37 protein-coding genes and 1 pseudogene (1 of these 38 only partly in view) are annotated in these 44,093 nt (G+C 47.1%); 32 read left to right on the forward strand and 6 right to left on the reverse strand.

All coding sequences use genetic code 11. The features are described 5' to 3' along the window. The 10 genes from MUG84_RS23965 to MUG84_RS24010 all read left to right on the forward strand — a co-directional run. On the forward strand, positions 1 to 1,313 hold the 3' portion of the coding sequence (locus MUG84_RS23965) for an ABC transporter substrate-binding protein (RefSeq protein ID WP_244729973.1). It extends 361 nt beyond the left edge of the window; 1,313 of the gene's 1,674 nt are visible here — the last part of the coding sequence; its start codon lies off the left edge, out of view; its stop codon occupies positions 1,311 to 1,313. A gap of 49 nt (positions 1,314 to 1,362) precedes the next feature. Next, positions 1,363 to 3,477, forward strand: coding sequence for a right-handed parallel beta-helix repeat-containing protein (locus tag MUG84_RS23970; protein ID WP_244729976.1), 2,115 nt, complete (start codon positions 1,363 to 1,365; stop codon positions 3,475 to 3,477). Positions 3,478 to 3,624: 147 nt separating this feature from the next. After that, on the forward strand, positions 3,625 to 4,398 hold the full coding sequence (locus tag MUG84_RS23975; protein ID WP_244729978.1) for an SDR family NAD(P)-dependent oxidoreductase: 774 nt from the start codon (positions 3,625 to 3,627) through the stop codon (positions 4,396 to 4,398). Between the two features lie 588 nt (positions 4,399 to 4,986). Continuing rightward, on the forward strand, positions 4,987 to 5,937 hold the full coding sequence (locus MUG84_RS23980) for an ABC transporter permease (protein ID WP_244729981.1): 951 nt from the start codon (positions 4,987 to 4,989) through the stop codon (positions 5,935 to 5,937). A 17-nt stretch (positions 5,938 to 5,954) separates the two neighbouring features. After that, the gene (locus tag MUG84_RS23985) at positions 5,955 to 6,830 is read left to right on the forward strand and encodes a carbohydrate ABC transporter permease (protein ID WP_244729983.1); all 876 of its coding nucleotides are present in this window, start codon (positions 5,955 to 5,957) and stop codon (positions 6,828 to 6,830) included. A gap of 38 nt (positions 6,831 to 6,868) precedes the next feature. Further along, complete coding sequence (locus tag MUG84_RS23990; protein WP_244729985.1) at positions 6,869 to 8,512, forward strand: extracellular solute-binding protein; 1,644 nt, start codon at positions 6,869 to 6,871, stop codon at positions 8,510 to 8,512. Between the two features lie 91 nt (positions 8,513 to 8,603). Beyond that, entirely contained in the window at positions 8,604 to 14,045 is a 5,442-nt protein-coding gene (locus tag MUG84_RS23995) for a sugar-binding protein (RefSeq protein WP_244729989.1), read from the forward strand. A gap of 139 nt (positions 14,046 to 14,184) precedes the next feature. Further along, on the forward strand, positions 14,185 to 15,927 hold the full coding sequence (locus MUG84_RS27560; RefSeq protein WP_244729991.1) for a cache domain-containing sensor histidine kinase: 1,743 nt from the start codon (positions 14,185 to 14,187) through the stop codon (positions 15,925 to 15,927). Beyond that, positions 15,920 to 16,726 (forward strand): response regulator transcription factor, encoded by an 807-nt coding sequence (locus MUG84_RS24005; RefSeq protein ID WP_244729993.1) that lies wholly within the window; start codon positions 15,920 to 15,922, stop codon positions 16,724 to 16,726. The genes MUG84_RS27560 and MUG84_RS24005 overlap by 8 nt, the downstream gene beginning before the upstream one ends. A gap of 15 nt (positions 16,727 to 16,741) precedes the next feature. Next, positions 16,742 to 17,827, forward strand: a complete 1,086-nt coding sequence (locus MUG84_RS24010; RefSeq protein ID WP_244729996.1) for a glycoside hydrolase family 88/105 protein — start codon at positions 16,742 to 16,744, stop codon at positions 17,825 to 17,827. A 339-nt stretch (positions 17,828 to 18,166) separates the two neighbouring features. On the opposite strand, the gene arsB is transcribed toward MUG84_RS24010, so the two are convergent. From arsB to MUG84_RS24025, 3 genes are read right to left on the reverse strand one after another with little or no spacing between them, the layout of a single operon-like run. Continuing rightward, on the reverse strand, positions 18,167 to 19,207 hold the full coding sequence (gene arsB, locus MUG84_RS24015) for an ACR3 family arsenite efflux transporter (protein WP_342346145.1): 1,041 nt from the start codon (positions 19,205 to 19,207) through the stop codon (positions 18,167 to 18,169). Positions 19,208 to 19,231: 24 nt separating this feature from the next. Further along, positions 19,232 to 19,657, reverse strand: a complete 426-nt coding sequence (gene arsC, locus MUG84_RS24020) for an arsenate reductase (thioredoxin) (RefSeq protein WP_244730000.1) — start codon at positions 19,655 to 19,657, stop codon at positions 19,232 to 19,234. Between the two features lie 24 nt (positions 19,658 to 19,681). Beyond that, positions 19,682 to 20,008 (reverse strand): ArsR/SmtB family transcription factor, encoded by a 327-nt coding sequence (locus MUG84_RS24025; protein WP_244730027.1) that lies wholly within the window; start codon positions 20,006 to 20,008, stop codon positions 19,682 to 19,684. A gap of 201 nt (positions 20,009 to 20,209) precedes the next feature. Here MUG84_RS24025 and MUG84_RS24030 point away from each other — a divergent pair, with 201 nt between their 5' ends. Together MUG84_RS24030 and MUG84_RS24035 are read left to right on the forward strand one after the other, a co-directional pair. After that, positions 20,210 to 20,467 (forward strand): hypothetical protein, encoded by a 258-nt coding sequence (locus MUG84_RS24030; protein ID WP_244730029.1) that lies wholly within the window; start codon positions 20,210 to 20,212, stop codon positions 20,465 to 20,467. Positions 20,468 to 20,566: 99 nt separating this feature from the next. Next, positions 20,567 to 20,680 (forward strand): DUF6254 family protein, encoded by a 114-nt coding sequence (locus MUG84_RS24035; protein WP_244730031.1) that lies wholly within the window; start codon positions 20,567 to 20,569, stop codon positions 20,678 to 20,680. A 65-nt stretch (positions 20,681 to 20,745) separates the two neighbouring features. On the opposite strand, the gene MUG84_RS24040 is transcribed toward MUG84_RS24035, so the two are convergent. After that, on the reverse strand, positions 20,746 to 21,324 hold the full coding sequence (locus MUG84_RS24040; RefSeq protein WP_244730045.1) for a type 1 glutamine amidotransferase family protein: 579 nt from the start codon (positions 21,322 to 21,324) through the stop codon (positions 20,746 to 20,748). Between the two features lie 124 nt (positions 21,325 to 21,448). On the opposite strand from MUG84_RS24040, the gene MUG84_RS24045 reads away from it, so the two are divergent. From MUG84_RS24045 to MUG84_RS24100, 13 genes and pseudogenes are all read left to right on the forward strand, one after another. Beyond that, the gene (locus MUG84_RS24045; RefSeq protein ID WP_244730048.1) at positions 21,449 to 22,666 is read left to right on the forward strand and encodes a macrolide family glycosyltransferase; all 1,218 of its coding nucleotides are present in this window, start codon (positions 21,449 to 21,451) and stop codon (positions 22,664 to 22,666) included. 68 nt (positions 22,667 to 22,734) lie between these two features. Then, positions 22,735 to 23,607: a YitT family protein gene (locus MUG84_RS24050; protein WP_244730050.1), complete on the forward strand. Its 873-nt coding sequence runs from the start codon at positions 22,735 to 22,737 to the stop codon at positions 23,605 to 23,607. Positions 23,608 to 23,854: 247 nt separating this feature from the next. After that, on the forward strand, positions 23,855 to 24,289 hold the full coding sequence (locus MUG84_RS24055) for a MarR family winged helix-turn-helix transcriptional regulator (protein WP_244730053.1): 435 nt from the start codon (positions 23,855 to 23,857) through the stop codon (positions 24,287 to 24,289). A gap of 3 nt (positions 24,290 to 24,292) precedes the next feature. Beyond that, positions 24,293 to 24,931 (forward strand): nitroreductase family protein, encoded by a 639-nt coding sequence (locus MUG84_RS24060; RefSeq protein ID WP_244730055.1) that lies wholly within the window; start codon positions 24,293 to 24,295, stop codon positions 24,929 to 24,931. Between the two features lie 2 nt (positions 24,932 to 24,933). After that, positions 24,934 to 25,029, forward strand: a pseudogene (locus MUG84_RS27715) (DinB family protein); the annotation flags it as partial. 77 nt (positions 25,030 to 25,106) lie between these two features. After that, positions 25,107 to 25,436 carry an ArsR/SmtB family transcription factor gene (locus MUG84_RS24065; protein ID WP_244730083.1) on the forward strand — a complete coding sequence of 110 codons (330 nt, stop codon included), beginning with the start codon at positions 25,107 to 25,109 and terminating at the stop codon, positions 25,434 to 25,436. Next, positions 25,433 to 25,852, forward strand: a complete 420-nt coding sequence (locus tag MUG84_RS24070) for an SRPBCC family protein (RefSeq protein ID WP_244730085.1) — start codon at positions 25,433 to 25,435, stop codon at positions 25,850 to 25,852. Before MUG84_RS24065 ends, MUG84_RS24070 begins: the two co-directional genes overlap by 4 nt. An 84-nt stretch (positions 25,853 to 25,936) precedes the next feature. Next, the gene (locus MUG84_RS24075; RefSeq protein ID WP_244730163.1) at positions 25,937 to 28,192 is read left to right on the forward strand and encodes an ATP-binding cassette domain-containing protein; all 2,256 of its coding nucleotides are present in this window, start codon (positions 25,937 to 25,939) and stop codon (positions 28,190 to 28,192) included. A 145-nt stretch (positions 28,193 to 28,337) separates the two neighbouring features. Then, positions 28,338 to 29,762 (forward strand): PQQ-dependent sugar dehydrogenase, encoded by a 1,425-nt coding sequence (locus tag MUG84_RS24080; RefSeq protein WP_244730087.1) that lies wholly within the window; start codon positions 28,338 to 28,340, stop codon positions 29,760 to 29,762. Between the two features lie 112 nt (positions 29,763 to 29,874). Further along, positions 29,875 to 30,414 carry a GNAT family N-acetyltransferase gene (locus MUG84_RS24085; protein WP_244730098.1) on the forward strand — a complete coding sequence of 180 codons (540 nt, stop codon included), beginning with the start codon at positions 29,875 to 29,877 and terminating at the stop codon, positions 30,412 to 30,414. Positions 30,415 to 30,572: 158 nt separating this feature from the next. Further along, the gene (locus MUG84_RS24090) at positions 30,573 to 31,070 is read left to right on the forward strand and encodes a DinB family protein (protein WP_244730100.1); all 498 of its coding nucleotides are present in this window, start codon (positions 30,573 to 30,575) and stop codon (positions 31,068 to 31,070) included. Positions 31,071 to 31,202: 132 nt separating this feature from the next. Beyond that, positions 31,203 to 31,799: a GNAT family N-acetyltransferase gene (locus MUG84_RS24095; RefSeq protein ID WP_244730102.1), complete on the forward strand. Its 597-nt coding sequence runs from the start codon at positions 31,203 to 31,205 to the stop codon at positions 31,797 to 31,799. Positions 31,800 to 32,053: 254 nt separating this feature from the next. After that, positions 32,054 to 34,678: a glycoside hydrolase family 3 protein gene (locus MUG84_RS24100; RefSeq protein WP_244730105.1), complete on the forward strand. Its 2,625-nt coding sequence runs from the start codon at positions 32,054 to 32,056 to the stop codon at positions 34,676 to 34,678. Positions 34,679 to 34,895: 217 nt separating this feature from the next. On the opposite strand, the gene MUG84_RS24105 is transcribed toward MUG84_RS24100, so the two are convergent. Then, on the reverse strand, positions 34,896 to 35,858 hold the full coding sequence (locus MUG84_RS24105; protein ID WP_244730112.1) for a helix-turn-helix transcriptional regulator: 963 nt from the start codon (positions 35,856 to 35,858) through the stop codon (positions 34,896 to 34,898). A 109-nt stretch (positions 35,859 to 35,967) separates the two neighbouring features. Between MUG84_RS24105 and MUG84_RS24110 the strand changes: the two genes are divergently transcribed. The 3 genes from MUG84_RS24110 to ppsA all read left to right on the forward strand — a co-directional run bounded on the left by MUG84_RS24110 (position 35,968) and on the right by ppsA (position 39,887). Next, positions 35,968 to 36,447 (forward strand): GyrI-like domain-containing protein, encoded by a 480-nt coding sequence (locus tag MUG84_RS24110; protein ID WP_244730115.1) that lies wholly within the window; start codon positions 35,968 to 35,970, stop codon positions 36,445 to 36,447. Positions 36,448 to 36,597: 150 nt separating this feature from the next. Continuing rightward, positions 36,598 to 37,062 (forward strand): phage tail protein, encoded by a 465-nt coding sequence (locus MUG84_RS24115; protein ID WP_244730118.1) that lies wholly within the window; start codon positions 36,598 to 36,600, stop codon positions 37,060 to 37,062. Between the two features lie 227 nt (positions 37,063 to 37,289). Further along, a complete protein-coding gene (gene ppsA / locus MUG84_RS24120; RefSeq protein WP_244730120.1) occupies positions 37,290 to 39,887 on the forward strand; it encodes a phosphoenolpyruvate synthase in 2,598 nt (865 codons plus the stop codon). A gap of 262 nt (positions 39,888 to 40,149) precedes the next feature. On the opposite strand, the gene MUG84_RS24125 is transcribed toward ppsA, so the two are convergent. Next, positions 40,150 to 40,704: a hypothetical protein gene (locus MUG84_RS24125; protein ID WP_244730124.1), complete on the reverse strand. Its 555-nt coding sequence runs from the start codon at positions 40,702 to 40,704 to the stop codon at positions 40,150 to 40,152. 203 nt (positions 40,705 to 40,907) lie between these two features. Here MUG84_RS24125 and MUG84_RS24130 point away from each other — a divergent pair, with 203 nt between their 5' ends. The 4 genes from MUG84_RS24130 (at position 40,908) to MUG84_RS24145 (ending at position 43,565) form a co-directional block, all read left to right on the forward strand. Next, positions 40,908 to 41,435, forward strand: a complete 528-nt coding sequence (locus MUG84_RS24130) for a GNAT family N-acetyltransferase (protein ID WP_244730127.1) — start codon at positions 40,908 to 40,910, stop codon at positions 41,433 to 41,435. Between the two features lie 156 nt (positions 41,436 to 41,591). After that, a complete protein-coding gene (locus MUG84_RS24135) occupies positions 41,592 to 42,314 on the forward strand; it encodes an RNA polymerase sigma factor (RefSeq protein ID WP_244730130.1) in 723 nt (240 codons plus the stop codon). Between the two features lie 382 nt (positions 42,315 to 42,696). Beyond that, positions 42,697 to 43,110, forward strand: a complete 414-nt coding sequence (locus MUG84_RS24140; protein WP_244730133.1) for a VOC family protein — start codon at positions 42,697 to 42,699, stop codon at positions 43,108 to 43,110. 20 nt (positions 43,111 to 43,130) lie between these two features. Then, complete coding sequence (locus tag MUG84_RS24145) at positions 43,131 to 43,565, forward strand: VOC family protein (protein ID WP_244730137.1); 435 nt, start codon at positions 43,131 to 43,133, stop codon at positions 43,563 to 43,565. The last annotated feature ends 528 nt before the right edge of the window (positions 43,566 to 44,093 follow it).

Raw genomic sequence — 44,093 nt, forward strand, 5'->3', positions numbered from 1 at the left:
CTGTGGCACAACATATGTTCTTGCCATTGGACGACATGATTCCAAAGTATGCGCCAAACTTCGAAAAAGTTTTGCAAAAACATGATGGGCTACGAGGCATTATTACGGCTACGGACGGTAAGATTTACGGCTTGCCTTCATGGAATGATTGTTACCATTGCAGCATGTCTCAAAAACTTTGGATTAATAAACATTGGCTGGATAAGCTTGGATTAAAAGAACCTAAAACAACTGAAGAATTTTACCAGGTATTGAAAGCGTTTAAGGAGAAGGATCCGAACGGCAATGGTAAGGCCGATGAAATAGCGTTTGCCGGAGCTGCTAATGGATGGAACACAGATCCAAATATCTTTCTCATGAATGCATTTACGTATACCAATTCTGGTGACCTGAAACTCATTGTTAAAGACGACAAAGTGGAAACGATTGTGAATACGCCGGAATACCGTGAAGGATTGAGATATATTCAACGATTGTACAAAGAAGGTTTGCTTTACAATCCTTCGTATACGCAAAATAACGATCAATTGAGACAATTGGCAGCGAGTCCGAATGCCGAAATATTGGGGGCTTTCGTTACAGGAGCGAATGTCAACATCATTGGTGAAGCAGCCGTTGGCCCGGAGCGATACAGGCATTACGTCGCACTAGCGCCGATCGAAGGCCCGAAAGGAGTTAGATACACGACCCATTCGAAATACGATGCTGCTGTTCCGGGAGCATTCTATATTCCGACTACGAGCAAAAATCCGGAAGCTGCGCTTCGGTGGGCCGATTACCTTTATACTTTCGAAGGTTCCATTACGAGATCAGCAGGATTAAAAGGAATAGGATGGGAAGATCCCAAACCGGGGGATGTTGGATTGAACGGGGAACCAGCTCTAGGTAGAAGGCTTATTCCGTATGTCGAGGAACCACAAAACCATTCATTAATGCAGACTGGGATTAATTATGCACCGGAGGAATTCCGGTTCGGCGAAGCGGTGGATCCGAATGTCGATCCTTATGCGGCAGAAGGGCTAGAGAAATTGTTGCGAGATGAAACGAAAAATAAATACGAGCCATACGCGCCAAAGGGCGACGCATTATCTGTACTGCCACCCATTAAACTAAAGGATGAAGAAAGTCAACCAATTCAGACGATATCAGTCGAATTGGCCAATTATGTAAAGGAATCAACAGTTCGCTTTATTACCGGAGATTTGAATCTTGATAAGGATTGGGACACATATGTACAGAGTCTAGACAAAATTGGACTTAGAAAATATTTGGAAACTTACCAGAAGGGTTATGACCGTCAGTACAAAAAATAAAAACTATGGGAACGGAATAATAATGAAATCTTAAAGAGGTGTGAATAAAATGAATTCATTCTCCTCATCCCAGAATGCTGACGAAAACTTGCAGTTGTATGTATCGACGGAAGGACGCGACCACTGGTCCGGGACATTGGCAGCGCCTAACGATGATCGGACGGATGGCCCTTTTGCGACAATCGGCAAAGCGCGGGATGCTGTACGATCGATGAAGGAGGCTGCAAAGTTGTCCGGTTCGGTGTCGGTATGGCTTCGAGAAGGTGAGTACACCTTATCGGAAGCCTTGATATTTAGGCCGCAAGATTCGGCTTCCGTCACATATGCCGCTTACCCAGGGGAAACGCCGGTGGTCAGCGGCGGCAAGCGGATTTCCGGATGGCGGGAAGAGTCGCTCGGGTCCCAGAAAGTATGGGTTGTTGACATACCGGAAGTAGCCGGGGGCAAATGGTATTTTCATCAACTGTTTGTCGGTGGGCAGAGGAGACCGAGGACACGTTTGCCTAAGCAAGGATTTTATTGGATGCAAGAGGTACCGGGAATCAACGTTCACGAAGAAGGAAAGGAAGGCGGTTTGTTCGATGGATCGGATACGTTTGTATGCCGGTCTGGTGATATAAGGCATTGGAGCAACTTGACCGATGTGGATGTCGTTGCCGTTCATTTTTGGATCGAAGAGCGGATGCCAATTGCAACATTCGACGAGCGAACCAGCACGGTGCAATCGAGCCGCAGAAGCATGTTCGCCCTCCGTGATGACGTTGCCAAACGGTATGCCAAATATTACGTCGAGAATGTGTTTGAGGCGCTTAGCGAACCGGGCGAATGGTACCTCGACCGAAGTACCGGAAAGCTCTATTATATTCCGATGCCAGGGGAATCTCTGGAGGAACTTGAAGCTTATGCTGGCGCATGCGATCAGTTCCTTCGACTGGAGGGGGATCCTGATAAGGGACGCTATGTCGAGCATATCCGATTCAAGGGAATAACGTTTAGATATAGTGACTGGCACCAGCCACGAGGCGGCGGAGAGCGCTTTGAACGCTCTGGCATTGATTTTGCCGCAGCTCCGCAGGCCGCCTTTAATATCCCGGGAGTCATCCGTATGGAAGGAGCAAGATATTGCGCAATTGAGGATTGCAAGATCGAGCATATCGGATTTTACGGGATTGAATTATCCGAAGGCTGCATGTCCAATCGGATCGTTGGGAATGAGATTGTGGATATGGGAGCTGGGGGCATCAAACTGGACGGTTCCGATGCGGAAGGCTCTGTCAGCCGCCGAACAGGGAATAATCGGATCACGGATAACATTATCCGTTCGGGAGGTCGGGTTTTCCACAGTGCAGTAGGAGTTTTATCCGTGCATTCCTTCGAGAATGTCATCTCGCACAATCATATATTCGATTTGTATTATACCGGCATTTCCTGCGGATGGGTGTGGGGCTACGCCGAGAGCGTATCAAAAAATAATAGGATCGAGAAGAATCATATTCATCATCTCGGGCATGGCTTGTTAAGCGATATGGGCGGCATCTATACGCTTGGCGTCCAACCAGGCACGGTCATCCGTGGAAATGTAATCCACGACATCGAGAAATGCAATTACGGCGGTTGGGCGATTTATCCGGATGAAGGAAGCTCGCATATACTGATTGAAAATAACATCTGCTACAATACGAGCAGTCAAGTGTTCCATGAACATTACGGCCGCGAAAATATCGTGCGCAACAACATATTCGCATTCGGCCGGGAAGGCCAGGTAGCCTTGAGCCGGGCGGAGGGGCACATTTCGTTTACCTTCGAGAAGAACATCGTCGTCTCGGACAGCCAACCTATCTTTGTAGGTGGGTACAGCGGTCAGATGGATAAGCGGGGATTTTTTAGTGATTTGAATCTGTTCTGGGATGTTTCGGGCAGGGAGCCGATCAGTGGCAATGGAGGGCATGATGAACAGGCTCGGTTTTCACTTCGCCACACGTTAACCCGGGAAGAATTACAGGAACTGGGTTACGATTTGCACTCGATCTATGATGATCCCCGGTTTGTTGCTTTGGACAAATATGATTTCACGCTACAGGAAGATTCCCCGGCATTTGACCTCGGGTTTCAGCCGATCGATAATTCGGATGTCGGTCCGCGTCCCTTAGGAAAGCGGGAGTAAGCATGAAAAGTCGCCAATTTGGCGGCTTTTTCGTTTGTTGGCTTTATCTAGTATTTATAGGTAAAATTAAATGAAGAAATGAGTATCACAATAATCACTCTCGACTTTGTCGTATATCGTGTTCATTTAAACCAGGAGGTTGCAGCTATGGACTTAAAGTTATTGGGAAAAAAGGCACTTATTGTAGGAGGAAGCCGTGGCATTGGTAAAGCGATTGCCCGCCAAATGGCACTGGAAGGTGTAGACTGTACAATTTGTTCAAGAAACGAATCCTCGCTAAAAATAGCTGCAGAGGAATTGGCTCAAGAAACAAAAAGAAATATCTATCCGATTGTGGCAGATACCACGAATCCTGACTCTATCCTAAAACTAGTTGAAAATTCAGCCGCGGCGATGGGGAGTATTGATATTCTTATCAACAGCGGGGCTCGTGTTGGCGGTCAAGTGCCGGAGGATTTTAACAGCATAAAAGATGAACTTATTCTGAAAGACTTTGAAGAAAAGTATATGGGCTATTTTCGTAGTATCCGTGCCGTAGCACCTTATATGATAAAAAACAACTGGGGACGTATTATTAATATAAGCGGTTTGGCTGCTAGAATAGGTGGCAATTATTTTAGCTCCGGTCCGCGTAATGCATCTGTTGTCCATTTAACAAAATCCGCATCCATGGAACTCGGGAAGCACGGAATTACCGTCAATGCGGTTTATCCAGGGATTGTAAGTACGGAAGCATTTAGAGAACAAGTTACTGATGAGGATACTTTACGACAGTTAGCGGCAATGAATTCGCTCGGTCGCTTGATTACAGCGGAGGAAATTGCTAATGTCGTTACCTTCCTGGCTTCACCTTTGTCTGCATCGATTAACGGCGATGTCCTTTCGGTAACCGGTGGCATTGGAAATACCGTTTATTACTAAAAAGATAGGACGATACGGTTAACAGTAACGCAGATATAAATAATACTATATTGGGTCTTTTGAAAAAAATAGTATTTTAAAAAACGAGCCGCCCTAAAATCTGAGGCTCGTTTTTCTTGTTTTTATCGTTGTGTGACTTGGATTTTGAGGCACTCTCACTAATAAAAGTAGTGTTTAACCAGATTCACATAAATGAAGATGCGATCCATATTGAGTATTAGAAAAAAATGATCTTATATTTGTAGTGACAGCATCGGCTTCGCACTGAAGAAAACCAGTTCTGCCGTTTCTATGAACGTGGACAATGTGGAAGTCGACCCGCTCGTCAATCGGAAGAATCGGACTTTTCCCCGGTAGTATCGTCCTTCGCTCCGGTTTTCGGTTTGCGCGGATTCCGGTACCCTTAAGTATGTAAGCACTTCCAAGTTGGACGACGGCGACGAGAAGGGAAAGCAGGCTCAGTCTAACGAGCTGCCGTCTGAACCGGCAGAAGGATTGGTGCGACCGGATATCCCGTGAGCGGCGAGCGCGTCCCGCAGCTCCGGTAATCCGGAGCGCCGCGTTAGAGAGAAGGATGGAGGAGGGACGATGGAACTCGTAACTGCAGGTATCGCCACCAAAACGGAAAGGCCGCGAATGCGGCTGTTAAGGAGGATGTGGAAATACAAGTGGCTATACGCCTTGCTGCTTCCCGCTCTGGCTTGGGTAATTCTGTTCGACTACTTGCCCTTGTACGGAATCAGCATCGCGTTCATGGATTTCAACGTGATTCAAGGATTAGGGGCCAGCAAATGGGTTGGTCTCGCGCATTTCCGGGAACTGTTCGAGTCGGAGATGTTCCGCAACGCCTTCCGCAACACACTGCTCATCAGCCTTTACAAGATGATCAGCGGCTTTCTCTGTCCCATATTGTTAGCGCTGTCGCTAAACGAAATTCGGACCAAGTGGTTCAAGAAGACGCTGCAAACTGCGGTTTACTTGCCGCGTTTTGTGTCCTGGGTTGTCTACGGCGGCATCATCACGCTGCTGCTTTCGCCGGAGACCGGCATCATTAACAAGATCGTTGAATGGTTCGGCGGCAAGCCTGTTTATCTGCTCGTCGAGCCTGCGTATTTCCGGATGATTCTCGTCTTCACCGACGCGATGAAGGAAATGGGCTGGGCCGCGATCATCTATCTGGCCGCCATCGCTGGGCTTAATCCCGAAGTGTACGAGGCCGCGGTCATGGACGGAGCGACGCGATTCCGACGCATCATTCACGTGACGCTTCCCGGCATATCCGGTACGATCATCGTCATCTTCATCTTACGAGTCGGTTACCTGATGAGTGCTGGATTGGACCAAGTGCTCAACCTGTACAACCCAATGGTATTCGAGGTCGGTGACATTCTCGACACCTACATCTATCGAGTAGGCATCGAGCAGTTCAGCCTCAGTCTCGCGGCAGCGGCGGACGTCATCAAGGGAATCATCGGCTTCGTCATGGTGCTGATCGCTAATCAGATCGCGAAGCGAATCAATGATTCCGGCATTTTCTGACAAAGGGGAATCTGACCGTGAAGCTCACTAGAGGCGAATCCACATTCATCGCCACCAACTACGTCGTTCTGTCGCTCATTACCGTCATTATCATCATTCCGTTCTGGTACGTCCTCTGTGTATCGGTTACGCCATACTCGATCTTCAGCGAGAAGAACGGCCTGGTGCTGTTCCCGACATCGCTCAGCTTCGATTATTACACTTACTTGCTCAAGAAGGGATCGCTTATCTATAACGCTTATGGGGTGACGCTCCGCAACACAGTGACCGGTGTCCTGCTTGCCCTGCTGCTCACCGCTACAGCTGCTTACGCGTTGGCAGAGAAGAAGCTGCCCGGTAGACGCATCCTTATACTGATCTTCGTTTTCACGATGTTATTCAAGGGAGGTCTAATCCCGACGTACATCACGGTCAAAAATTTGGGCTTATTGAACACTGACTATGTGCTCATTCTGGTCATGGCGTATAGTGCGTTCAACATGATCATCATGAAAACGTTCTTTGAAGGCATTCCTGACAGTCTGAAGGAATCCGCAGCAATTGACGGCGCGTCAGAGCTTCGGACTCTGCGATCGATCGTCCTTCCAATGTCGATGCCAGTCATCGCTTCGATCGGCTTGCTTTACATGGTTACGTACTGGAACGACTTCTTCAATGCACTCCTATATGTAACTGACTGGCACAAAGCGCCGGTGCAGCTCGTATTGCGCACGATCATCGCAAGCTCCAGTCTTCCGCCCGAATTGCTCGAAGCGGCGGGGAGAACGCCGCCGCCTACGATTGGTATCCAGATGGCGGCCATTGTTATCGTTGCGCTGCCGATGATGGTTCTGTACCCGTTCATTCAGAAGTATTTCGAACAGGGCATGCTCATCGGTTCAGTCAAAGGGTAAACAGTCAAAATCTTCACAAAATGCAGGGGGGTCTGTACATGTCAAAATCAATTAAAAAGTGGGGGTACGGCGTGCTCTTCGCCGTATTAATGGGAACGCTTACACTTTCGGGATGCAGCAGTACCAATCAAGACGCGAGCGGGAACTCGAACTCTGAGTCGGCAAAGCCGTCAGGCTCGCCTGAAGTAACCGTGGATCATTCGCCTTACGAGCTGAAGTGGCTGAAGGCACAAGACATCTCTTTGCCATATGATCCGTCGAAGGACGCGGTCAAACAGGCGATCGAGACGAAGCTGAATATTAAGATTGTCCCGGAGATGGTCGACGTTCAGCAATACAAGACGAAACTGAACCTGAAAATGGCGAGCAGCGACATTCCTGACGTGACGAAGATCGATTTTGCCGACGACTTCCAGAAGTACGCGCAGCAAGGCGCTTTCGTTGATCTGACCGACCTGATTAACGAGAAGGACACGCCGAACATTTTAAAGGAAGTACCGCTTGAGGTGTTCGAACAGGCGAAAGTGAACGGTCGCATATACGGTATCCCGTATCAGGGCGGGCCGGGGGCCGGGTACCGCTGGGACCTCGTCATGCGCAAGGATTATCTCGAGCAGGCGGGCACTTCCATGCCGAATACGCTTGACGAGTATTATAATCTGCTGAAGAAAGTCAAGGAGCAGCATCCGGACGTCAACCCGCTCGGCGGTTATACGTCTCAGATCGGGCAAGTAAAATACGCGAACAATTCCTTCGACAACGTGTTCGGCGCATTTAGCGTCACACCCGGATTCTTCACGGAGAAAGATGGTAAATTCAGCAACTATGACATCGACCCGCAGATGAGGGACGCATTGTTGTTTCTGCAGAAGATGTATAAGGAAGGGCTCATCGACAAGGAGTTCTCGACAATCAAGGAAGAGCAGTTGCGGGCAAAAATCTTCAACGGTAAAGTGTTCTCCTGGATGGGCTGGTGGTCGACCGCTAGTGATTACGATACGCAGATCGAGACCAATGAACTGATCAAGAGCGGCAAGCTGGCAAAGGAAGGTTCGCTCCCGAACCAAGCGGATCAACCATTCAAGTACTTGGCACTGACCGGATCCTTGGTAGGTGCGGACGGTGCGGCCGTCGCGCCGATGGGTGCTCCGTTCTCGCAGATGAACGCCATCAGCGCAAAAACGAAGGATCCGAAGCGCGTACTGTCCATCATCGAGGACTCTATGTCCGATGAGAACCAGATGTTAACCGTCTGGGGCATCGAAGGTCAAGATTATACCATCGTGGACGGTAAGCTGAAGACGAACACCACCCTCATCGATCCGAAAACGCAGCAGGACCCCAGCGGTAACTTCAGAGGCACACAGAGCTACCTGTTCGCGCCTGGCCTGAAGGGCTGGCCGCGTTACCTCGAGTCGCTGCCGTTGCGTTTCTCCGAATCGCTCGGCGTCGCGATCAACAACAAGTATCAAATCACTGACGCTTCCAATTACCTCGATTCGCCGACGAAGATCACCAAACTGACCGAACTGAACACAATGCGCGATTCCGTATTCACGCAAATCATCATGGGCGCCGACATCAATAAGTTCGACGACTTCGTCGAGAAGTGGAAATCACAAGGGGGTAATCAAATTCTGAGCGAGCTAGAAGCTTCGTTCCAGAAAAAAGCGGGCAAGTAAACATTTGAACGGCAAAACCTTCCTGGCGTAATCCGGCAATGCCTGATGCGTCAGGAAGGTACTTTGCTGTTCTTACAAGGAGGTCCTTCCAATGGGCAAGCGCTTCCGGTTCGTTAATCTGGTATTAATTATGGCATTGCTTGTGCAAGGACTGCCGTGGCTGCCATCGAATTCGGCCGCAGCGGAGGAAGCGTCGCCATGGTTCGTTGACGACTTTGACGGCGGGCTGACGCGATGGGATATGTTCGGCAGCACGGCTTGGCAAATTCAAGGTACAGGATCGGCTGCGAAGCTGACCGGAGCGACGACGTCTACGTCCCCGCAGCGCGTGGTTATTAAACCTTCCGCGCTTCCGTATACTTCAGCCGATTATGCAATGGCTTTCGACGCCCAAGGTGATCGTTTTCGGGTGATATTCCGGTATTCATCAGGCACGAGCCATTACTTCTTGGAGTTCAAAAGCGGGCATTGGGTCGAAATGTGGAAGTACGCCAATTCATCAACAAACGTACAGGTAAGCAACTCCGTAGACATTGCGGCCGTTTTGCGGGGCTTTAATCTGGCTGATCGTCACGATTACCGCCTGAACGTCCGCGGGACGGAATTTTCGCTAGCCGTCGATGGAACTGATATCGTCTCGTTTAATGATTCCTCGTTAGCTAGCGGGGGAGTCGGTTTTGCGCTGAAGAGCGTCGGGCCGGCCGTCAGCCTTAGTGTCGATAAGATACAAGTGCTTCCGGCCGAGGTCCCTTCGGGTGGCAGTTTTGCTATCGTTCATACGCCGGTCACTAGCGTGCCGTATTACGACGACCTGCCGATTGCATTCTCGCTCGCCGGCGATGCTGCAGGCGCGACCGCGACAATCCATTATGGTTACGGGGACGGTACACCGGACCGCGAGCTTACGGCGATCCGCGGCGAAAGCGGCAGATATTCGGGTAAAATCCCGGGCACGAATCGTGCTTCGGCTATTCTCTATTACCTGACGGCAGAAGACGGCGCAGGCGGCACGACCCGCTATCCGGATACGGGCAGCATCGTCGTGCCGATCGAAACGGTACCTTCTTATTCGAATAACTTCGACGGAGAGACGGTGAACACCGCGCCCGTCGGTTGGACGACTGGCGGCAGCGCCAAGGTTGTTCAACTCGCAGACGGCAATAAAGTGTTCAACCTGAACGGCTCAGGCAGTGCCAAGTTGAACTTGCTGGAGTATCGCAACGCGGACAACTTCGTCGTCCGTTTCAAGGTGAAGTACGAGCGCACGAGTTCAGCGGTGCAGAACACGTGGCGCTTCCGCTATCGCTCTACCGACGATGCGAACAACAACGCGATTGAGTGGGCGACTCACAATTCGAAGTATTTTTTGATGCGCAAGACGACGCTTGGGGGCAATTATCCAATAGCAAACTATGTGCAATCACTGCTCGGCGATTGGCATGACTACGAGCTTCATGTTAGTGGCATCTCGCACAAGTTGCTCATCGATGGAGTCGAGACGGCGGGTGGTGACGATTCCGACCCGCTCGCGCCTGTCAAAGGCTACTTCCAATGGAACGTCGTCGGCGGCATCAATCTAATGATCGACGACTTTTCCATCGATCCGCTGCCACTTCCATCCATCATTGATATGCAGCCATCTGGAAACTACTCTGGCATCTACAAAACGGGTGAGACACCCGGTCTCGATTTGGTGATGGATGCGGGAGCGTCGGCGCATGAGATTCGGATCGATTATGAAGTCAGTCGGGCCGACGGCGATCGTGAGACCGTCGCGTCCGAGACAAAGACGTACGACCTCAAAGCCTACGAGCAGATTAAGGATACACTTCCCTTCAAGCCCGGCTTGAGCTCCATCGGGACATACGATGTAAAGGCAGACTTCGCGCTGGACGGCGAGACGTTGCCTGGCCTTGCAAAGCAGATGCGGATTGCGATCGTTAGCCGTGAAGGCGTGGCAGGAGAGCTCGATCTTGACAACGAGAGCAAGTTCGGACTGAACACCCATTACGCGCTCAACTGGCGGGATGACATCATTGACGGAGCCCGCAAGATGGGGGCCAAGCACCATCGCTCCGGTATCACCTGGACGGACATTGATAAGAATGCGAAGGATGGGGCTGGCAACACCGTTTACGATTACACTGGAACCGATCTTTTCCTGAACAAATTGTTTGGCTATGGTTTCAACCAAATCACGGTGCTCGGCATCGACCAGAACGGCTATTATCAGAGCGGGATTGCAAACACGGCGCCCGCGCTTCGAGCGATGGGAGACTTCGTTTACCGGACGGTCGATCGATACAAGGGACGGATCAGGCAGTGGGAAATGCCGAACGAGCCAGAGATTTTTGCCAAACCCTATGTTCCTGAGGAATTCGTCCAATTACAGAAAATTGCCTATCTTAATATGAAAAAAGCCGATCCCGACGCCATGCTGCTAGCGGGTGACCATACTTCCAGTGTACTCAGCGTACTGCCGAAGGAACTGGCGCTCGGCTCCTACGACTATGCCGACGCGTACTCATTCCATCCATACGTGTACAATTCGATGCCGGATGACAACCTGCCGAACCTGATCGGCGGCGTCAAGGGACTGGTCAATGCGTATGGAGGCTGGAAGGACTACTACCTGACAGAAGGAGGCTGGCCAACGGCGAAGTCAGGATATCCGTCAGTGTCTGAGGAGACACAGCGAGACTACATCGTGCGGGCATTCCTCACCTACCTGACGCTTGATCAAGTCAAGGCGTACGAATATTACGATTACAAAAACGATGGCACCGACGACCGCTACTATGACATCTTCTGGGGCATCGCTGACAACAACGGGCGTCCGAAGCTCGCTTACGCGGCGGTCAACCAGCTGATGACTTCACTGGAGCGAGCGCGATATCTCGGCATGTGGGATGCGGGCGATCCGAATGTGGCGGTCCATTTGTTCCTTGAAGACGGAAAACCGATACTGACCGCCTGGCGGAAAACCGACCACAAGGACGATCCCGCCGTCCGTCCCCCAACGAGCACACTTACTCTTCCATTCTCGTCCGCGGGCGTCATGGCGAAAGACATCAACGGCGTGCCGATATCACTCGCGCCTACGGAGAACGTCGAACTGACGGTTAGCGGCTCTCCCGTCTACCTGACGGGGTTGCCCGCCGGTTTCGTATACACGACTGCATCTCAACTGCTTGCAAGTAAAAGTACAGAAGCGGCCTCGAAGCTAAAGGCACTGCTGACAGAAACGAACGGTGAGCTTGTCGACGCCGACCTCACGGCTTTGAACGAGCTGGCTGCAGCGTTCGAGCAGAAGACCGAAGGCGGTGGGTTATCTGACGAGGCATTAGAGAAGAGTATCTTAGAGATCTATGCGCTAATGGCGCAGGCGGCTGGGCAGATCGGGGACAGAACGCTTGTGCGGGCTCAGGGATACGTTGCTTTGGAAGCATTATACAATTTGGCCGAGAGCGCCTCCGTCGCATTAGCCTACTCAAAGGCCGAGGCTAGGGCCGGAGCGAACGCGATCGATTATGCTTCGGCGACGGCAGCGGTGACCGCTGCGTTCGAGACCCGCAAGGGAGAGGACGGCGTGATGCCAGTCTCCGCCGCGGCGGTTCTGCGAATGAACCGTTACGGACGACTGGCGGAAACGACCTATGCGCGGGGTGACTATGCTGACAGCTTCGCATACAACTTACTGGCGAGAGAATTCGCAAACGCGGCAGAGGCGATTGTGACATCCGAGACGCCTCGGTTCGTCGGCGTCATCTCTAATCTCGTGCCGACGCAAGCGAATGGGGAAGCTGGGTATCCAAATTCATTTACGCTGTCCTTGTTCAATGATACCGACATACCCCGGAAGGTGACGCTGGAAACGAGGCTCCCAGAGGGCTGGGCAGTTTCGCAAACCACACTGCAAACCCTTGAGTTGACGGTTCCCGCCTTGGGTACGACGAATGCCGAAGTTCAGGTGAATGTACCAGAGGACGCGGTAAACGGCAGGTACGAGATCGGCTTCGAACTGACGGCGGACGGTGCCGTCTTCGAGACAAAGAAGGCGCAGCTGACGGTGGAAGACGGCATCGGGGTACGTCTTGTACCTGTCCAAAAGACGATCGAGGAGCTAGATGTGCTGACCGTGGAACTGACGGGCACGTCGTCGGCCTCCAAGTCGGGCAATGTTACGGTTATCGGTCCGGATGGCGTTCCGCTTGCCCCCGCTTCGGGTAGCTCCTTCAGCGAGCTGAAGAAGGGGGACGTATTACGGCTCGACTTCGTCTGGACGGATCGAGAGCGAAGATCGTTCAATGACTATCCCGTTGACGTGAGGGTCGAAGCCACCTCGAGCGGCAAGACGCTATTCCGCGACGCCTCGATGCCGCTTGACTTCAACCTGATCCAGAAGGCGAGAGGGATAACGATCGACGGCGACCTGTCCGACTGGCAGGACGCGTATCCGTTCCATTTACGTTACAAGACTCAAAACTCGAGTGGCTATCACGATCCCGCCAATCTCGAAGCAACGGCATACACGATGTGGGAGAACGACGGTCTTCTGCTGGCGGTATCCGTTCGTGACAATATCCATAAGCAGTCGGAGAACGCGGCAAACCTTTGGAAGAACGATTCTTTACAAATAAGCCTCGATTTGCTGAACAACCGTGAATCCCCTTACGGGCCGGATGACGTCGAATGGGGCTTCGCCCTGACAGACACAGGCTATTTGCTGACGAACATCTTCAGCTCGTCGGCACCCAATCCGAATGGCGACGTCAGTGGTCAAACGCCGTTTGCCGCAATGCGGGATGATGCGTCGAAGCGTACATTGTACGAACTCAAGATTCCGTCTTCTCACATCCGCTACTTGGAGCCAGCCGTCGGTGGCAAAATTGGGCTTAACGTGGCGGTCAACGACGCGGATTTGCAGAATGGCCGGGACGACTTCATTCAATGGACGAAAGGGACGGCCGATTCGAAGAACACGTCGCTATACGATTCATTCCTGTATATCGACGACGTGCCGCCAGACGAGACGGCGCCGATGGTGCGCATCGTAGCGCCGGCTAGCGTGTCTGTTATCGAAAGGGCTACACTAGCGCTTGAAGTCGAAGATGGGGAAAGCGGTGTCGAGTCGGCATCGATCCAGCTGGACGGCAAGGAGATCGCGAGCCCTTACGAAGTTACGCCGCTGTCTTTAAAGCCGGGCGAACATCGACTCACTGCGGATGCTGCAGACAAGGCGGGCAACCATGCGAACGCATCGGCGACGCTGATGGTGACTTTTCGCTTGGAGGAACTGACCGATTTGCTCAGGTACGGCTTCGAGCAAGGGTGGATCGAGGATAAAGGTATCCTACAAAGCCTGCTCACGAAGGCGACCCGGCTTCAGGTGGACGCGTCCGAGGATAATCGCCAGGCAGACTTCAAGCCGCTGAAGCAGGAGATTCAGGCCCAGAGCGGGAAGAAACTAAGCACGGAGTTTTCCTCCACACTACAAGAGCTTCTTATTTACTTGCAGGAACAAGAAACGTAATTCTGCATGGGAGGGTTGGGCGATGAGAAGCAAAAAGCGTCATTCCAGCTTACTGGCTCGAATCAGCCTGCCGGTCTTCGCACTGGTCGTGACAGTCATCGCCCTGTTCGCCGCATCGGCGAGCTATATTCTCATCCGGGTGCAAAATGAACATACCCTTCAGATGGCGGAGCAATCGATGAAGTTTGTGTATCGCAATCTGGAATATCAACTCGATACGATGAACAATATGGCCGCGTTTCTATTGTCGAACCAATCGGTCGAAAATTTGCTCGAGACTGAACATTCAGCACCGTACGAAGCGATCAACGACTTCTTCACCCTGCAGACGAATTTACAGAATTTGTCGCTCTTGTCGCTGCTGAATGATGCCGATTCCGGCAGCATCGTTCAGCAATCGTACGTCGTTGCCGTTGCGCTAGAGCCGGAGAGCGGCTTGTATTCCCTCGCGACCGATCACTTTGACCCGGTGACAGGCATCTTCAAATCGAAGGATTTGCAGAAAGAAAGCTGGTACCGCGCTTTGATCGGCGGCGAGCGCCGCAATGTCTGGTGGGGCCAGCGGGCTGGACGCTCCGGAGCCGCGATGATCTATTCGGCGACGAAGAAGAAAAGCATCAAGGACGGCCGCGTCATTGGCACCGTCTTGATCGGAGCGGATACCGGAAGTATCCGGAGCCTGTTCGAGAACGCGGCACTGACGTCGGGCTTCCACCTTCTGCTGGATGAAGACGGCCATGTCATTTTCAGCGAGCGGTACGCTTTTCTCGATCCGGCCGGGGAGCTTCCGTACGTGCGAGCGGCAGTTTGCGACGGAAGCTCGGCCGACGCGCGAATCGAAGGGACCCGGCACCGCGTCACGTGCGAAACGATGGACAACGGCTGGAAGCTGCTGACCGCTGTTCCGGAAAGCCACTTCGGACGCTACACGTACGCTATTTCGGCGATCGGCGCCCTGGCCGCTGCCGCGGCCGTGCTGCTTGCGGGATTGTGGCTGCGACGTATCGTCGTACGGGTGACTGTTCCGATCACCCGGCTCGTTAACGCCATTCAGCGGCCAGAGGTGCTTGCTTTCCGCGAGCCGCTGCCTGACCTGAAGTCAGGCATTAACGAGGTCGAGACGCTGAACGAGAAATTCGCGTCCATGCTGGTTACGCTTCGCGGCCTGATCGAAAAGAGTTTTGCCGAGGAGATCGAACGTCGCCAGCTTCAATTGGAGCTGTTGAATGCTCAGATCAACCCTCATTTTCTATACAACACACTCGACCTGATCAACTGCCGTGCCATCTTGGCCGGAGACAAGGTGACGAGCTTGATCGTGCGCTCGCTTGCCAATGTATTCCGATACGGATTGAACCGGGGACGAGCGTGGATTTCCTTGGATAACGAGTTCAAGCAGGTGGAAGCTTATCTTCGCATCCAACAAATGATGCAGGATGACCTCGTTGTAAAGTTTCACATACCGCCCGATTTACAAGATGTCGTCATTCCTCACTTCATCTTGCAGCCACTCGCGGAGAACGCCATCGTTCACGGCTTCTCAGGGCGAACGGAAAATTGCCGGATTACGATTTCTGCCCATGTGGACGGGAATACACTTATCCTGCGAGTCGGCGACAACGGCTATGGCTGCGACGCGGAGGAACGTAACCGTGCGCTTAGGGAGCAGGAGGCGGGAGCGGGGGAGAGTGCCTCCGTCGCGATCTCGTCCTCCGGGGGCGGTTACGGGACGTTGAACGTGCATCGGCGAATTCAATTACATTGCGGGGACGCTTATGGCCTGCGCTATATGCCCGTGATCGAAGGAACGTGCGTCGAAGCAATACTACCTCTGCGTTCCCAAAGCCCAATCGATCAAGAGGAGGATTCGCCCAATGTATAAATTGCTGATAGCCGAGGACGTCAAGCTCGTCCGGGAGACACTGGCGCTCTCCATCGACTGGGAGCGGCTCGGCATTGAGCTCGTCGGAGTCGCCAAGAACGGGGAGGAAGCACTCGAATGGCTGAAGCACGATCCCCCCGATCTGCTGCTTACCGATATTGGCATGCCAAAGAGGAACGGCCTCGAGCTGATCGAAGCATTCCGGGCCTGCAAGCCGGACATTCGCTGCATCATCCTGTCGGGGTTGAACGAATTCGAGTTCGCACGGCAGGCGATCAAGCTGCAGGTCATGGAGTACATTATGAAGCCGATCGATCCGGAGGAGATTGAGCAGGTATTCTCCAAGATCACCGCGGAGATGCATCGGGAGCGGGAGGAGCGACGCGGTATTGAGCTTCTGGAACAAGGACTTAAGGATCGTCTGCCGAATCTGGCGAACGCGCTGCCGACGGTCGAGTGGACCGGTAGTCTGAAGAAGAAGAAGCTCGTCGAGCAGGCCATCCAGGTCATTCGCGAGAGCTATTCCCGCAAGGAGCTGACGCTATCGGACGTGGCGGATGAGGTAGGGCTGAGCGAGAAGTACGTAAACGCGCTCGTCAAGGAAGTGACCGGCATGACGATCAACCATTGGATCGTCATGCTGCGCATGGAAGAAGCGGCCCGGATGCTGAAAGACCCCGCCAATCGGATCTACGAGATATGCGACCGGATCGGGTATGCGGATCAGGACCATTTTCGCGAGACGTTCAAGAAGCAGTTCGGACTGACACCGACCGACTATCGTAACAACTACTTGTAAGGGAGAGAGAAGAGAATGGAAAGGGATCAAAGAGACCTGGTGACCGCGGCGGACCGCGTCTACCATTATTTGATGTTCAGTGGCCCGGAGAGCTGGGGCAGCCATAGATGGGCGGATTGGGCGATGAACCGAGACCGCTGGGATTGGAATCCGGGCGTCGGCTTGATCGCGGCGGCAGACTATGGATCCTTTGGTGGGTCGCAATGGGTTTTGCGGGATGTGGAAGCCTGGGTGGAACGCAATCTTGGCGGCTCTGAGCAGGTGAAGGTTGTTAACTCGCTGGCCCCCTTTGCCGTCTTCCCCTTGCTCTACCGCTTGACAGGTAAGCGGTTCTACGCGGACAAGGCGGAGGAGATCGCGCTCTGGCTAGTCAAGCAGGCGCCCCGCACGAGAGAAGGCGCGTTTGAGCATACCGTTACGGAAAACGCCTCGTTTAGCGAGCAGGTATGGGCGGACACTGTCTTCATGGCCGTCCTCTTTCTAGCGCGGACCGCACGGTTAACGGGGAACAAAGAGCTCGCGGACGAAGCGATGAAGCAGACGCTGTTGCACCTCCAGGCGCTGCAGGACGATGAGACGGGTCTGCTCTTTCACGGCTGGAATAGCGCGACGGGCGATTGGATGTCGGCCGCTCGGTGGAACCGGGCGAATGCCTGGAACGCTGTTGGCGTGCCAATGATCGTAGAGGAGGCTAGTGAGCTGTGTGGGGACGTGGAAATGCTCGGCGAGCTGCGTGAGCGGTATTTGCGACTCGCCGAGGCACTTGTCCACTGCCAGAATGAGAGCGGCCTGTGGCCGACGGTGCTGGACCGCGCTGGCTTTTATGAGGAGACATCGGGTTCCGCCGGCATCGCCTGTGGGCTGTACAAGGCAGCTCGTGCCGGGTGGATTCCAGCGGAGATGGCCACTGCGAGCGCTGATCGCACCGTCGCCGCCGTGCTCGCCCAAGTTCGAGGGGATGGTGCCGTCCTCGGCGTCTCGGGGGGCACACCAGTGCTGGCTACTGTTGAAGCCTATGACGAGGTACCGACTTTTCCAACGCTTTACGGCCAGGGGCTCGTCCTGCTACTGTTCTCAGAGAAGCTGAGAGGATACGTTTGAGAAGTAGGTCGGGCTCGCGATTGCATCGACCAAGCTGACAGAAAGCAAGATCAGCATCCCCATGATAAATCAAATCGCTAAAGGAATTGTCCAGTGAATAGGATGAGGGGTATGAAACAACCTCGATTAACGGCGATGTCCTTTCGGTAATCGGCGGCATTGGAAATACCGTTTATTACTAAAAAGATAGGACGATACGGTTAACAGTAACGCAGATATCAATAATATTTTGAAAGAATAGTATTAGAAAACGAGCCTCACTAAAATCTGAGGCTCGTTTTTTTGTTTATCGTTGTGTGACTTGGTAAAGTTCTAAATAAGCTCCTTTTCTGCTTTCGCTTAGGTGAAATATTTACGTTTCAGCCACAGTGCTACATTTACAAGGCCAATCATAACGGGAACTTCTACAAGCGGACCGATGACAGCAGCAAATGCAGCACCTGAGTGTATTCCGAAGACGCCCACAGCTACTGCAATAGCTAATTCGAAGTTGTTACTTCCTGCGGTAAACGCCAGTGATGTACTGACCTCGTAACTCGCTCCAGCTCGTTTAGACAAAAAGAATGAAGCGAAGAACATGACCACAAAGTAAATCAACAAAGGAATAGCGATACGGACGACATCCATCGGTAGTTCCAGAATCTTATCGCCTTTAATCGAGAACATAATGACAATGGTAAACAATAAAGCGATTAAGGTCAGCGGACTGATTTTCGGGATAAACATCGTCTCATACCATTCGCGACCTTTAAGCTTAACCAAAAATAATCGGGTTAGGAAGCCAGCTAAAAACGGTAAACCAAGATAGATCAAGACGCTTTCTGCAATTTGTCCCATGGAAATATCCACAACCATACCTTCTAAACCAAACCATTTCGGAAGTACAGTTACAAACACATAGGTGAATACCGAGTAGAACATGATCTGAAAAATGGAGTTGAAGGCGACTAGACCAGCTGTATATTCGCGGTCACCCTTCGCAAGATCGTTCCATACGATGACCATTGCGATACAGCGCGCAAGGCCAATCATGATAAGCCCGACCATGTAGTCGGGATAACCTCTCAAGAAAACAATGGCGAGGACGAACATCAGTACAGGACCGATTATCCAATTTTGCACCAGCGAGAGCAGAAGCACCTTCCAATCTTTAAATACTCGCCAAATCTCTTCGTATCGCACCTTTGCTAGTGGGGGATACATCATGATAATGAGTCCCACTGCTATCGGAATAGAAGTCGTACCAATTTGAAAGTTATTTAATTCATCCACGAGTTGTGGCGATACATATCCGATTCCGATGCCAAGCAGCATAGCAGCAAATATCCAAATGGTCAAATATCGATCGAGGAAGGAAAGACGTTTCGTAACTTTAGCCACGTGTTGATCATCTCCTTCAATTGCCTATTTGCCTGTATCAGCAAACAGTTTAATTCTTGCTCCAATTTCATCGCGAACGCGTTGGAAAAACGCCCATTTTTCGGCTTCCGTACCTTCAGCCTTCGCTGGATCGTCAAAGCCCCAATGTACACGTTCTTTGTCATTCGGAGTTACTGGACAGACATCATTTGCGTGTCCACAGAGCGTTACAACGAGGTCGGCACGTTGCAGCAACTGGGAATCAATTACATCCGAAGTATGGTTAGAAATATCGATACCAATCTCTTTCATCGCATCGATGGCTTTTGGATTAACACCGTGAGCTTCAATGCCAGCAGAGTAGACATCCCATTCATTACTTAAGTATTGTTTGGCAAAACCATCTGCCATTTGGCTGCGGCAAGAGTTGCCTGTGCAGAGAAAGTAAATAATCTTTTTGTTTGGATTCATCTTAATGCCCCCCTTTGATTGAATTCATGAACACGATGTACATTTTGTTTTGAGATATGTTTCCACGACTTCATTTTGAGAGGGAAGTGCTTGAATAATCTCGGTCAAATAGGGCTCTAATTCACTTTTGATGCGAACATGTACCCAAGTGCCCACTTTACGCTCAGTAATGATATCGGCCTGCTTAAGTTTCTTTAAATGCTGACTAATGGCAGGTTGTGATAATCCCATCAGTGATACCAAATCACATACACACAGCTCTTGGCTGTTCAGAAAAGAAATGATGGTCAAACGGGTAGGATCTCCAATTACTTTTAACTTGGAGGATAGATTGAGGATATCTTCAGACATATATTCACCACCACTTATATTTGTACATACTTATATTTGTGTACACTTATATTAACAACTACTTATTTATATTACAAGATGAAATGTTACAATCTTCACAGATTAAAAATGATTTTTAAGTAAGATAGAAGTGAGGATTGATATATAGCAAGACCCCATCGTAATTAATGATGATTACCCTAATGAAAGGATGTGAACAACATGAAAACTAAAATAATCGCAATTGTTGGGGCAACCGTTCTGACACTTGGAATTGGAACTGCTGCATACGCTGCGGAGATAGGTCCTTCTTCCTTTAAAGACATGCTCCCATTCATCAAGGAAATGCATCCAACCATGAATGATTCTCAGCTAGAGCAGATGTATAATAACTGCCATCAAAAAGAAGGAAATTCGGATACTCGAGGCATGATGCAAAACAACGATATGATGCAAAGAACAAATGCGGAATCGATTTAACGAAGTAATCAGCGATTTAACTTCATGAATGAACAGAGCCCAGGAATGACAACATAAGGAAGTGGTATACATCTCAATTTCCAGAGGAGGATATCTGTTATGGCTCACCAGAAGAGAAGGAAAGAAGCTGCCTGGAAGTCACGAAAGCAGGAACCGCATCCCCATGGTAAAATCAAATCGCTCAAGGAATTGTCCAGCGAAAATGATGAGTAGCATACTACTTGAAAAAGAAAGACTGCTCGGTGAAATTTACCGGCAGTCTTCTTTCAGGACTATTTTTATTCTTTATAAAAGCCTATTTTAAACATTTGATACCATTCTTCTAGTTTGTTTTCTTGCATTACCTGCAAATATTTAAGGATTTCTTTAGCAAATTCAACCGCTGATGTTCCATTCGCTGTAATCAATCCATCTTTTGAAACAACTTGCTTTTCAATAAAATGCTTCGAGCCCTTATAGTTCGGTGCATACTCCTCTAAATAGGCTAGTGAATTGCCTGTATGCTCTTTTTCATCTAAATATCCTTTATCCGCCAAAAAAGTACACGCATCGCATATCGCCGCAATCGGAATACCTTTTTTAATGCATAAATCAACTGCTTGCTTAACATCATCATTCTCGCCTTTCAGCCATGAAGTTCCACCCACTAAGATAAGCATATGAAAATGTATTGGAATTTCAGCAATTGAATAGTCTGGAACAACCGTGAAACCACCCATTGATTGAATTGGATTTTTATGAACAGCCAAAGTTTTAATGATGAATTCTGTTTCTGGTTTATTCAGCTCTGAACATATGTAAGCACTTTCCCAATCCGCATAGTTTTCCGAAATAAACACAAGTATTTCTTTTTTCATGCGCTTAGCTTCCTTCCTTGTTATATTGTTTCCAGATATAATTTTACAGGTTAATATATGACAGCTATATGTCATACTTATTGAAGGGGATTTAGAGATCAGTATACCTTAAGGAGCGGGAAAAATGGCGCGTGTTTTATTTATTAATGGCGGATCTGAGGGACATATCAATCCAACGATTGGAATTGTGCAAGAGCTTATTTCGCGAGGAGAAGAGGTCGTGTTCTTTTGTATAGAAGCTTTTCGGGAGCGTATTGAGAAGACGGGAGCAACAGTTCGAACATTTGACGATCAGAAGTTTATCAAAGCCTTTATCTCCGGTGGAAGAGATTATTTACTCGAAAGAATCAACGGCCTTTTACTTACGGCAGATATCGTCATACCAAGCGTTCTTGAACAGATCAAAGGAGAGCATTTTGATTACATCATCCATGATTCCATGTTTGGTTGCGGACGATTACTTGCTCAAATTCTTAAGCTTCCTGCAATCAACTCTTGTACTTCTTTTGCACAGTCAAAAGTATCTTTCAATCACATGTTGGGGGAGTTCTTCACAAAAACCCCTACAGAAATCGTTAAACCAATACACGATAAATATAGAATCCTGACGGCAATGGTGAAGGAAAAATATGATGTGGAGATCCATTCTCCTTACGAAGTCTTCTGTAATCCTGCACCACTTACCATCGTTTATACAACAAGGGAGTTTCAACCTGATGGAGAAGCATTCGACCAAACTTATAAATTCGTAGGCCCATCCATCTCTTCACGATCAACTCAAGAAAACTTCGACTTTACTACAATCAAGGGGAAGAACCCAATTTACATTTCACTGGGTACAGTCTTTAACCAAGCCATTGATTTCTATAAGCTTTGTTTTGAGGCACTCGGGAACACGGATCATACGATCGTTATGTCGATTGGGAATAGAACCCAAATTACTGATTTAGGGGAAATTCCTAATAACTTCATCGTAAAAAATTATGTTCCACAAACTGAAGTACTGCAATACACAAAATTATTTATTACACATGGTGGAATGAACAGTACCCATGAAGGTCTCTATTACGGGGTTCCGCTAATAGTGATCCCGCAAAGCGCAGATCAGCCGATCATTGAAGGGCAAGTCGCCAATATCGGGGCAGGCATTCAATTACAAATGCAAAACTTGACTGCAGACCAACTACGTGAAGCCGTGAGACATGTGTTAAGTCACTCATCGTTCAAGAAAGCAGCTTCCACGATGGGGGAATCCTTCCGAAAATCAGGTGGGTACCATCAAGCGGCTGACGAAATTTTCGAATTCAACTTTTGTGATTCATTTCATAGTTTTACACCTTGATAAAAAACATAATTTAGTGTGATAATAATATTCTATCGATAAATTCACCAAGAAAAGAAGGCTCTGAAATGAATTTTGGCAAGTATCCTACATTTATTGAAAAACCAATTAAGGCTTCTATGAAGCCAGCTCAGGAAATAGGCACGATATTGGTGTCCGCTTTTTTAGTCGCTGCCGGGCTTAATTTGTTTTTGGTCCCACATCATCTTCTGTCAGGGGGGATCGCCGGTGTCGCTTCAATTATTGGCTATTTAACCGACTGGAATATTTCCTTCTTGTACTTCATACTTAATGTGCCTCTGATTATCTGGGGCTGGAAAGCGGTAGGTAAACGTTATATCTTGCTTAGTTGCCTTTCTGTTGTCAGCACGACCTGGTTCATGAGCATCATTCCCGTAGTCCAAGTCACGAAAGACCCTATTCTCGCTGCAATCTTTGGTGGGATCATCTCTGCTATTGGCATTGGTTTTTCTTTGCGTGTAGGTGGTTCTACAGGCGGTTTTGATATCGTCGGCTCCATCGTTACATATAAACATGACTTTGCAATGGGCAATATTTTGTTAATTTTGAATGGGATCGTAATTATGATGTTAGGCTTTTATAAAAGTTGGGATCTGGCGCTCTACTCCATGCTATCTACCTACATTAAAGGGAAAATAGTTGACAACATTCATGTCGATCATGTTAAGGTCACTTGCTTCATCGTAACGAAGAAAAAAGACGAAATGCTCTGCCAGCTTCGCAAGCTTCATCACGGAATTACGTGCCTGCATTCGGAGGGCGGATACAGCGAAGAAGATAACTACATGCTTATGACTGTAACTACACGGTATGAAGTACCCGCTGTTCGTAAGACGGTTATGTCAACCGATCCACATGCCTTTATGAATGTTGTACAGTCTACAGAAATTCTGGGTCGATTCACAAGACCGAGGAGATAAAAGCACTAATCATTTAACAACCAAGGCAGTCCCACACCAGTTAGTCACTGGCAGGTGCTGCCTTGGTTTATTTTGTCTATATAGGACAAGCTCTGAGATTGACTGAGTTGACCAAGTCGATGTAGCATGTTTTGTCCTGGAGGAAGCCTATCAAAGAACTGGCTCTCCTTGACAAGTGTTCATCCAATTTATACAATTGACCAATCAATCGTTGATATATCAATTAAACAGGGGTAGGAGGGATAACTTGAAAGATTCAGGGGATAATTCCATTATTGATAAACTTCAAAACTTCTATATTCAGCTTATTTCCAAATTCGGACACTGTACGGGTATAAGCCCATCGAGATTTCGATTAATGCAACAACTTTTCCATGTCGATGAAATCAACCAAACCACTTTACAGAAAGAGTTGCAAATCGATAGGGCCGCAATTACCAGGCATTTGAAGCAGCTTGAGGGGGATGGCATTGTCACACGGCGTATTAATCCAGATGACAATCGCTTCACGTTGGTGAGACTCACCGACCATGGCCGACAGGAAATCGTTGCTTACCGAGAAGAAAAGATCCTTTTCATGGCACAACTGCTGCAAGGTTTTAGTGAAGAAGAACAGAAACTTTTCGCAAACATGATTGAACGCATGCAAGAAAATATTAACCACATCAAGGGAGAGAACTGAAGGATGAATACTGCACTTACCACAAACGATTTTAATCAAATTGTAACCGGGCGCCGTTCCATTAGAAAATACGATCCAAATGTTAAAATCAGCCGGGACGAAATGACAGAAATTCTTAGGAAGGCCACTTTGGCTCCTTCTTCCGTCAATATGCAACCTTGGCGTTTCTTGATCATTGAAAGTCCCAAAGCCAAAGCTATCCTTGCCCCCCTTGCCCGCTTTAACCAAAGCCAGGTCGAAACCTCCTCTGCGGTTATCGCCATCTTCGGGGATTTGAACAGCATCAACAATGCTGAAGAGATTTATGGCAAGGCCGTAGAACTTGGGTTTATGCCCAATGAAGTAAAAGAAATGCAATTGGCAGCTATATCCGCGCATTATGCCCAATTGACTCCAGAACTAAATAGGGAAACTGTGCTAATAGATAGCGGGTTAGTATCCATGCAACTGATGCTTGTTGCGCGTGCCCATGGATATGACACCAATCCAATCGGCGGATATGAAAAGGACAAGGTTACTGAAGCCTTCGGACTAGACCCGGAGCGCTATGTTCCAGTCATGCTGATATCGATCGGCAAAGCTGCAGACAGCGGTTACCCATCGGTTCGTTTGCCAATCGATCAGGTTGCAACTTGGAAGTAGGTCAGCAATTCATGCTGGAGCATTTTGAAGGACGTAAACCGCAGCTTCCCTCGAACGTCATGGAGAGTTGGCCTGAAGAGACGGGACCACAAGATGAGGTATCATGATTCTGGGTTTACACGACACCAAATGGTGTCCAAATAGGGAAGTATCAAAATATCTAGGAGAGGGAGCTGTGAGCGATAACAATAAGATGAGGGATGTGTTTGATGCGATTGCAGATCCAACGAGGCGTCGACTCATTCAGCTATTAGGAGAGGCAGAGGAGCTACCGCTTCATGAGTTAACGACACAGTTTCAAATGGGCCGGACAGCGGTATCCAAGCATTTGACAATCCTGAAAGAGGCCGGATTGGTGCTTGACCGTAAAGTCGGTAGAGAAACGCGATTTAGGTTAAACGCCTCCCCGCTCAGAGAAGTTCAAGATTGGGTGGCTTTCTATAGCAAATTCTGGATCACGAATATGATGCGCTTGAACCAACTATTAGAGGAGGAAGAAGAATGAGTTTAACATTATCATTAGATTTTCAGTACACATCATCGATTGAGAAGGTGTGGGCTGCGTTAACCGATTCCAACAAGCTTGCCAAGTGGGTGGTCAACAACCATACCGGTCAGGCGATGGAAAATGATTTCAAGCCCGTCGTAGGATACCGTTTTCAGTTCCGCACGCAGCCGACCGAATGGTGGAATGGAATTATTGAAGGCGAAGTGCTAATCGTGGACGCTCCACACCGGTTGTCTTATACGTGGGAAAGCGGAGAGAAGCACACGGTCACCTGGACGCTGCAGGATTTAGGAGATGGAAAGGTGAACCTTCATCTCGAACAAACTGGCATCTCAAATGAGCAAGCCCTTGCAGGCGCGAAGTATGGCTGGAGTAATTGGTTCAAAACATTTGATCAGGCGTTGGAGGAATAACCACATTCGGTACCAAATGATCTTTATCCTATTGCTATAATAGGGTAGATTCTTAAACGAAGCACGATTGAAAGGATGTTAGCCATAAGCGAATCTAATCAGGAATATATCGTTATCTCGGCTGCGCGGGAAAACAATCTCAAGAACGTATCCTTGCGCATTCCGAAGCGGAAGATCACGATATTCACCGGAGTATCCGGGTCCGGCAAGTCATCGATCGTCTTTGATACGATTGCCGCAGAATCCACACGTTTGCTGAATGAGAACTTCAGCATGTTCGTGCGCACTTTCCTGCCTAAATATCCGCAGCCGGATGCGGACGCGATTGAGAACCTTAGCATGGCTGTGATTGTGGATCAGAAGCCGCTGGGCGGGGGTTCCCATTCCACGATGGGCACGATTACCGATATTTCTCCCATTCTTAGGATGCTCTTTTCGCGAGTGGGTCAGCCCTATGTCGGAGGAGCGAACATGTTCTCGTTTAACGATCCGCATGGCATGTGTCCCGAATGCAACGGCATCGGCCGCAGCCTTGGCGTCAACATGAGCAAAGCGGTGGACATGTCCAAGTCGCTCAATGAAGGGGCAATTATGCTTCCGGGCTATACGGTGGGTGGATGGGAATGGAACATGCTTATGCAATCGGGTTCCTATGATCCCGATAAGAAACTCAGCGATTATTCGGATGAAGACCTGGAACAGCTGCTGTACGGCAAGGCAAGGAAAGTGAAGATGGATTTCGCCGGGAAGGCAACGAATATTACCGTGGAAGGCGTCATCGAGAAGTTCACCAACAAATATATCAAGCAGGACGTGAAGACGAAGTCCGAACGCACGCAACAAACCGTTGCGCCGTACATCACCGAGGGTCCTTGCTCCAGCTGTCATGGTGCCAGACTTAGTCAAGCCGCGCTGGGCTGCAGGATCCATGGACATAACATAGCGGAGTTGTCTTCCATGGAGGTCGGGCAGCTCATCCGCGTCATTAGGGAGATTGACGATGCTGCCGCCGCGCCGATGGTCAAGTCGCTGACGGAGCGGCTTCAGCACCTGGTGGACATCGGACTTGACTACTTGACGCTGGACCGTGAGACGGATACATTATCCGGCGGCGAGTCGCAGCGCGTTAAGATGGTGAAGCACCTAAGCGGGAGTCTGGTGGATGTCACTTACATCTTCGATGAGCCTAGCGTTGGATTGCACCCCCGTGATGTACACCGGTTAAATGAATTGCTTCAGAAGCTGCGCGACAAGGGCAATACCGTGCTTGTTGTCGAGCATGACCCCGATGTCATCAAGGTGGCGGATCATATCGTAGACGTCGGACCATACGCCGGCAGCCGCGGAGGTAACATCGTGTATGAAGGAAGCTACACAGGTCTGCTGGAGTCTGGTACATTGACGGGCAATTATCTGAAGCGTCAGATCCAGCTAAAGCAGGATTGCCGGCAGCCATCCGGCAAGCTGTCCATCCGGAATGCCAAGCTGCACAACCTGCAGAACGTGAGCGTAGATATTCCAACCGGCGTGCTGACTGCTGTAACCGGCGTCGCCGGCTCGGGTAAGAGCACTCTGATTAACGACGTATTCCTAAGCCAGCATCCGGACGCGATCGTCATCGACCAATCGGCGATAGGCGTATCGACACGATCAAATCCCGCGACTTACACGGGGATACTAGATGATGTGCGCAAGGCGTTTGCTAAGGCGAACAAGGTGAGCCCAAGCTTGTTCAGCTTCAACTCCAAGGGGGCTTGCGAGAATTGCCAAGGGCTGGGCGTAGTGTACTTGGACCTGTCATTCTTCGAAAGCGTGAAGCTGCCATGTGAAGCATGCGGAGGGAAACGATTCAAAGAAGAGGTACTCGAGTACAAGCTGAACGGCAAATCGATCGCAGAAGTGCTTGAGTTGACGGTGGAGCAGGCTTTGGAATTTTTCCAGCTAAAAGAGGTTGTGCGCAAGCTCCAGGCGATGAGCGATGTCGGTCTGAACTATATTACGCTCGGCCAACCGCTCAGCACGCTCTCGGGCGGCGAATGCCAACGCATCAAGCTGGCAAGCGAGCTGCACAAGAAAGGCAGTATCTACATGATGGACGAGCCGACGACCGGCCTTCATATGTCGGATATCGGTCACCTGCTGGAGATCATGAACCGCCTCGTGGATGCCGGTAATACGGTGATCGTCATCGAGCACAACCTTGAGGTGATCAGCCAAGCGGACTGGATCATCGATATGGGACCGGACGGAGGTAGCAAGGGCGGCCAGGTGGTGTTCGAGGGCACACCTCCGCAGATCATCCATGCAGAGCAGTCGATCACGGGAAAATACTTGATGTAATCATCAAATTCAGACGCCTGCAAAGCAAATTAGCTTTTTATAATCACCCGAAAGGGTGGCTATGGAAAGCTTTTTTAACGTACTAATAGAACTGATCAAACCATATTCTTATAAAAGAAAACAATACGAAGGAGTGTACAGTTATTTGAAAAAAGTTAAGGTTAGTTTACGGCCCATTGTAGGTAAGATAAACTTACCCACTGTTTTGAAAACAACTATACTTCCGGGTGATTCAATTGAAAGATTATTTATTGCAACACAAGTAGGAGAGATCTTTTACATAGGGGACGGGGTAATAAGAACTTTTTTAGATATTCGCCCTCGAATCATAAAACTAGGTGTCTCTAGTGGTGGGTATGATGAACGGGGATTGTTAGGGCTAGCATTTCATCCCGAATTTTATGATAACGGTCTCTTTTATCTCCATTATTCAGTAGCTGGAACCCAGGGCCCAGGTGCTCTTCCAGGTGCTTTTGAATCTTTTAAGCCTAACCCGTGTGATTCTAGTACCTTAAACTTAAAGTGGATAAATAGAGAAATTCAATATGATCATATTGATGCAGTTGAAGAATGGATTCTACCTTCGAATGGTCAACCTCAAAAACAGCGGATTTTACTTAATATAAGAAGACCATTTATAAATCATAATGGTGTCAATAGCTTAAACTTTTCACCTGAAACAGGAAAACTTGTTTTAACAACCGGAGATGGCGGATCAGGCTATGATCCATTTAATTTAAGCCAGGATGATATGGAATTCGCCGGTAAAATAATTGAAATTGATGTTGTTAAGAATACATTTATTGATAATCCGCCCGTAGTTACACGTTTTAATGAGTTACCCGCATCTATCCAAGAAACGCTTACGGTAATTGCCAAGGGAGTTCGCAATATTCCAGGCATTTCATTTCAAAGGTTTTATAATCAGTATATTAAATACGTAGGAAATGTCGGACAGGATCTCGTAGAGTCGATATTTTCATTCATTCATTATGAACCAATACCAGTTACCCAGCTTGTACAAGCTTCTGTAATGAATTCTGAGCCTGGCCCAGAAGGATTTATTAACTTTGGTTGGCGAGGGTGGGAAGGTGCTTTTCCTACTTCGATGATTAGGGGCTGCTCTGCAGATCCTGCTTTGGATGAGAAAATAATTGCTTATTACAAAGAAGCAGTACAAACTTCAGTGAGGCGTCTTCAGCCGTTAACGAGTTATTTTCATAAAGATCCAAGGCCTGATAAATTTGGAGGAACTGCACTTACAGGAGTGCAAGCCTATATGGGGAATGGAATCCCCGATTTAATGGGAAGCGTTGTGTTTACCGATCTTGCCAGGGATAAAGGATCTCAACCTCCAGTTAAAGGGGTTTTAGCTTATACCAGGGTACAAACAGATTGTAAACTGAATGATTTTAGTGTTATTGAAACCGATTATAATTTTGGATCTCAATCAGCTTATTATGTTAGTCTGGGGACGAATCTGGATCAAACCAGACTATATTTAGGGGTTTATGGCTCAATGAAAGTGGCTGATTTTAACCAAGGTACCATTTTTGAAATTGTTCCATAATTCATGTTGAATTTTACACAATGAAAACGTAGAGTTCATCTAATTCCCCAAGTCCTTTTATATACTTAAATTGTTTGATATAGCGAATCAAAAGGACTGGGTGATGGATTAAATGTTAAAAAAACGAGATTTGCACGAATGCCATTCACTGTATTACTTAATGATAGATCCTGTCGTTTTTCCTTATGTTCGTAATAAATGCCAATCTTATGAAGAATATTTATTCATAACCAAACAGTTGATCGCTGAGGAAGAACAGGAGACATGTATTTCTAGAACGATTCTTAACGAGATGGGACATCCCATTGGTACCATTGATCTATATAATATTGTTAATAGAACAGGCTTCTTGGCGACGTGGATTGGAACTCCTTATTTTGGAAAAGGTTACAACCAACGAGCGAAGGAATCCTTTTTTGCTGAATTGTTTTTACAACATAATATCGAAACGATATTTATGAAAATCCGAAAACAAAATATTCGATCGAAGAAAGCGGTAGAAAAACTACAATATGTCAAATTAGCAAATGATACAAATCTTGAAGTATATAAATCGATAAATATTACTGATCAGATCTATGATTTGTATCAGGTGGAGCGGTTAAGTTTTTTAGAAAGCAGTGAAAACATGCAACATGTGGTTGCTACGTAACAAACTGTGCAAAAAACTGTTTTCAAAGAAAACATGCCAGAACTTCTATTGAGATGACGGTCTTTTGGGCAAACTTTGCAGCAAATTCTCTATGGAAAGGGATTGAATAATTAGTAATTTATAGTATTCTAGCCATATTAAGGGAGGAGAGGGAATCTATGGTGAAACAACTGATCGTTGGAGACGCTATGCATGAGCTGGCCACTACTCGCCGCATCCTGGAGCGCTTACCCGAGGAGCATATGACGTGGAAGCCGCACGTGAAATCGATGACTTTGGGTGGGCTGACCACACACCTGATCAACCTGCTGAACTGGCAAGTAGCGATTTTTCTATACCCGGAATTCGATCTTTCGACCGTGCCGCTTCGGCGGGAAGCTTTGGAAAGACGCGAAGACGTGCTGGAGGAATTCGACGCGAACGTCGTCAAGCTTCAAAAGCTGTTAGCCGAATGCGACGAGAAAACACTCGGCGAGGAATGGACCTTGCGGAACGGTGACCATATCATCCTGCGCCAACCGCGGGCAATCGCGCTTCGCACCTTCGGATTAAGCCACATGGTCCACCACCGGGCGCAGCTCGGGGTTTATTTGCGGCTTCTCGATATTCCGGTACCGAGTATCTACGGTCCCTCGGCCGATGAGCAAGGCAATTGAACTAATTTTATCATTTCATTACCGCGTTGATCGCGGTTTTTTTTATTTTAACGATACAAGCGATGGATTGACAAAATAACGGCTATAGAATCATAATGTGGCATAAAACTCGGCGGAGGTGAGTAGGCAAGCGTGCTGATAAATACGAATATCGTTCTGGAAGGGGAAACTGTTCGTCTTGTTCCTATGGAGGATAGGCATAAGGCTGAATTATCTCGGATTTTGTTATCTGCCCAAGTATGGGAATTCACTTGGCGAACTATCAAAACAGCTGAAGAGCTAGATCAAGTGCTAACGACTGCATTGGAGAATAAAATTAATGGGTCACAGCTTCCTTTTACTATTGTTGATCAAATGACAGGAGCCATAATAGGAACTACGCGTATTGGCGATATCGATATGAAAAATAGGAATGTTGAAATCGGCTGGACGTGGCTATCACCTGACTACTGGAGGACTCGAGTCAATACAGAATGCAAATATCTTTTGCTGCGACATTGCTTTGAAGAGCTTAAGTTGATTCGCGTTCAGTTTTCAGTCAGCGGACAGAATGTCCGGTCGCAAAGAGCAGTTGAACGATTAGGAGCCAGGAAAGAAGGAGTTTTCCGCAAGCACAGAATAAAGCCTGATGGTTCCATTCATGATAACATCTTTTACAGCATCGTTGACGATGAATGGCCGGATGTAAAGGAGAAACTTTTGCTTTTATTATCAAAGAAATATAATTGAACGATCTTACTGCGAAGGAACAGAAGGGGTATAAACTATGAAAAATAACCTCGTACTAGCATGACAAGGAACTAACCTTCATATTGACGGCATTCGAGGTTGAGGGTTACCATATAACAGAATGAGTACCTCCTGTACAAATGGGGAGGGCAATATGGTCATTCAGGGTTGTGATCTTGTTCACTTGAATTATGACAGATACTTTAGCCAACAAATGAAAGCGCCAACACTCAGAAAGCTAAAAGGAGAAAACAATGAACACAAGAAAAGACTTACAACATTACCCTTATATGAATGCAAGCATGCCTATTGAAGAAAGAGTTGCGGACCTTATATCGAGAATGTCACTTGAAGAAAAGGTAAGACAGCTTGATATATATTCGGGAAATGAAATTTCCGATTCCGTAGAAGGCTTAAATGCCGATGCGCTTAACTACGAAAAAATGGAGAAGATATCTGCCGGAATTGGAATCGGTTGCATCCAAAACCGAAATTCCAAAGCAGAAACAGCCAATAAAATTCAAGAGTATATCATCCAAAATTCAAGATTGGGGATTCCGGTACTCTTCAGCGAAGAGGGACTTCACGGTTTTGGATGGAGAGGCTGTACAGTGCTCCCTCAGCAGGTTGCACTCGCATCAACATTTGAGCCTGAACTCGGATATAAACAAGCAAGAATAATTGCTTCCGAGGCGCGTAGCTTTGGTATACATGAGGTGTGGGCACCTGTTCTCGACCTTGCCAGGGAAATCCGATGGGGACGAGTGGAAGAAGGATACGGAGAGGATCCTTATCTGGGATCTCTGTTTGCGGAAAGCATGGTAAAAGGGCTTCAGACGGATGACCTCACAAGACCCGATGCCGTGGTGTCGGAACCAAAACACTTTACAGGATACGGTGCTCCTAGAGGAGGGCACAATTGTGCTCCGGCCATGATGGGGCAATTTGACAATGCATTTTTCTGTCTGCCTGTATTTGAGGCTGCTTTCCAAGCGGGTGCAATGAATACCATGTGTTCCTATAACTCCATTGACGGCGTTCCTGTGGCGGGCGACCATTCGCTCCTAACAGGTGTACTCCGTGACCAGTGGGGCATGAAGGGCTTCGTAAGGTCGGACATGACGGCTGTCTCCATGCTACATACCTGTCACTATGTCGCCGAAAGCAAACGGGAAGCTATCAAAATGGGCCTTGAAGCCGGCGTAGATATGCAGCTTTACGATTTTCCACATGATATATACCAGGACAGCATTATTGACCTTGTCAAATCAGGCGAGGTGGACGAGAAGGTTGTAGACACAGCTGCAGGACGTGTTCTTACAGTTAAATTTGCAGTTGGGCTCTTTGAAAATCCATTTACGGATATTGAACTTTCTTCGAAAGTTGTCCACTGTGAGGAGCACGTGCAGACGGCGCTTGAAGTTGCAAGGAAGTCGATCACTCTGTTAAAAAACAGCAAAAATACGCTTCCTCTCAAAAAAGACATCGGCAAGATTGCAGTGATCGGACCAAGCGCGGATGTTCCCCGTTACGGAGATTACAGCAGCCCTGTTGTGCCTGAGCATGCTGTTACGCTTTTGCAGGGCATCAAAAACATCGTTTCGGACAAAACCGAAGTGATCTATGCCAAAGGATGCGAGATTCTGGAGTCTGACCTGATGCCTTTACCGGACCAATGGCTCAAGGATAATGCCGGAAACGACGGGCTTTTGGGTGAGTACTACAATTCTCTTTCTTTTGAGGGAGAACCGGCTTGCGTGCGAAATGACAGACAGATCAACTTCAACTGGATTTACACCAAACCTGCTGACGGCGTAAACGCAGATAACTTCACCGTTCGCTGGACAGGCAAAATTAAACCAGACGCTACAGTGGATGGGTACATTGGACTCAGCAGCATGGACAGCATGCGTCTGTGGGTAGATGGCAAGATGCTTGTTGACGGTTGGGGAGACCATGACGCTAATCAGATGGTTGCGTTCCAATTTGTGAAAGGCGAGGAGTACGACGTTAAGGTTGAGTATCTCAATGATTCACGGGGAGTAAGGGTCATCCTCGGTTACAGCCTTGGCAACAACGATATGGACGCAGCGGTTAAAGCGGCAAGTGAGGCGGATGTTGCAATCGTTGCGGTTGGTGACAACGAGCAGACCAGTGGAGAAAATCTGGACAGAGCGGACCTTAATCTTCCGGGAAGACAGCTTGAACTCGTCAAGAAAATTTATGAAACAGGAACGCCTGTTGTTCTTGTCCTCCAAAACGGACGTCCGATGTCGATCACGTGGGAGGCAGAACATCTGCACGCGATTATTGAGGCATGGTTTGTTGGCGAGCAGGGCGGAAATGCCATGGCAGAGGTTATTTTCGGAGATGTCAATCCTGCAGGTCGTATTCCGATGTCTTTCCCGAGGTCGGTAGGTCAGCTGCCTGTATTCTATAATCGCAGACCGTTCTATGGGCATAAATATGTTGAAATGGACTGGCTTCCTTTGTACCCATTTGGGTATGGTCTGAGTTATACAACATTTGCCTATTCAGATCTTGACATTTCTGCCAAGGAAATTGCTCCGGATGGAGAAGTGAATGTATCGTTTAACGTAACCAATACGGGAAATGTTGCGGGTGAGGAAGTTGCTCAGCTTTATATCCGAGATGAGTTCAGCAGCACGGTCAGACCATGCAAGGAGCTTGCGGGATTTAAGCGAATTCACCTTGAAAAAGGAGAAACAAAGCGCATCATGCTGACACTGGGATATAGACAACTCCGAACACTTACTAGAAACCATGAATGGGTTGTGGAACCGGGGAAATTCGAGGTGATGGTCGGACCTAACTCGGACGACGCTCCACTGACAGGAGAGTTTTTCGTTCGGAAATAAATTTGTAAAGAGTTACTACTGCCGGTTTGATCCGAAATTAAGGAGGTAGTTCATTTGCCGCGTATGCTTTTCATGCGTTGGTAGGGAACTATCTCCCTTTCACTTTTAGCACACGAAGCCACTTTCAATTTTAGATTTTTCGAGGTCATCGGTTATTTTCAGCGTCATTGCTGGGAATACTATTAGTGTAATTACAAGGTTCATAAGATTGGACTGCTTATGGGCAGTATAAGTATAATCTCTCTTGTAAACCTTCTAAGATTTTTCCTGGCACTTCCCTGACCTTGATATCCCCACCTAGAAAAAGTAGCCAATTTGTTATTTCGGTTAATTCTTCTGAATGATTAACATTGATAAAAGTCTTTAGAATGGCTGTGGTTTGATAAGGATTCGTATAGGAAATTGAAACTTTTAAAGGATGGTATTTTTTGAACTGGGCAATCGCCTTTGGACCAAGTTCAAGGACAAGATTGATGACTTCTTCCTGTTTACTTAGTTTTTCTAAAATCTTTTTCTTACTGACTCTTTTTTTCGCAGGGTATGGTTCTACATTGGTGAGATTGTCGACAGGAAAAATCCGCCTCTTTTCTTCTTTTAAGTCAAAGCCTTCAATTAGCCATTGGCTTTTTTCACGATAAAGGTGCAAGAGATAAATGGGGTAAGACTTTATTTCATTCTCTTCTTGGATAGAAACCAATAAATAGCTGTCCAAAAGAAGGATTTGGATAAGTTTTTCTAACATAGGATGGGGCAGGTCTGACAGATCAAGCAGGTCGGGATTATGGGGGTTGGTCCCTTCAAAAAGCAATATTTGATTCAAATTAACAAGGTCATCTTGCTGATTTTCTGAGATAAGGCCTAATAATTTTTCAGCTAAAGACTGACGGCTCTTCAGATAAGGGAGTTGTTGATTTCTTGTGGCCATAAAGGCAATAAAAAGGGCTTTAATCTCATTATCGGTAAAGCGAACCGTGGGCAGGACAGAGTTGTTCATGACAAAATAACCCCCATCCCTTCCTACTTCAGCGACAAGTGGCATCCCCATAGCCTCAATTTCTCTGATATCTCTAAGAGCTGTCGAACGGGAGATGTTAAATTCTTGCATGATTTCAGAAATGGTAAAGTGGGCGCGGTTGTTGATATACCGCATGATAATATTGATCCGCTCAACTTTTTTCATCTGGCCCTCCTAAACAGTATCATTTTTTGACATGATTTAAGGCTATTATAAACCCATCAAGCGAAAAGACAAATCATTTGATTAATTTAAAAAAAGGAAGGTTTTGAATATGGCAGAATACACTTTGGAAGAAAAAGACGGCTTTACTGTTTTAGGTATTGGAACTGAGCTTAAAAGTGATTACACAGATTTTGTAGGCATTACTAAGGAAAAGGCAGATTTTTGGTCGGCCATCGAACAAGATGGTAAACTGGACACTTTAAAATCCATCGCCACAAATGACTACATTTTTGCCGTGAACGAAGCGGTGAATGGCAAGATGATGCATTATGCTGGCGTCATGACTGAGGCATCGTTACCAGAGGCAACCAGAATTATACAATTCCCGAAGGGGGAATACCTCGTTGTTAAAGGGGAAGGGAAGACGGCTGATGAGTTGAATAATAAGCTTGCCGGCATTGCCTTTGGTCAAGTGTTGCCAGAAGCTAAGAATTTTGCCTATGTTGGTGGGCCAAATACAACGGTTGAGATGGGGCAGCGAAACGGCTCCGTATTTGGTGAAATGTGGATTCCCGTTGTTAGGAAATAAAGAGAACAGTGAATGCTTCCGATGTGAGTTTTGCTTGAAGTAGGTTCTAGAAGCAAAGCTCGCAAAACTAAGTGAATGCTTCCGATGCGAGTTTTGCTCGAAGTAGGTTATAAAAAGCAATGCTCGCAAAACTTTTAGGAGGGATAAAAATTGTCCTATATCGTTGATTTTAAAAATGTGTCTACGGTTGGTTTAGAATCTTCACCAGTAGTAGAAGCGCTTGCTGGTTTACGTGCGAATGAAGCCCGTTACTTTATGAACAAATATAAGCATGAATTTACGGTTGTACCAGCTAGCGAAAGCCAGGAGATCCTTGATTATGTGAACCGAATTTTGAAAGAAGAACGTGATATTGAGTTTGCGGCCAAACCTTTGGAAACGTCGCGTTTTCAAGTGGAAAATATCCAATTTACCTACGTCTTTTATGAGGATGGTCTTGGGCTCAATGTCATGTATACGATTGATGACCCTAAGAAGCGGGCTGTGGGTTTTAAGCTTTCTGATGGGATGGAAGTACCAGAGGAGTTAGAAGGGAAGTTTAAGTTTGCTAGGCAGAAGTCTAAACTGGCCGGAACCATTCGGGGCTCGTATTTTGTAATTAAAGGTGAATATTAAAGTATTCACTTGTCGAAGAGAAATTGATAGCGGGAAATCAAAAAAGAACCTAGGTAGTTTTACCAGGTTCTTTTTATTTGCATACAAACATACACAATGATATAATCAGATCACGATTTCGAAAATTAAAATCGACATAATTATTTCATCTTACAATTTAAGTGTACCATGCCGGTAAACTCTTGTCAAATGTTTTTTCTCAATTTAATGGTTAGGAGAGATATTGAATGAGTTCTTTGGTTCTCGGTTTTCAGGAAATGGAAAAAACGCAGCTTTTGCTCGTTGGTGGAAAAGGGTTAAATTTAGGGGAATTATCAAAAATTCAAGGAATACAAGTACCAGAAGGATTTTGTGTTACAACATTGGGATATCAAAAAGCCATCGAACAAAACGAAACGTATCATGCTTTGCTCAATCGACTATCCATGCTAAAAATAGATGATCGAGATCAAATAGGTGAAATCAGCAGGAAGATTCGAGAAATCCTTATGGAAGTAGAAATTCCTTACGATGTTGTGAAAGCAATGACTCACTATCTCTCCCGGTATGGCGAGGAACATGCTTATGCAGTGCGTTCTAGTGCGACTGCTGAAGATTTACCACATGCCTCTTTTGCTGGTCAACAAGACACCTATTTAAATATCATCGGCATAGACGCCATCTTGCAGCATATCAGTAAATGCTGGGCTTCCCTATTTACGGATCGCGCGGTAATCTACCGTATGCAAAATGGATTCGACCATAGTCAAGTGTATTTATCCGTTATCGTTCAAAGGATGGTTTTCCCACAGGCTTCAGGGATTTTATTTACCGCTGATCCGATTACTTCTAACCGAAAGCTGCTATCAATCGATGCCAGTTATGGACTTGGAGAAGCACTGGTATCTGGCTTGGTATCTGCCGATGGTTATAAAGTACAGGAAGGGGAAATCGTCGATAAGAGGATTGCAACCAAAACATTGGCTATTTATGGACAGAAAGAAGGCGGAACGGAGATACGAGAGATCGATTCGGATCAGCAAAAAACTCAAACACTTACTGAACAACAAATTTTAGAACTAGCACGCATCGGAAGACTGATCGAAGCTTATTTTGGTTGCCCACAAGATATCGAATGGTGTTTGGACCACGATACCTTTTATATTGTCCAGAGTCGGTCAATCACAACTTTATACCCCATCCCTGAAGCGAGCGATCAAGAAAATCGCGTCTATATCTCTGTTGGTCATCAACAAATGATGACGGATCCCATGAAACCATTGGGATTGTCTTTTTTTCTGTTAACGACTCCTGCACCCATGCGTAAAGCTGGTGGAAGGTTGTTTGTTGATGTCACACATAAACTGGCTTCACCTGTCAGTAGAGAAATTTTATTAAATGCCATGGGACAACACGATCCGCTCATGAAAGACGCACTTATGACCATAATAGAGCGAGATTTTATAAAATTGTTACCAAATGATCAAACAGCACCGATTCCGGGCAGAAGTAACACAGATATGCTGGCACAATTCGAGAACGATCCGACAATCGTTTCTGATTTGATTAAGCGTAGTCAAACATCGATAGAAGAGTTAAAACAAAACATCCAAGCGAAATCGGGATCGGATTTGTTTGATTTTATTCTGGAAGATCTCCAGGAATTAAAGAAGATCTTATTTGACCCACAAAGTTCAAAGGTTTTTATGACTGCTATGAATGCTTCGTCATGGATCAATGAAAAAATGTACGAGTGGTTAGGTGAAAAAAACGCAGCTGATACGCTTTCTCAATCTGTACCAAACAACATTACTTCGGAAATGGGTCTAGCACTACTCAATGTCGCAGATGTGATTCGTCCTTATCCAGAAGTAATTGATTATTTACAGCATGTAAAAGATGATCACTTTTTGGGTGAGCTGGTTAAGTTTGAAGGTGGACAGGAAATCCAAGACGCTATCTATGCTTATCTGGGCAAATACGGAATGCGATGTGCCGGAGAAATCGATATGACAAGAACTCGATGGCGCGAAAAACCAACTACACTTGTCCCCATGATTCTTAGTAATGTCAAAAACTTTGAGCCTAATGCTGGCAATCGGAAATTTGAGCAAGGGCGCCAGGAAGCTTTGGAAAAAGAACAAGAGTTAATAGATCGATTGAAGCAATTACCGAATGGTGAACAAAAAGCCAAAGAAACAAAACGAATGATCGACCTCATCCGGAATTTCATCGGTTATCGTGAATATCCAAAATACGGCATGATTAATCGCTACTTCGTTTATAAGCAGGCTTTACTGAAAGAAGCCGAACAACTCGTTCAAGCTGGCGTTATCCATGACAAAGAAGATATGTACTATCTCACTTTTGAAGAACTTCACGAAGTCGCACGCACCAATAAACTTGATTACCAGATCATCAGCAAACGAAAAGACGAGTACAAATTCTATGAGAAACTAACTCCACCACGTGTTATCACGTCTGATGGTGAAATCATTGTAGGTGAGTACAAACGAGAAAATTTGCCGGCTAATGCGATTGTAGGTCTACCTGTTTCTTCCGGAGTGATAGAAGGAAGAGCGCGTGTCATTTTAAACATGGAAAATGCTGATCTGGAAGATGGAGATATATTAGTCACCGCCTTTACTGACCCTAGCTGGACACCATTGTTTGTATCCATAAAAGGCCTAGTCACCGAAGTTGGTGGACTGATGACTCATGGTGCAGTTATCGCGCGTGAATATGGCTTACCAGCAGTTGTCGGAGTGGAGAATGCTACCAAACTGATAAAAGATGGGCAACGAATTCGCGTGAATGGAACAGAAGGGTATATCGAAATATTGTAATATCCAGGTATGTAATGAACATGGTTGGTTTGATCTAACAACGAAGCAGGTAGAATTATTGGATGAAGCTGGAATAGCTGTCTTGGCTTCATCGGAAGACAAAAACATTGTCCCATTCAAAGCCGCATTAAACGCGGCTTTTATGATATATAGGATTAAGTTCTTGTCATTGGGTGATGTCGAGAACTTAATCCCATTCCCGACGAATAACAAGAACATGGGCACATTACCGAGCTAATTATAGTACTAAAAGATATATTACTTAGAAAGAGGCGACATCGGGATCAGCAGTATGAGATTGTTTTGGAAATAGGAATGCTGTGGTGTAAGGTGAAAATTGACCATGCAATCGAAAAGCTTTTTCAATTTCAGCTGCAGCACGACGTGCATCTTCTACGGTCCGCTTGCCAGTAACGATGTCGTTCATCAAGTTTAAAGCCATAAAATTCGCCGCTTCTTGGTCGCATTTAGCTGTAGCTTCACCAGCCGTACGGTCCGGATATAAGCTACCATCAAATTGTGCTATGTCATCAAAAAATTGAACAGGGACTTTATAATCAATAGTTTGTTCTAAATAATCAAGATGGGGAGTCGGAGAGTTATGAGGTACCGTATGAAGATGAACAGTCGTCCGCTTCCAAGGAGCATTGTTATACCACGTAATTTTTGTCATGCATGCATCATTTGGTAAACCATATTTATTGATTAACAAATAAACAGTGTTTTTTTGTTCCTCAGGCCACTTCGCCAAAATTTGATCTAGAAACGGATGTATAGAGGAATGCTTATGATGATATCCGCTCAATCCATTATACATTTTAAATAACCTCCCTCTAACAGATGTAATATTATATTCTGGTCATCTGTCCATAGTTACAAAAGAATTCTTATCTCAATAGACCGTTATGATTTGAAAAGAAAACTTCGTAAAGCTCCAAAAGGATTCAATTAATACCAATATTTTTGATGCCAAAGCACGAAAGAGACTTGCATTAAAGAACTCCTTTAGGAGAGGTGTTAATGATAAGTGACTTAGACACTGTATATATCGAAACAGAGAGGTTGGTTGTCAGAACTTTTAAAGAAGACGATTATGAGCAATTTAAAAAGCTATTAGATTTGTATGCAGGATGGCAAGATCAAAAACCAAAAGCAAAAGAGTTTTTTGATTGGCATCTTTCAAATTATATAAAGATGGACATTGTAACTGGAATAGTTTGCCTTGGGGTTTTTGATAAGGAAACAGGTGATATTGTCGGGCAGATTGCCGCACAAGAACATGATGACCTGCATGAGCCTGAATTCGGTTATGGCATGCTCCCATTCGCAAGAGGGAAAGGGTATGCTAAAGAGGCTGCAAAAGCAACTCTTGGATGGATTGAGAAAATGTTTGATATCACATTCATTATCGGAACTGTTGAGATTAACAATATCCCTTCTCAAAAGGTTCTCGAATACTGCGGGTTCCAGCTTGTTGATGAGCGCAATTTGCTGATTCATATGATGAATGAGCGGCATGATTTCAAGTATTATAGATACTATTTTTAATTAGTTATTTATAATCTTTCCATCGCCGATTTTTTGTCTCTGAGTGATCCGCTCAACAAACGGGCAGTAATGCGGCATATTTATTCATGTTTTGGTTTTCAGTCGGAAGGAAAATAATATCCTTGACAGAATAAGAACAATATGGAAATTGATAATATGGAACCATTTGACGGACTGGAAGCGATCAGGCAGCCGCTGCTGCGGTATTGTCGGCAAATGACGGGGTCCAACTGGGAAGCGGAGGACCTTGTGCAAGAAACGATACTTCGGCTTCTCAAAGTGAACGCGGATAGGCCGGAGCAGGAGGTCACCTTCCGTTATGCGTGCCGGACTGCAAGGAATCTATGGATCGATCGTATCCGGCGTACGGCGAGGTTGACGATGGTGCCGTACCAGGAGGAGACGATACTGTCGGTACAAGGGCCGACTGATTCCGAGTTGAATGTGCGCGAGCATCTGGAAGAGTTGGCGTGGCGCTTGCCGCCGAAACCATTCGTCATCATTCTGTTTATGGATGTGTTTAATTTTACGGCGAGGGAGACGGCGGCCTGGCTCGGTGGTACGGAAGTGGCGGTTCAGGTAGCGCTGTCGCGGGCACGCGCCCGATTGCAGGGGATGAAAAGATCCGCGCGTGAGAAGGGACCTCCAGGCAGCAAACGCGCTGTAATCACAGCCGCAGGGAATGCATCTGAGTGTACGGTCTTTTTCGAAGCCGTGCTGGAAGCGTTCCGCCACCGGCAACCGTCGGCGATTCAGGAAGCGTACTTTTCCCTGATCGCAGCCGATGCAAGACTTCAAGGCATTCGCGCGCTGGACGGCAAAATGTATTTTACCTTTCAGGATCCGGATGGCAATGTGATTATAGTCGTCTCGGCATGAAGCAAAAATTTTTTATAAGCATGTATGGTATCGCTTAAGTTATTCGTTTTTTAGAGGAGTGCTGTTAAGAAAGTGGAATGGAAAGTGGTGAAACGGGAGACAGAAATCCGAGTCGCTGGATTACGTATTCCGGTTAGCAGTATAGAGCGGTCAGAACCTTTCTATTGCGATAGGCTTGGTTTGTGGAAAGGATGGTCGGACATCGGGCTGCACGCCTTTACCTTGTTTCCGGCGCTGGCCTCACGGGCCTGTGCTGGAGCTGGTAGAAGCCGACGAGGTACCCCCAATGTATTTTCCAGTGAGAGGCGGTTACTTCCAACCGATCATCCGTCTTCATTCACTTGAGGATAAGAACATGACAAGAATATAGGAGGAGATGTCGATGCCGATTCAGCAGATTGGTGGTGTATTCGTTCCTGTATCTCAATTGGAGCGGTCGATTTTGTTTTATACGGAGACGCTGGGGCTGATTTGCCGTGGAATCGAGGATTGGGGAGACGGGAAAAGGGGAGCGACGCTGTTCTTTGATCCTCATCCCGAACATGCTGCAATGCTTACCTTAGCTGAAACCAAGGATCCAATATCAGCACAAGCGAACCTAAATTTCAACTTCAAGTGTAGCGAGGCGAGGGAATTGCACGCCGCGCTGCAGGCAAAAGGATGTCGCGTAACAGATCTCGAGACCTGGGATTCGCCATGGAATCATCATATCATGTTCGATGCTTTCGACCTGGACGGCCATCGAATAAACCTGATCGAGATGGTGCCCATTTTGGCTCTGCAAGCGGCAAAATAAGAAGGAGAGGCTGGAGAAAGATGTCAAGAAAAGCATTATTGAAACGTATCGAGTGCGCATATTTACCGGTAAAAGATGTTGCCGCGTCTGCGGCGTGGTACGAGCGCGTGCTCGGACTGAAGCTTCGATCCCCGATCGATCCGGGTCGCGGGGCGATCATGATTATGGATAGCGGCCAATGGTTGTTCCTGCTGCCTTGCTGGGACGGCCATCCGTTGCACTTCATGACGACAGGCTGGACAGATGACGGATCGCCGTTCGAGATGTTTCCGATCTGCTTCGAGACGGATGATATTCACACCATGTATGATTCATTGCAACAGTCAGGAGTATGGACGGAGGAAACGGTCCGCGATGAGGGAGGCTGTGGATTGCAGCTGGACTTCAAAGATCCGGACGGTAATAAGTTTCAAGTGTGGCAGCAACCGGTCGCGGCCGGTATTCCTGCTCAATAGCCCGATAGCTGGCCTACTATAATCCCGGTGCCATTACATCTACTTTACGGGTGGTAATATCAGCTTCGATGGTACTTCCTCATTACTAAATTTCAATGTTTAAAACCCCAGCTGACGGGCAGTTTAGCACAATCCCCGATTGCTCTTACATGGATATTTATGTAATATTTACATATCGTTTCAAACAGGGTGAAAGAGAGGTTTTTTTAATGAAGAATCCTCTAAAATGGATAAGAGTCCGTTTCAATATCTGGGATAATCATAAGTGCATTTATTATAAATCTAAAGGAAACTTGCTTTCGTTGAGACACGATAGTTGAAAACAAAACCTTTCTTGAGCTGGCTGTGGCAGCTGCTCATTTTATTGAGCTAACAGGTACGAAGTTGAGGAGCTTGCTTGGTGAACTGCACCCCAATTGTTAGACACAGTCTAACAATTGGAGGTGTAGTTTTTTTGGCTAAATACTCAACTGAAGAGAAATTAGAAGCTGTCCTGGCTTATCTAGAAGGTAAAGCGTCGTATAAAAC

It is taken from the genome of Paenibacillus mangrovi (assembly GCF_022898935.1).
Lineage (GTDB): Bacteria > Bacillota > Bacilli > Paenibacillales > Paenibacillaceae > Paenibacillus_AQ > Paenibacillus_AQ mangrovi.

Bases quoted from the DNA above. Each gene is read 5' to 3' on its own strand.
- MUG84_RS23970 (WP_244729976.1), top strand. From the start codon at position 1,363: ATGAATTCATTCTCCTCATCCCAGAATGCTGACGAAAACTTGCAGTTG.
- MUG84_RS23975 (WP_244729978.1), top strand. From the start codon at position 3,625: ATGGACTTAAAGTTATTGGGAAAAAAGGCACTTATTGTAGGAGGAAGC.
- MUG84_RS23980 (WP_244729981.1), top strand. From the start codon at position 4,987: ATGGAACTCGTAACTGCAGGTATCGCCACCAAAACGGAAAGGCCGCGA.
- MUG84_RS23990 (WP_244729985.1), top strand. From the start codon at position 6,869: ATGTCAAAATCAATTAAAAAGTGGGGGTACGGCGTGCTCTTCGCCGTA.
- MUG84_RS23995 (WP_244729989.1), top strand. From the start codon at position 8,604: ATGGGCAAGCGCTTCCGGTTCGTTAATCTGGTATTAATTATGGCATTG.
- MUG84_RS24005 (WP_244729993.1), top strand. From the start codon at position 15,920: ATGTATAAATTGCTGATAGCCGAGGACGTCAAGCTCGTCCGGGAGACA.
- MUG84_RS24010 (WP_244729996.1), top strand. From the start codon at position 16,742: ATGGAAAGGGATCAAAGAGACCTGGTGACCGCGGCGGACCGCGTCTAC.
- arsC (WP_244730000.1), bottom strand. From the start codon at position 19,657: ATGAATCCAAACAAAAAGATTATTTACTTTCTCTGCACAGGCAACTCT.
- MUG84_RS24025 (WP_244730027.1), bottom strand. From the start codon at position 20,008: ATGTCTGAAGATATCCTCAATCTATCCTCCAAGTTAAAAGTAATTGGA.
- MUG84_RS24030 (WP_244730029.1), top strand. From the start codon at position 20,210: ATGAAAACTAAAATAATCGCAATTGTTGGGGCAACCGTTCTGACACTT.
- MUG84_RS24035 (WP_244730031.1), top strand. From the start codon at position 20,567: ATGGCTCACCAGAAGAGAAGGAAAGAAGCTGCCTGGAAGTCACGAAAG.
- MUG84_RS24040 (WP_244730045.1), bottom strand. From the start codon at position 21,324: ATGAAAAAAGAAATACTTGTGTTTATTTCGGAAAACTATGCGGATTGG.
- MUG84_RS24045 (WP_244730048.1), top strand. From the start codon at position 21,449: ATGGCGCGTGTTTTATTTATTAATGGCGGATCTGAGGGACATATCAAT.
- MUG84_RS24050 (WP_244730050.1), top strand. From the start codon at position 22,735: ATGAATTTTGGCAAGTATCCTACATTTATTGAAAAACCAATTAAGGCT.
- MUG84_RS24060 (WP_244730055.1), top strand. From the start codon at position 24,293: ATGAATACTGCACTTACCACAAACGATTTTAATCAAATTGTAACCGGG.
- MUG84_RS24070 (WP_244730085.1), top strand. From the start codon at position 25,433: ATGAGTTTAACATTATCATTAGATTTTCAGTACACATCATCGATTGAG.
- MUG84_RS24085 (WP_244730098.1), top strand. From the start codon at position 29,875: ATGTTAAAAAAACGAGATTTGCACGAATGCCATTCACTGTATTACTTA.
- MUG84_RS24090 (WP_244730100.1), top strand. From the start codon at position 30,573: ATGGTGAAACAACTGATCGTTGGAGACGCTATGCATGAGCTGGCCACT.
- MUG84_RS24100 (WP_244730105.1), top strand. From the start codon at position 32,054: ATGAACACAAGAAAAGACTTACAACATTACCCTTATATGAATGCAAGC.
- MUG84_RS24105 (WP_244730112.1), bottom strand. From the start codon at position 35,858: ATGAAAAAAGTTGAGCGGATCAATATTATCATGCGGTATATCAACAAC.
- MUG84_RS24110 (WP_244730115.1), top strand. From the start codon at position 35,968: ATGGCAGAATACACTTTGGAAGAAAAAGACGGCTTTACTGTTTTAGGT.
- ppsA (WP_244730120.1), top strand. From the start codon at position 37,290: ATGAGTTCTTTGGTTCTCGGTTTTCAGGAAATGGAAAAAACGCAGCTT.
- MUG84_RS24125 (WP_244730124.1), bottom strand. From the start codon at position 40,704: ATGTATAATGGATTGAGCGGATATCATCATAAGCATTCCTCTATACAT.
- MUG84_RS24130 (WP_244730127.1), top strand. From the start codon at position 40,908: ATGATAAGTGACTTAGACACTGTATATATCGAAACAGAGAGGTTGGTT.
- MUG84_RS24135 (WP_244730130.1), top strand. From the start codon at position 41,592: ATGGAACCATTTGACGGACTGGAAGCGATCAGGCAGCCGCTGCTGCGG.
- MUG84_RS24140 (WP_244730133.1), top strand. From the start codon at position 42,697: ATGCCGATTCAGCAGATTGGTGGTGTATTCGTTCCTGTATCTCAATTG.
- MUG84_RS24145 (WP_244730137.1), top strand. From the start codon at position 43,131: ATGTCAAGAAAAGCATTATTGAAACGTATCGAGTGCGCATATTTACCG.